The sequence below is a fragment of the Paraburkholderia sp. JHI869 genome (assembly GCF_038900775.1).
Taxonomy (GTDB): Bacteria; Pseudomonadota; Gammaproteobacteria; order Burkholderiales; family Burkholderiaceae; genus Paraburkholderia.
The window spans coordinates 57,672-115,342 of record NZ_JAYMSC010000011.1; the positions used below are offsets into that span (position 1 = coordinate 57,672).

The 57,671-nt window shown below is 65.0% G+C and carries 48 protein-coding genes and 1 pseudogene; 31 read left to right on the forward strand and 18 right to left on the reverse strand.

Features of this window, described 5'->3' with window-relative positions:
- Positions 1-150 precede the first annotated feature (150 nt).
- The 3 genes from VSR72_RS19615 (at position 151) to VSR72_RS19625 (ending at position 2,402) form a co-directional block, all read left to right on the forward strand.
- Complete coding sequence (locus VSR72_RS19615) at positions 151-1,374, forward strand: ribonucleotide-diphosphate reductase subunit beta (protein WP_028207823.1); 1,224 nt, start codon at positions 151-153, stop codon at positions 1,372-1,374.
- Positions 1,375-1,467: 93 nt separating this feature from the next.
- A complete protein-coding gene (locus tag VSR72_RS19620) occupies positions 1,468-1,794 on the forward strand; it encodes a hypothetical protein (protein WP_342954011.1) in 327 nt (108 codons plus the stop codon).
- 29 nt (positions 1,795-1,823) lie between these two features.
- Positions 1,824-2,402: a histone H1-like DNA-binding protein gene (locus VSR72_RS19625; protein WP_254356853.1), complete on the forward strand. Its 579-nt coding sequence runs from the start codon at positions 1,824-1,826 to the stop codon at positions 2,400-2,402.
- Positions 2,403-2,672: 270 nt separating this feature from the next.
- On the opposite strand, the gene VSR72_RS19630 is transcribed toward VSR72_RS19625, so the two are convergent.
- From VSR72_RS19630 to VSR72_RS19675, 10 genes are all read right to left on the reverse strand, one after another.
- Positions 2,673-3,149, reverse strand: a complete 477-nt coding sequence (locus VSR72_RS19630) for a glycine zipper 2TM domain-containing protein (protein ID WP_342954012.1) — start codon at positions 3,147-3,149, stop codon at positions 2,673-2,675.
- A gap of 43 nt (positions 3,150-3,192) precedes the next feature.
- Entirely contained in the window at positions 3,193-4,134 is a 942-nt protein-coding gene (locus VSR72_RS19635) for a carbohydrate kinase family protein (RefSeq protein WP_201700612.1), read from the reverse strand.
- 87 nt (positions 4,135-4,221) lie between these two features.
- Positions 4,222-4,722 (reverse strand): thiol peroxidase, encoded by a 501-nt coding sequence (tpx, locus tag VSR72_RS19640; RefSeq protein WP_342954013.1) that lies wholly within the window; start codon positions 4,720-4,722, stop codon positions 4,222-4,224.
- A gap of 106 nt (positions 4,723-4,828) precedes the next feature.
- Positions 4,829-6,169: a zinc-ribbon and DUF3426 domain-containing protein gene (locus VSR72_RS19645; protein ID WP_342954014.1), complete on the reverse strand. Its 1,341-nt coding sequence runs from the start codon at positions 6,167-6,169 to the stop codon at positions 4,829-4,831.
- A gap of 136 nt (positions 6,170-6,305) precedes the next feature.
- Positions 6,306-7,202 (reverse strand): 50S ribosomal protein L11 methyltransferase, encoded by an 897-nt coding sequence (prmA, locus tag VSR72_RS19650; RefSeq protein ID WP_342954015.1) that lies wholly within the window; start codon positions 7,200-7,202, stop codon positions 6,306-6,308.
- Positions 7,203-7,205: 3 nt separating this feature from the next.
- Positions 7,206-8,573, reverse strand: a complete 1,368-nt coding sequence (gene accC, locus VSR72_RS19655) for an acetyl-CoA carboxylase biotin carboxylase subunit (RefSeq protein ID WP_254356851.1) — start codon at positions 8,571-8,573, stop codon at positions 7,206-7,208.
- A 147-nt stretch (positions 8,574-8,720) separates the two neighbouring features.
- The gene (gene accB / locus VSR72_RS19660) at positions 8,721-9,185 is read right to left on the reverse strand and encodes an acetyl-CoA carboxylase biotin carboxyl carrier protein (RefSeq protein WP_342954016.1); all 465 of its coding nucleotides are present in this window, start codon (positions 9,183-9,185) and stop codon (positions 8,721-8,723) included.
- A gap of 97 nt (positions 9,186-9,282) precedes the next feature.
- Positions 9,283-9,735: a type II 3-dehydroquinate dehydratase gene (gene aroQ, locus VSR72_RS19665; RefSeq protein WP_342954017.1), complete on the reverse strand. Its 453-nt coding sequence runs from the start codon at positions 9,733-9,735 to the stop codon at positions 9,283-9,285.
- 194 nt (positions 9,736-9,929) lie between these two features.
- Entirely contained in the window at positions 9,930-10,493 is a 564-nt protein-coding gene (locus VSR72_RS19670; RefSeq protein ID WP_342954018.1) for a TlpA disulfide reductase family protein, read from the reverse strand.
- 11 nt (positions 10,494-10,504) lie between these two features.
- A complete protein-coding gene (locus tag VSR72_RS19675) occupies positions 10,505-11,149 on the reverse strand; it encodes a UDP-N-acetylmuramate--alanine ligase (protein WP_342954019.1) in 645 nt (214 codons plus the stop codon).
- Between the two features lie 247 nt (positions 11,150-11,396).
- On the opposite strand from VSR72_RS19675, the gene mpl reads away from it, so the two are divergent.
- The 5 genes from mpl (at position 11,397) to mtgA (ending at position 17,237) form a co-directional block, all read left to right on the forward strand.
- A complete protein-coding gene (gene mpl, locus VSR72_RS19680; protein ID WP_342954020.1) occupies positions 11,397-12,788 on the forward strand; it encodes a UDP-N-acetylmuramate:L-alanyl-gamma-D-glutamyl-meso-diaminopimelate ligase in 1,392 nt (463 codons plus the stop codon).
- Entirely contained in the window at positions 12,785-13,360 is a 576-nt protein-coding gene (locus tag VSR72_RS19685) for a YqiA/YcfP family alpha/beta fold hydrolase (protein WP_342954021.1), read from the forward strand. The genes mpl and VSR72_RS19685 overlap by 4 nt, the downstream gene beginning before the upstream one ends.
- An 80-nt stretch (positions 13,361-13,440) precedes the next feature.
- A complete protein-coding gene (locus VSR72_RS19690) occupies positions 13,441-15,567 on the forward strand; it encodes an RNB domain-containing ribonuclease (RefSeq protein ID WP_342954022.1) in 2,127 nt (708 codons plus the stop codon).
- Complete coding sequence (aroE, locus tag VSR72_RS19695) at positions 15,564-16,427, forward strand: shikimate dehydrogenase (RefSeq protein WP_342954023.1); 864 nt, start codon at positions 15,564-15,566, stop codon at positions 16,425-16,427. Before VSR72_RS19690 ends, aroE begins: the two co-directional genes overlap by 4 nt.
- Before the next feature lie 36 nt (positions 16,428-16,463).
- Positions 16,464-17,237 (forward strand): monofunctional biosynthetic peptidoglycan transglycosylase, encoded by a 774-nt coding sequence (gene mtgA / locus VSR72_RS19700; RefSeq protein WP_342954024.1) that lies wholly within the window; start codon positions 16,464-16,466, stop codon positions 17,235-17,237.
- Positions 17,238-17,314: 77 nt separating this feature from the next.
- Here mtgA and queF read toward each other — a convergent pair whose 3' ends face one another.
- The 3 genes from queF to ilvA are packed head-to-tail and all read right to left on the reverse strand — an operon-like array spanning position 17,315 to position 20,595.
- Positions 17,315-18,139 carry an NADPH-dependent 7-cyano-7-deazaguanine reductase QueF gene (queF, locus tag VSR72_RS19705; protein ID WP_342954025.1) on the reverse strand — a complete coding sequence of 275 codons (825 nt, stop codon included), beginning with the start codon at positions 18,137-18,139 and terminating at the stop codon, positions 17,315-17,317.
- Positions 18,136-19,056: a 5'-nucleotidase gene (locus VSR72_RS19710; RefSeq protein WP_342954026.1), complete on the reverse strand. Its 921-nt coding sequence runs from the start codon at positions 19,054-19,056 to the stop codon at positions 18,136-18,138. Before VSR72_RS19710 ends, queF begins: the two co-directional genes overlap by 4 nt.
- Before the next feature lie 12 nt (positions 19,057-19,068).
- Positions 19,069-20,595 carry a threonine ammonia-lyase, biosynthetic gene (ilvA, locus tag VSR72_RS19715; RefSeq protein WP_342954027.1) on the reverse strand — a complete coding sequence of 509 codons (1,527 nt, stop codon included), beginning with the start codon at positions 20,593-20,595 and terminating at the stop codon, positions 19,069-19,071.
- A 549-nt stretch (positions 20,596-21,144) separates the two neighbouring features.
- On the opposite strand from ilvA, the gene VSR72_RS19720 reads away from it, so the two are divergent.
- From VSR72_RS19720 to VSR72_RS19805, 18 genes and pseudogenes are all read left to right on the forward strand, one after another.
- Positions 21,145-25,191, forward strand: a complete 4,047-nt coding sequence (locus VSR72_RS19720) for an FAD/FMN-binding oxidoreductase (protein WP_342954028.1) — start codon at positions 21,145-21,147, stop codon at positions 25,189-25,191.
- 41 nt (positions 25,192-25,232) lie between these two features.
- Positions 25,233-25,664 carry an HIT family protein gene (locus VSR72_RS19725; protein WP_342954029.1) on the forward strand — a complete coding sequence of 144 codons (432 nt, stop codon included), beginning with the start codon at positions 25,233-25,235 and terminating at the stop codon, positions 25,662-25,664.
- A 38-nt stretch (positions 25,665-25,702) separates the two neighbouring features.
- Positions 25,703-26,116 (forward strand): DUF971 domain-containing protein, encoded by a 414-nt coding sequence (locus tag VSR72_RS19730; RefSeq protein WP_342954030.1) that lies wholly within the window; start codon positions 25,703-25,705, stop codon positions 26,114-26,116.
- Positions 26,117-26,212: 96 nt separating this feature from the next.
- Positions 26,213-26,944 (forward strand): bifunctional demethylmenaquinone methyltransferase/2-methoxy-6-polyprenyl-1,4-benzoquinol methylase UbiE, encoded by a 732-nt coding sequence (gene ubiE, locus VSR72_RS19735; RefSeq protein ID WP_342954031.1) that lies wholly within the window; start codon positions 26,213-26,215, stop codon positions 26,942-26,944.
- A 36-nt stretch (positions 26,945-26,980) separates the two neighbouring features.
- The gene (locus VSR72_RS19740; protein ID WP_342954032.1) at positions 26,981-28,000 is read left to right on the forward strand and encodes a TIM44-like domain-containing protein; all 1,020 of its coding nucleotides are present in this window, start codon (positions 26,981-26,983) and stop codon (positions 27,998-28,000) included.
- 173 nt (positions 28,001-28,173) lie between these two features.
- The gene (locus tag VSR72_RS19745) at positions 28,174-28,809 is read left to right on the forward strand and encodes an SCP2 sterol-binding domain-containing protein (protein WP_342954174.1); all 636 of its coding nucleotides are present in this window, start codon (positions 28,174-28,176) and stop codon (positions 28,807-28,809) included.
- An 18-nt stretch (positions 28,810-28,827) separates the two neighbouring features.
- Positions 28,828-30,405 carry a ubiquinone biosynthesis regulatory protein kinase UbiB gene (gene ubiB / locus VSR72_RS19750; RefSeq protein ID WP_342954033.1) on the forward strand — a complete coding sequence of 526 codons (1,578 nt, stop codon included), beginning with the start codon at positions 28,828-28,830 and terminating at the stop codon, positions 30,403-30,405.
- 27 nt (positions 30,406-30,432) lie between these two features.
- Positions 30,433-31,083 carry a methyltransferase domain-containing protein gene (locus tag VSR72_RS19755; RefSeq protein WP_342954034.1) on the forward strand — a complete coding sequence of 217 codons (651 nt, stop codon included), beginning with the start codon at positions 30,433-30,435 and terminating at the stop codon, positions 31,081-31,083.
- A 218-nt stretch (positions 31,084-31,301) separates the two neighbouring features.
- Complete coding sequence (locus VSR72_RS19760; protein ID WP_342954035.1) at positions 31,302-31,661, forward strand: FmdB family zinc ribbon protein; 360 nt, start codon at positions 31,302-31,304, stop codon at positions 31,659-31,661.
- Between the two features lie 58 nt (positions 31,662-31,719).
- On the forward strand, positions 31,720-32,361 hold the full coding sequence (locus VSR72_RS19765) for a DUF502 domain-containing protein (RefSeq protein ID WP_342954036.1): 642 nt from the start codon (positions 31,720-31,722) through the stop codon (positions 32,359-32,361).
- Between the two features lie 64 nt (positions 32,362-32,425).
- Positions 32,426-34,231: an aspartate--tRNA ligase gene (gene aspS / locus VSR72_RS19770; RefSeq protein ID WP_342954037.1), complete on the forward strand. Its 1,806-nt coding sequence runs from the start codon at positions 32,426-32,428 to the stop codon at positions 34,229-34,231.
- Between the two features lie 147 nt (positions 34,232-34,378).
- Positions 34,379-34,864, forward strand: a complete 486-nt coding sequence (nudB, locus tag VSR72_RS19775) for a dihydroneopterin triphosphate diphosphatase (protein WP_342954038.1) — start codon at positions 34,379-34,381, stop codon at positions 34,862-34,864.
- A 103-nt stretch (positions 34,865-34,967) separates the two neighbouring features.
- A pseudogene (locus VSR72_RS19780) lies at positions 34,968-36,260 on the forward strand (phospholipase D-like domain-containing protein); the annotation flags it as partial.
- A gap of 270 nt (positions 36,261-36,530) precedes the next feature.
- Positions 36,531-37,130: a TetR/AcrR family transcriptional regulator gene (locus VSR72_RS19785; protein ID WP_028206015.1), complete on the forward strand. Its 600-nt coding sequence runs from the start codon at positions 36,531-36,533 to the stop codon at positions 37,128-37,130.
- Positions 37,131-37,200: 70 nt separating this feature from the next.
- Positions 37,201-38,988: an acyl-CoA dehydrogenase C-terminal domain-containing protein gene (locus VSR72_RS19790; protein ID WP_342954039.1), complete on the forward strand. Its 1,788-nt coding sequence runs from the start codon at positions 37,201-37,203 to the stop codon at positions 38,986-38,988.
- A 141-nt stretch (positions 38,989-39,129) separates the two neighbouring features.
- A complete protein-coding gene (locus VSR72_RS19795) occupies positions 39,130-41,571 on the forward strand; it encodes a 3-hydroxyacyl-CoA dehydrogenase/enoyl-CoA hydratase family protein (RefSeq protein WP_342954040.1) in 2,442 nt (813 codons plus the stop codon).
- 34 nt (positions 41,572-41,605) lie between these two features.
- Positions 41,606-42,805 carry an acetyl-CoA C-acyltransferase gene (locus tag VSR72_RS19800; RefSeq protein WP_342954041.1) on the forward strand — a complete coding sequence of 400 codons (1,200 nt, stop codon included), beginning with the start codon at positions 41,606-41,608 and terminating at the stop codon, positions 42,803-42,805.
- Positions 42,806-42,907: 102 nt separating this feature from the next.
- The gene (locus tag VSR72_RS19805; protein WP_342954042.1) at positions 42,908-43,678 is read left to right on the forward strand and encodes an enoyl-CoA hydratase; all 771 of its coding nucleotides are present in this window, start codon (positions 42,908-42,910) and stop codon (positions 43,676-43,678) included.
- Positions 43,679-43,690: 12 nt separating this feature from the next.
- On the opposite strand, the gene fdhD is transcribed toward VSR72_RS19805, so the two are convergent.
- Entirely contained in the window at positions 43,691-44,548 is an 858-nt protein-coding gene (fdhD, locus tag VSR72_RS19810) for a formate dehydrogenase accessory sulfurtransferase FdhD (protein WP_342954043.1), read from the reverse strand.
- Between the two features lie 136 nt (positions 44,549-44,684).
- Between fdhD and VSR72_RS19815 the strand changes: the two genes are divergently transcribed.
- Positions 44,685-45,167 carry a nitrate reductase associated protein gene (locus VSR72_RS19815; protein ID WP_342954044.1) on the forward strand — a complete coding sequence of 161 codons (483 nt, stop codon included), beginning with the start codon at positions 44,685-44,687 and terminating at the stop codon, positions 45,165-45,167.
- A 250-nt stretch (positions 45,168-45,417) separates the two neighbouring features.
- A complete protein-coding gene (locus tag VSR72_RS19820; protein WP_342954045.1) occupies positions 45,418-49,023 on the forward strand; it encodes an EAL domain-containing protein in 3,606 nt (1,201 codons plus the stop codon).
- A gap of 42 nt (positions 49,024-49,065) precedes the next feature.
- On the opposite strand, the gene VSR72_RS19825 is transcribed toward VSR72_RS19820, so the two are convergent.
- Complete coding sequence (locus VSR72_RS19825; protein ID WP_028206008.1) at positions 49,066-49,461, reverse strand: acyl-CoA thioesterase; 396 nt, start codon at positions 49,459-49,461, stop codon at positions 49,066-49,068.
- A 277-nt stretch (positions 49,462-49,738) separates the two neighbouring features.
- On the opposite strand from VSR72_RS19825, the gene VSR72_RS19830 reads away from it, so the two are divergent.
- Positions 49,739-51,661: an ABC transporter ATP-binding protein/permease gene (locus VSR72_RS19830; RefSeq protein WP_342954175.1), complete on the forward strand. Its 1,923-nt coding sequence runs from the start codon at positions 49,739-49,741 to the stop codon at positions 51,659-51,661.
- A 55-nt stretch (positions 51,662-51,716) separates the two neighbouring features.
- Here the strand turns inward: VSR72_RS19830 and murU are convergent, their stop codons facing one another.
- The 3 genes from murU to VSR72_RS19845 all read right to left on the reverse strand — a co-directional run bounded on the left by murU (position 51,717) and on the right by VSR72_RS19845 (position 53,880).
- Complete coding sequence (gene murU, locus VSR72_RS19835; RefSeq protein ID WP_342954176.1) at positions 51,717-52,427, reverse strand: N-acetylmuramate alpha-1-phosphate uridylyltransferase MurU; 711 nt, start codon at positions 52,425-52,427, stop codon at positions 51,717-51,719.
- Between the two features lie 62 nt (positions 52,428-52,489).
- Positions 52,490-53,563: a phosphotransferase gene (locus VSR72_RS19840; protein ID WP_342954046.1), complete on the reverse strand. Its 1,074-nt coding sequence runs from the start codon at positions 53,561-53,563 to the stop codon at positions 52,490-52,492.
- Positions 53,564-53,580: 17 nt separating this feature from the next.
- Positions 53,581-53,880 (reverse strand): hypothetical protein, encoded by a 300-nt coding sequence (locus tag VSR72_RS19845; RefSeq protein WP_167337692.1) that lies wholly within the window; start codon positions 53,878-53,880, stop codon positions 53,581-53,583.
- On the opposite strand from VSR72_RS19845, the gene VSR72_RS19850 reads away from it, so the two are divergent.
- Positions 53,810-56,194 (forward strand): LPS-assembly protein LptD, encoded by a 2,385-nt coding sequence (locus VSR72_RS19850; RefSeq protein WP_342954047.1) that lies wholly within the window; start codon positions 53,810-53,812, stop codon positions 56,192-56,194. The two genes, VSR72_RS19845 and VSR72_RS19850, sit on opposite strands and share 71 nt — an antisense overlap.
- Before the next feature lie 99 nt (positions 56,195-56,293).
- Complete coding sequence (locus VSR72_RS19855; protein ID WP_342954048.1) at positions 56,294-57,652, forward strand: peptidylprolyl isomerase; 1,359 nt, start codon at positions 56,294-56,296, stop codon at positions 57,650-57,652.
- The last annotated feature ends 19 nt before the right edge of the window (positions 57,653-57,671 follow it).

The window sequence follows — 57,671 nt, forward strand, 5'->3', positions numbered from 1 at the left end:
CAGTGCTCGCACGATGCAATCGACACGATGCGATAACAAAGTGTTGTATCGAGGTCGCAACGCGAATCGAAAACAGGATTTTTCGTGTGCGAACCCTTTTATCGCTCACGAAAAGATGGTACAAACCGATCTAAATTGATGGTGACATTTATGCTCAACTGGGATGACGAGATCACGGCCGTAACTCCGTCGAGCGGTGCGCAGCAAAACGCAATGCGCAACCCCGCGGGTCAGGCTGTCCAGGCTGCCGAGGTGCAGTTTGGTCTGCGTTCCGCTCCTCAGGCTTCTACGGCGACCAACATCTTCGCCAGCGACTTCGCCGTCGCACCGCCGCCGCAAGCGCCGGTCTCGACCGAAGCGCGCGTGAATGTCGCCGACAAGCGCATCATCAACGGCCAGACCGACGTGAATCAGTTGGTCCCGTTCAAGTACAAGTGGGCTTGGGAAAAATACCTGGCGGGCTGCGCGAACCACTGGATGCCCCAGGAAATCAACATGTCCCGCGACATCGCCCTGTGGAAGGACCCGAACGGTCTGACCGAGGACGAGCGCCGCATCGTCAAGCGTAACCTCGGCTTCTTCGTGACGGCCGACTCGCTCGCCGCGAACAACATCGTGCTCGGCACCTACCGGCACATCACGGCGCCCGAATGCCGCCAGTTCCTGCTGCGCCAGGCGTTCGAAGAGGCGATCCACACGCACGCCTACCAGTACATCGTCGAGTCGCTGGGTCTGGACGAAAGCGAGATCTTCAACGCGTACCACGAGGTCAAGTCGATCCGCGACAAGGACGAGTTCCTGATCCCGTTCATCCAGACGCTGACTGATCCGTCGTTCAAGACCGGCACGCTCGAAGCCGACCAGAACCTGCTCAAGTCACTCATCGTGTTCGCCTGCATCATGGAAGGCCTGTTCTTCTATGTGGGCTTCACGCAAATTCTCGCGCTCGGCCGCCAGAACAAGATGACCGGCGCCGCGGAGCAGTACCAGTACATCCTGCGTGACGAGTCGATGCACTGCAACTTCGGCATCGACCTCATCAACCAGATCAAGCTTGAAAACCCGCACCTGTGGACCCCGGCGTTCCGTGCGGAGATCACCGAACTGTTCAAGCATGCGGTCGACCTCGAGTACCGCTACGCCGAGGACACCATGCCTCGCGGCGTGCTCGGTCTGAACGCATCGATGTTCAAGAGCTATCTGCGCTTCATCTGCAACCGTCGTTGCCAGCAGATCGGTCTCGATCAGCTGTTCCCGAACGAAGAGAATCCGTTCCCGTGGATGAGCGAGATGATCGACTTGAAGAAGGAACGCAACTTCTTCGAGACGCGCGTGATCGAATATCAGACGGGCGGTGCGCTGTCCTGGGAATAACCCGGGCGCACTGCGGTGCAAGTCTATTGGGGTTGCCGGAGGCGGCGCGCGAGCCGCCTCGACCGGCATGACGATTAGGAGCAGGAACGCCTGATGCAAAGCATGCCCGGAGCCAGGTTGGCTCATCGACGTGACAGGCACTTTGCGAACCCTTCAGAGGGATGGGCAAACTTCCCCCCGGAAAAGCGCGCTGGCTTCGCGTGTAGTGAGGCCGCCGCTTTCAACGAACGTTGCCCGGTGTCGGTAGCCGACGCCGGAATGACTCGGCGCGCTGTGCCTCGTGGCACGGCGCGCCTTACCGCATTCATTAGCGTAAGCGCGCGGGACCAGCGTACGCCGATGAATAGCCCGCTTCGCAGCGTGCGCCGTGAGAAGCGTTCGCGGGAAGCGGGTTTTGACGAAGGGTGTAGTTTGAACTGACTCTCATCTGAACCTGAAGGAGAAAAAAAATGGCTACTGCCAAGAAGAAACCGGCGGCTAAGAAGGTCGCAGTGAAGAAGGTTGCAGCGAAGAAGGCAGCTCCGGCGAAGAAGGCCGCAGCGAAGAAGGTCGCGGTCAAGAAGGTCGCAGCGAAGAAAGTCGCCGTGAAGAAGGTTGCTGCGAAGAAGGCAGCGCCGGCGAAGAAGGCCGCAGCGAAGAAGGTTGCAGCCAAGAAAGTCGCCGTGAAGAAGGTTGCTGCGAAGAAGGCAGCACCGGCGAAGAAGGCCGCAGCGAAGAAGGTTGCAGCCAAGAAAGTCGCCGTGAAGAAGGTTGCTGCGAAGAAGGCAGCACCGGCGAAGAAGGCCGCTGCCAAGAAGGTCGCAGCGAAGAAGGTTGCTGCCAAGAAGGCGCCTGCGAAGAAGGCCGCTGCCAAGAAGGCTGCGCCTGCGAAGAAGGCTGCCGCCAAGAAGGCTGCCAAGAAGGCACCTGCGAAGGCCGCTGCCGCACCTGCTGCCCCTGCTGCGCAACCGTCCGCGCCCGCAGCAACGGTCAAGACTGCCCTGAATCCGGCCGCAGCATGGCCGTTCCCGACCGGCAGCCGTCCGTAAGCAGTCCGAGACGAAGCGCGCAGGCTACATCGTTCGCGCGCTTCGTTGGCCGGGCCGGGCGGCATGACGCGCAAGGCTCGATCCCGATCCCGTCGCTGGGTTGTCCGCGGCGGGATTTTTTTCGTCTGGACTTCGTAATAATCGACGTCGGGGGCGCGAGGTCGCGCTCATGCCGCGCGTGGGCATGAAAAAAGGCGCATGCACAGGGGAGCACATGCGCCTGAGGTTCCGCATCCGGCGCGAGGCGCCGCTGCGGTACAGGGGAAAGCTTTAGTGCGTGACGCGCGTCACGCCGCCGCTCGAGAGCAGCCGCACACGGTCGCCCGCGTTGAAGACTTCGCCGGTCGCCGTTTGCGTGATGGCGCGGTAGTCGCCGTTGTCGAGGCGCACTGTGACCTCGAGGCCGTCGCGCATCGCCACGCCGTTCTCCACCGCGTTGCCGGCCACGGCGCCCGCAATGCCGCCGATGATGCCGGTCACGATTGAGCCCGTGCCGCCGCCGATCTGGCTGCCGGCCACCGCGCCGAGCGCACCGCCACCGATTGCGCCGAGTCCGCTAGGCTGGCCGTTGTTCGAGCTGATCTTCACTGCTCGCACGCTTTCGACCGTGGCCATACGCACCGTCTGCTCGCGCTGGGCCTGCGAGGCCGTGTACACATCGGCGGAACTGCTGTTATACGCGCAGCCCGACATCACGAGCGACCCCGCGATCACGGCTGCAACCATCAGACGACTTGTTATTTTCATTCCCGTAGCTCCAATGGGAGCCGTTCGTGTGCGGCTCCCGCGTTCAGTTCGGCAGTTCGTACCCGAATGCCTCCTTGAACCGTTCGTTGATCTGCGCCCGCGTGGGCGCATAGTTTTGCGGACCGAGATGCTCGATCTTGAGCGCGCCCATCAGGCTTGCGAGACGCCCAGTGGTTGCCCAGTCGAGGCCGTTCTCGATGCCGTAGAGCAGGCCGCCGCGGAAAGCGTCGCCGCAACCGGTCGGGTCGAGCACCTGAGCGGCCTTGACCGGAGGAATCTCCTCGATCTTGCCGCCGTGGTAGATCTGCGAGCCGTGCTCGCCGCGCGTGATGATCAGCGCGTCGACATGGCTGGCGATTTCGTCGAACGACCAGCCGGTGCGATGGCTGACAAGGTTGGCTTCGTAGTCGTTGACCGCTACGTAGGTCGCAAGTTCAATTGCGCGTCGCAACGACGCACCGTCGAAGAGCGGCAGACCCTGACCCGGATCAAAGATAAACGGCACGCCAGCCTTCGCGAACTGCTCGACGTGCTGAACCATGCCGTCGAAGCCGTCCGGCGCGACGATGCCGAGCTTGATGCCGGGCGCTTCGTCGGCGCGGTTCAAATGCGATTGCATCATCGCGCCCGGGTGGAACGCGGTGATCTGGTTGTTCTCGAGGTCGGTCGTGATCATCGCCTGCGCGGACCACGTGTCGTCCAGCACGCGCACGTGCGCCTTCGAAAGGCCGAGCGTGTCGAGGCGTTCGAGGTAGGGGCGCGCGTCGGCGGCGCCAAGCGTCGCCATGATGCGCGCGTCGCCGCCAAGCAGATGCAGCGAGTACGCGATGTTGCCGGCACAGCCGCCGAACTCGCGGCGCATCGTCGGCACGAGAAAGCTCACGTTCAGGATGTGCACCTGCTCGGGCAGGATGTGCTCCCGAAAGCGACCTTCGAAGGTCATGATGTTGTCGTAGGCGAGCGAGCCGCAGATCAGCGTAGCCAAGGCGGGAATTCCTGTAGGGCGTGGTAGGGGGAGGGGCGGCGCACCGGCCTCGAAACGAAGGCTCTGAGAGTGTGCGCCGCCGCCGGATTACTTCAGCGCGGCGAGTGCGGCGTCGTAGTTCGGTTCGTTCTTGATTTCGCTCACGCGCTCGGCGTGCAGGACGTTGTCGTTTTCGTCGAGCACGACGACGGCGCGCGCGGTCAGGCCGGTGAGCGGGCCGCTCGTCACGTCCACGCCATAGGCTTGCGCGAATTCATGGCCGCGGAAGGTCGAGGCCGTCACGACGTTGGCGATGCCTTCGGTCGTGCAGAAGCGCGTAGCGGCGAACGGCAGGTCGCCCGAGATCACGACGACTGCGGTGTTGCTCAGGCCAGCCGCGGCTTCGTTGAACTTGCGCGTGGAGGTGGCGCAGGTCGGCGTGTCGAGGCTCGGGACGATGTTCAGTACCTTGCGCTTGCCGGCGAAATCGGCGAGCGAGACAGGCTTCAGATCCTTGCCGACGAGCGAGAACGCCGGGGCCTTCTGGCCGACGCTCGGGAACGTGCCGGCGACGTCGATCGGGTTACCGCCTAGCGTGACTTGACTCATGATTTGCTCTCCGGGAATGCATGTTGTGGTGAATGGCGCGCCCGCGCGAAGCGGGACGCCGGGAAACGCGCGGGGCACGCCAGTGCGCCCGCGCAAAGACGGAAAATCAGGGGTAGAAAATTTCGATGCGGAAGTTCGACGCCACCACGTCGCCCGTATCGAGCCGCACGATCATGGTCTGCGTGGTGCGTGCGGGCAGACCGGCTTCAATGGACGTGCCGGGCGTGACGTAGTCCTGCGGCCACAGCACGCGACGCACGACGATGTTGTTCTGCCTGTCGAGCAGCGAAAGCTCGATGGCGGGGTACGCGAGCGCCACGTTGAAGCGGTTGCGCAGCGGCACCTTCAGTTCGAGGTGATGCGGCTCGTTGTCGACCTGGCGCAGATCGGACGGCTCGACCAGCAGGCCGTCGATGTCGCGCGGCGGCAGCACGCGGCAGCCAAGTTGCTCGCACGCCTGCTGATAGAGCGGCTGCGAGTCGGGCCAGTAGACCATGACCGTTTCGCGCTGCCACCACGCGAGCTGCACGACCAGCAGCGCAAGCAACAGAATGGCGATGAGCGTGCCGAGAATGCGCCAGACGATGCCGCGCGAGCCGCGCGCTCGGGCTGGCGCTTCGCGGGTGACGGCGAACGGTGAGGCGCCGTCGTTGGGCGAGAGCGCGCTGAATGCGGGCTCGGGTGCGGCTTCGCGGGTGCGCGGGCCGAGCGCGGGCTCGGGATCGGTCAGGCGCGCCGCAGCAGATGCTTCGTTCGCCGAAAAGGTCGGCTCGGCCGGGCCGCTCTTGCCCAGGTTCGGCTCGCTGCGCGTCCAGCGCTCGGCGGGCGGGAAGGGCTCTGCGGCTGCGGGCTGCTGGGGCACCGGTGCTGCTGCGGCTGCTGGCGCCGCCTGCGCTGATGACGCCGGCGCAGGCGGTGCATCTTGTGGCGCGCGGCTAAGCGTCGGTTCGTCGTCGAAGATGATCCGCGACTCGACGCCGGGCGTGACACCCGGCGTGGCGCCATGGGCAAAGCCCGGCCCCGGCATTTTGTCGGCCTTGTATTTCAGGCTCGGATCGAGCTGGCTGTTCTCCGGCGGCGCCCACGGGTCCCAGGTGCGATTCGTGAAATTGGGTGTGGCGCTCAGCTGCGGAGGCGGCTCTTGCGACGGCGCGCCTGCTGCAGGCTGAGCCGTCTGGGAACTTTGCGTATTGAACTGCGATGCTGAGGGCGCAGCAGCGTGTGAAGCAGGCTCCGATGGCGGCGAGGTCAGGCTGGCCGCGATTTCGGCAGCAACGGGCACGGCGCGCGTGAAGTCGCCGCCTTCGGGCATCTCGTACAAACTGCCCGACGCGTCGAACGCTTCCTGACAATGTCCGCAACGCACGAGGCCGCGCCGCACGGCGAGCTGCGTGGGCTGGACGCGGAATACGGTTTCACAGAAGGGGCAGCGCGTTGCCAGAAGCATGTGGGCCGAGGATCTGGGTAGACCGGAGGATTGGTGATACCCGCATTCTACTGGCAATCCACGGCAGTCTACGACTTCGGTCTTGCCGCTTGGGGCGCGATCAGGCTCGCGCGAGCCTGATCGGAGGGGAATGGGATTACGCGCGCCGCGTGCCCGCGAGGCAGACCCAGCCTTCGTGTTCGCGCCAGACCGAGATGTCGATCCACTGCGCGTACACCTGCGCGACTTCCTCTGCCTGGCGCGCGAGGATGCCCGAAAGTGCGATGCGACCGCCCGGCTTCACGCGCGAGGAAAGCATCGAGGCCATCAGCTTGAGCGGGTTCGACAGAATGTTGGCGACGACGATGTCGAACTCGCCAGCGGGGCAGTCGTCGGGCAGGCCATAGGTGACCTGGGCGCGATTGCGCTCGCTGTTATGGCGCGCCGACTCGACGGCCTGCGGGTCGATGTCGATGCCGATCACCGGATTCGCACCGCACTTCTGCGCGAGGATCGCGAGGATGCCCGAACCGCAGCCATAGTCGAGCAGCGAATTGCCGGGCTGCACGTGCTGTTCGAGCCACTCCATGCACAAACGCGTGGTCGGGTGGCTGCCCGTGCCGAATGCGAGGCCCGGGTCGAGTTCCAGCACGAGTGCGTTCGGGTCCGGGGCATCGTGCCACGACGGCACGACCCAGATGCGCTCGCCGATCTGGATCGGGTCGAACTGCGATTGCGTCAAACGCACCCAGTCCTGCTCCTCGACTTCGCGCAGCGAGAACTTCGGCGTTTCAGTGAGACCCAGCTCGTTCGAAGCGGCCGCGAGCAGCACGGCGGGATCCTGATCGGCGGCGATCAGCGCAATCACGCGCGAATGCTGCCACGCGGTGCGATCGGGGGTGAGGCCCGGCTCGCCGAAGAGCGGTTGCTCGTCGGGCGTGTCGGCGTCGGCGTCTTCCACCGACACCGAGAGGGCGCCAAGCTCGATCAGCGCGTCGGAGAGTTCTTCCGCGCGCTCACGATCCAGCTCGACGATCAGTTCCCTGTAGCTCATGAATTACGCTTCGTCCTTCTTCACTGCCTGACGTTCGGCCAGACGGCTTTCGAGGTAGTGAATGCTCGTGCCGCCCTCGACGAACTTCGCGTCGAGCATCAGCTCGCGGTGCAGCGGGATGTTGGTCGAGATGCCTTCGACCACCATTTCCGAGAGCGCGATGCGCATGCGCTGAATGGCCTGCTCGCGCGTGGCGCCGTAGGTGATCAGCTTGCCGATCATCGAATCATAGTTCGGCGGCACGAAATAGCCATTGTAGGCATGCGAGTCGACGCGCACGCCAGGGCCACCCGGCATGTGCCACGACGTGAGACGGCCCGGCGACGGCGTGAACTTGAACGGATCTTCCGCGTTGATACGGCACTCGATCGCGTGGCCTTTCAGCTGGATGTCGCGCTGGCGGAACGAGAGCTTCTCGCCCGCGGCAATGCGGATCTGCTCCTGCACGATGTCGATGCCCGTGATCAGCTCGGTGACCGGGTGCTCGACCTGCACGCGCGTATTCATCTCGATGAAGTAGAACTCGCCGTTTTCGTAGAGGAACTCGAACGTGCCCGCGCCGAGGTAGCCCATCTTCTTGCACGCGTCGGCGCAACGGTCGCCGATGCGATCGAGCAGGCGGCGCGCGATGCCCGGCGCCGGCGCTTCCTCGATCACCTTCTGGTGGCGGCGCTGCATGGAGCAGTCGCGCTCGCCGAGCCACACGGCGTTCTTGAACGAGTCCGCGAGAATCTGGATCTCGATGTGACGCGGGTTCTCGAGGTACTTCTCCATGTAGACCTGCGGGTTGCCGAACGCACGGCCGGCTTCTTCGCGGGTCATGTTGACCGCGTTCACGAGTGCCGCTTCCGTGTGCACGACGCGCATGCCGCGTCCGCCGCCGCCGCCCGCCGCCTTGATGATGACGGGGTAGCCGATCGCGCGCGCGATCTTCACGATTTCTTTCGGATCGTCGGGCAGTGCGCCTTCCGAGCCCGGCACGCAGGGCACGCCGGTCTTGATCATGGTCTGCTTCGCCGTGACCTTGTCGCCCATCATGCGGATCGTTTCCGGGCGCGGGCCGATGAACGTGAAGCCCGACTGCTCCACACGTTCGGCGAAGTCGGCGTTCTCGGAGAGGAAGCCGTAGCCGGGGTGGATCGCTTCTGCGTCGGTGACTTCGGCCGCGCTGATGAGCGCCGGCATGTTCAGATAGCTCAGGTTCGAAGGCGCCGGGCCGATACAGACCGCCTCGTCCGCGAGCTTCACGTACTTGGCTTCCTTGTCGGCTTCCGAATAGACGACGACCGTCTTGACGCCGAGTTCGCGGCACGCGCGCTGGATGCGGAGCGCGATTTCGCCACGATTGGCAATGAGGATTTTTTCAAACATGGTGGGTATTCGACTCATCAATGGGCGTCGCAAGTCGTATGTGCAAACGCCTCAGAGGATCGGTCGCGCGCGTCGCCATCATGGGGCGCCAAACGCGACAAACGCGGCGCGGCCGAAAAAGAAGGCCGCCGCCGCGCGCAGAAAAGCTTAGGCGATCACGTAGAGCGGCTGGCCGTATTCAACTGCCTGGCCGTTCTCGACGAGGATTTCCTTGACCACGCCGGCCGTGTCCGACTCGATCTCGTTGAGCAGCTTCATCGCTTCGATGATGCAAAGCGTCTGGCCTTCCTTGACCGTGTCGCCAACCTGGACGAACGGATCGGCGCCCGGCGACGGCGCGCGGTAGAACGTGCCCACCATCGGCGAGGTCACGACGTGGCCTTGCGGCACGGCGGGCGCGGCGGGAGCCGCTGCGGCGGCTTCGCCGACATGGGCGGGCGCGGCGAGCGGAGCGCCCATGGCCGGCGCTGCATATTGCGCGGGACCCTGCACGTAAACGGGCGGCGCGTTCTTGACGATGCGCACCTTGCCTTCACCCTCGGTCACTTCGAGCTCCGAGATGCCCGATTCGGAGACGAGGTCGATCAGAGTCTTCAGCTTACGTAGATCCATGGTGCAGCCCCTTTTACTTTGAATACGTGAAGTGCCGGGGCGCGCGCGTCCCGACACGGGTTGTTGTTCAGGTATTGACGGTCATCCGGCGCGGGAATCAGGTCGCCGACCGGGCAGCGAGCCGGTCGAGCGCGTATTCGAGCGCGTAGAGATAACCCTTCCAGCCGAGGCCGCAAATCACACCTTCGGCCTGGTCGGAAAAATACGAGTGATGCCGGAAGGCCTCGCGGCGATGCACGTTCGACAGGTGAATCTCGACGAACGGGATGCCGACGCCTGCCAGCGCATCCCGGATCGCGACGCTCGTATGCGTGTACGCGGCCGGATTGATCAGGATGAAGTCGGTTTGCTCGGTGCGGGCCGACTGAATGCGGTCGACCAGCGCGCCTTCGTGGTTGCTCTGGAAGGTCGCGAGCTCGACGCCGGCGTCCGCTGCACGGTCCGAAAGCGCCTGGTCGATCTGCGGCAGCGTCACGCGCCCATAGACCTCCGGTTCCCGGGTGCCGAGAAGATTGAGGTTGGGGCCGTGCAGAACCAGCAGTCGCGTCATGGTCGCTTGTTTTTCCGTGGAATTGCGCGAACTTTAGCGCCGATTAGAGAAATTTGTGTAGTTTTCCGATAAGGGGATATGGCCCTGACAACCTCTTGCTACGAGGGTCTGGGTCGATCTTCAGCCAAATGACAGGATTTTCACGGTAAAACCAGCGATACGACGCTTAAGATCTTGTCAGACGATCTGCTGCGTCAAAGCGCGTCGAGCGTGCGCCGAAGCTCGTCCGGCTTGATTTGCCCTAATTTTGTCGCACGAACGGCGCCGTTCGCGTCGATTACCACCGTGTAAGGTAAGCCGCCCGCGTTGTTGCCGAACGCGCGCGCGACGTCCGCGCCGCCAAATCCGGCGATGTAGATCGGGTAATCGACAGGCACCTTCTTGAGGAACGCCTTGATGTTCGTCGCCGAATCCACGCCCACGCCGACGAACTGAATGCCCTTCTTCGCGTACTCACGCTGGAGCACGGAAAGCTCCGGCATTTCCTCGACACACGGACCGCACCACGAGGCCCAGAAGTTGACCACGATCGGCCGGCCTTTGTAGATGGCGAGCGATTGCGCCTTGCCGTCCGGGTTCGTGACCGCCGCCGACCAGAGCTGGCCGACCGCATTCTGCTTGCCGCTCGCCGAAGCCGTGTTGCTGCTCACCGACGCCGCGTCGGCGCTGCCGCTCGTGGCCCAATGCCCAGCCAGTATGCCGCCGCCTGCGGCGATTGCCGCCACTGCCACGCCGGCCAGAATCCGCTTCGTATTCATCGCTGCCGTTTTCAGGTTGTGGAAGAAGTGGCGCCGCTCTCGTCAATCAGCGCCTGGAGGGCTTGCGCGTTGGCGCGTGGCAGCCTGCCACGCGCGTCGGCGCGCACGGCGCCGCGCAAGTCGTCCGTATTGTAGAGCGCAACGTGTATGCCTACCGGCTCTTCGGCGCGTGACGGACGCCACATGAAGCTGAGCGTTTCCACGAAGCCGCGCGCCGCGAAATGGCGGGTTTCCGACACGTCGTACTGCACGTTCGCATTCAGGAGCCAGATCGCGACATCCTTCGCGTTGTCACAAAAAATCTGCAGATGGATGTCGGAGTGCTCGCCCGCCGTGCCGTTGAGCACCGCGCCGGTCAGGAACGGGTTGAACGCCTGGAGCCGCTGCATCCAATCCAGCGCGATTTCGCGCAGGCGCCGCAGCACGGCCGGCTGGCTGTCGCTCTGAAAGAGGGCCTGATATTCGCGGATCTCTTCCTCGATCTGATCGTTGTCGGGCAACCAGGTGCCTTCGATGCGCGTTTCCCCCACCACCTGCCGGGCTGCCTTGCGTTTGGCGGTGGCGTAGTCGAGGCCGTCCTCGGCGATCATCCTTGCTGCCGCGATGGCGATTTCCTCGCGCACGCGCTGGGGATCGAAATGTGATCTGCGAACCATCTTCTAATGATACTAGAGATCGCCCTGGGCTCCTGACGGCGGCCACTGAGCCGCGCCCACTGCCGGGGTGCCCTGGGATTTTCCGTCGGCGCGGGGGCCGAGGTTGCGTCAATAGGGCTCGGGGCCTCGGGTACAATACCCGTCTTGCTGCGGCGGGGCAGGACTGCCGTCGTTCCAGCTTCTCCATCCTTTTCAACCGATCAAACCGATCGACGCGTTCACGACGCCCGCGCGGCGCGACAGGCTTATGCACATCCATATCCTCGGCATCTGCGGCACGTTCATGGGCGGACTCGCGGTGCTCGCGCGCAGCGCGGGCCACACGGTGACCGGCTGCGACGCCGGCGTGTACCCGCCGATGAGCACCCAGCTCGAAGCGCAGGGCATCCGCCTCATCGAGGGTTACGACGCGAGCCAGACCGAACTCAATCCCGATCTCTATGTGATCGGCAACGTGGTCACGCGTGGCAATCCGCTGATGGAGGAGATCCTCAATCGCGGCTTGCCGTACACGTCGGGTCCGCAGTGGCTCGGCGAGCATGTGCTGCGCGACAAGTGGGTGCTCGCGGTGGCGGGCACGCACGGCAAGACCACCACGAGCTCGATGCTCACGTGGCTGCTCGAAGACTCAGGCCTCAATCCTGGCTTCCTGATCGGCGGCGTGCCGCTGAACTTCGGCGTTTCGGCGCGCCTGACCGATTCGAGCTTCTTCGTGATCGAAGCCGACGAGTACGACACGGCGTTCTTCGACAAGCGCTCGAAGTTCGTTCATTACCGTCCGCGCACGGCGCTGCTCAACAACCTCGAATTCGATCACGCCGACATCTTTCCGGATCTCGCTGCGATCGAAACGCAGTTCCATCACCTCGTGCGCACGATTCCGGGCGTGGGCCGCGTCGTCACGAATGGCCGCTCGGATGCGCTCGAGCGCGTGCTCACGCGCGGCGTGTGGAGCGACGTGGAGCGCTTCGGCGTGGATGGCGGCTGGCAGGCGCTTCCCGCGGAAGACGGCGTGGCCGTGGACGAGCGCTTCGCCGTGTATCACAACAGCGAACGCGTGGGCGTGGTGGACTGGCAGATCCAGGGCGAGCACAACCGCCTGAACGCGCTCGCGGCGATTGCCGCCGCGCGTAGCGTCGGCGTGCCGCCCGCGCAGGCAGCGCAGTCGCTTGCCACATTCCGCAACGTGAAGCGCCGCATGGAAGTGCGCGGCAGCGTGGACGGCGTGACCGTCTACGACGACTTCGCGCACCATCCCACGGCAATCGAAACGACGCTCGCCGGTCTGCGCACACGCGTAGGCCACGAAAACACGCGCATCCTCGCCGTGCTCGAGCCGCGCTCGAACACGATGAAGCTCGGCGTGATGAAAGCGCAGTTGCCCGCCAGTCTCGCCGACGCCGACCTCGTGTTCGGCTACGGCGCGCAAAGCGGCAAGGACGCGCTCGGCTGGGATCTCGCCGGCGCGCTTGCGCCGCTCGGTGAGAAAGCCCGTGCGTTCCACGATCTCGAAGCGCTCGTGAAGGCGGTCGTCGCAGCCGCGCGCCCCGGCGACCAGGTGCTCGTGATGAGCAACGGCGGCTTCGGCGGCGTGCATCAAAAGCTGCTCGACGCGCTCTCGGCTCGGAGCGCGGCGTGATCGTCTATCTGCACGGCTTTCGCTCGTCGCCCCAGTCGTTCAAGGCGCGCCTCCTGGCGGCGCGCATGGCCGAGCTGGGCCGCGGCGGCGAATGGCTGTGCCCGACGTTGCCGGTTTCGCCGCAGGAAGCCATTGCGCTTGCCGAGCAAGAGATCGGTGCACAACGCAAGCCGGGCGAGCGCGTCACGCTCATCGGCAGCTCGCTCGGCGGCTACTTCGCCACGCATCTCGCCGAAAAGCACGGCTGGCGCGCGGCGCTGTTGAACCCCGCCGTGGTGCCCGACCGCGATCTGTCGAAGTATCTAGGCGAGCAGCCGCTCTGGCACGGCGGCGGCAGCATCGTCGTCGAACCGCGTCATCTGGAAGAATTGCGCGCGCTGGCCGTTACGTCTGTGACGCAACCTGCGCGCTACTATCTGATGGCCGCGACCGGCGACGAAGTGCTCGATTACCGCGAGATGCTCGCGCACTATCCGGGTGTGCCCACACACCTGATCGAAGGCAGCGATCATGGCATCAGCGAGTTCGCAGATTACGTCGACGAAGTGATCCGTTTCTGCGACGCCGCCTGATGCGTGCGAACGCCTATATGTATACAGTACCGCCCGCGCGCCGCGCCGGCGGTCGAAGCAAGTCTGAACGAGAGTATTGAGTGAACGTTTTCTTTGAGGAATCGGGCAGTTTCAAGGCCGGCAGCGTGCTGTCGAAGCAGGGCGATGCGTTTCAGGTCGAGCTGCCCGGCGGGCGGCGCGCCAAGGTGCGTGCGAAAGATGTGCTGATCGAGTTCGAGAAGCCGGCTGCGAGCGAACTGCTGGAGCAGGCGGACGCCGCCGCCGAGGAGATCGATCTCGATTTCCTGTGGGAATGCGCGCCCGCCGAGGAATTCGCCTATACCGCGCTCGCGAGCGAGTACTTCGGCGAAACCTACGGCCCGGTCGAGCGCGCCGCGCTCGTGCTGCGCCTGCATGGTTCACCCGTGTATTTCCGCCGCAAGGGACGCGGGCAGTATCAGCGCGCGCCCGAAGAGCAGCTCAAGATGGCGCTCGCCTCGCTCGAGCGCAAGCGTCAGCAGGCGCTGGTTCAGGCCGGCTACGAAGATGAGCTGAAGGCGGGTGGTTTGCCCGAGGCATTCAAGGGCAAAGCGCTCGGCCTGCTCACGAAGCCCGACAAGAATTCGATCGAATACAAGGCACTCGAAGCAGCGGCCGCCGCGCGCGGCATTTCGATGCCGCGCCTCATGCTCGAAAACGGCGGCATCGCCTCGCCGCGCGCGTTGCACGAGGCGCGCTTCCTCGCGGACTTCTTCCCGCACGGCACGGGCTTCCCGCCCGTCGAAGTAGGCACGCTGCCCGAGGATCTGCCCGATGCCGCCGAGCACGTGCAGGCCTTCTCGATCGACGACGTCACCACGACCGAAATCGACGACGCGTTTTCCATCGAGCATCTGGCCGATGGCCGCGTGCGTATCGGCATTCACATTGCGGCGCCGGCGCTTGGCATCCAGCGCGGCGACACGGCGGATATGATCGCGCGCACGCGTCTTTCGACGGTCTACATGCCCGGCGACAAGATCACGATGATGCCCGACGATTTCGTCGACGCGTTCACGCTCAAGGAAGGCGGCCTGCGTCCGGCGCTCTCGCTTTACTGCATCGTGAACCGCGAGACGCAGGAGATCGTCGCGACCGAAACGCGCGCCGAGCGCGTGTTCGTGAAGAACAACCTGCGTCACAACACGCTCGACGAAGTCGTCACCGAAGAGACGCTCGCGGCGGGCACCGGCGAGTATCCGCACAAGGAAGACATCGCTGTGCTGTGGCCGTTCGCCCAGGCGCTGTTCGAGAAGCGCCAGCAGGCGCGCGCCGGTTACGGCCTGCGTCGCGAAGTCCAGCGCAACACCGACTTCAACTTCTACGTGGAAGGCGAGCATGTCACCATCTCGCCGCGCCGCCGCGGCTCGCCGCTGGACATGATCGTCGCTGAGCTGGCGATTCTCGCGAACTCCACGTGGGGCGCTTTCCTGCACGATCATGGCGTGCCGGGCATCTATCGCTCGCAGCGCGCGTTCGGTGCGCCGACCGGACCCAAGCGCACGCGCATGCAGACCAACGCCGCGCCGCACGAAGGTCTCGGCGTCGCGCAATATGCGTGGAGCACGTCGCCGCTGCGCCGCTATGTCGACCTCGTGAACCAGTGGCAGCTGCTCGCGTGCGTGGAGCATGGCGTGGCCGCCAAGCTCGTCGCGCCGTTCAAGCCCAAGGACGCCGATCTCTTCGCCGTTGTGCAGGGCTTCGACGAAACCTATACCGCTTACGCCGATCACCAGCGCCGCATGGAGTACTTCTGGTGCCTGCGCTGGCTCCAGCAGGAAATGCTCGGTGAGGGCGGCCGCGAGGCGCGCCGCGAATTCCCGGCGAGCGTCGTGAAGGACGACCTCGTGCGCTTTGAAGAAGTGCCGCTGCTCATGCACGTGCCCGCGCTTGGCGTGCACGCGCGTGGCACGCGCCTGATGATGGAAGTGCTGTCGATCGACGAGCTGACCATCGAGGCTTCGGTGCGCATGCTGCGCGTGCTCGACGCGCCCGTCGTGACGAGTGGCGAGCAGGCCGAGGAGGACTCGGGCGAAGACGAAGAGCTGATCGAAGCCGCCGACGAATCCGCGCAAAGTGAAGCGGAAGCGGTCGCGGAAGCAGACGAAGTCGAAGGCGAGCCGGCGAGCGATGCGCCCGCCGCAGAAGAACAATCGAGCGAACAGCACGCTACGGAGCCGCGCGAATGAGCGTTAGCGACTCACAGGCGGACCGCTACGCAGTGGTCGGCAATCCGGTGGCGCACAGCAAGTCGCCGTTCATCCACGCGCAGTTCGCGCTGCAAACGGGCGAGCGCGTCGAATACGACCGCCTGCTCGCGCCGCTCGACGCTTTCGTCGAGCACGTGGAGGCGTTTCGGGCGGCGGGCGGTCGCGGCCTGAACGTGACCGTGCCTTTCAAGCTGGAAGCGCACGCGCTTGCGCATAAGCTCTCGCCGCGTGCGGCAGCGGCGGGCGCGGTCAATACACTGCGCTTCGACGCAGAAGGCATTTTCGGCGACAACACCGACGGCTTCGGCCTGGTGCGCGACATCGAGGTGAACCTCGGCGTTTCGCTCGCAGGCGCGCGCGTGCTGCTGCTCGGTGCGGGCGGCGCGGCGCGCGGCGTCGTGCTGCCGATGCTCGAGCGCCGTCCGCGCGAGATCACCATCGTGAACCGCACGGCGCCCAAGGCGCACGCGCTCATCGAGCAGTTCGCAGGCGCGGCGGGCGAGTTCGGCTGTCTCCTGAACGGTGGCGGTCCTGAGGCTGTTGATCCCAAGCCCTACGACGTGATCGTGAACGCGACGGCGGGCAGTCTCGACGCGGCCTTGCCCGAGTGCGACGAGCGCGCGTTCGGCACGGGCACGCTCGCCTACGACATGATGTACGGCGCGCAGCCCACCGTGTTCATGCGCCACGCGCAAGCACTCGGCGCGCGCGCGGCCGACGGCCTCGGCATGCTGGTCGAGCAGGCCGCCGAATCGTTCTTCGTGTGGCGCGGCGTGCGCCCCGAGGGCGCGCCGGTGCTGGCGGCGTTGCGCGCGCAACTCGCCGCACAAGCCGCGTAACGCTCAGCGCCTCTCGCAGACAACGGAGACGACGCCATGCGCAGGCAGGCCATCGGTGCGCAAGCTGCGTCGCTCGCGAGCGGTAGCGGGCGGCGCACGCAGTCCCGAAAGCGCCCCGGCGCGCTGCGCTGGCTTACCTGGATCGTCTCGGTGTTTGCGATTGCGTGGATCGCCACGCAGCTCGTCTACTTCGCGCAAATCGCGCTCTGGAACTTCGTCGATCCGCAATCCACCGCGTTCATGCGCACCGACGCCGCGCGTCTTTCCTCAGACCGCCCCGATCTTTCGATCCAGCACGAGTGGGTCCCGTACGACCAGATCTCGCGCAATTTGAAGCGCGCGATCATCGCGTCCGAGGACGCAAACTTCGTCAACAACAACGGCTACGAAACCGACGCCATCCTCCAGGCCTGGGAGAAGAACAAGAAGCGCGGCCATATCGTGCGCGGCGGCTCGACCATCACGCAGCAGCTCGCGCGCAACCTGTTCCTCTCGCGCGAGCAGAGCTATATCCGCAAGGGCCAGGAGTTCATCATCACGTGGATGCTGCAGACGCTGCTCGACAAAGAGCGCATCTTCGAGATCTATCTGAATTCGGTGGAGTGGGGCAACGGCGTGTACGGCGCGCAAGCCGCCGCGCGCTATTACTACCGCACGACGGCGGCGAAGCTCACGCCGTGGCAGTCGGCGCGGCTCGCGGTCATGCTGCCGCGTCCCAAGTACTTCGATGAGCATCGCAACTCGGCGTATCTCGCGCAGCGTACTGCTGTGATTGCGCGGCGCATGGGGGCGGCTGAGTTGCCGCATTAAGCTCGGCTGAAACGCCAATGAAAAACGCGCCGCTTTTGCGGCGCGTTTTTTTACAGACTTCTGCGATATTCCGCCGCTTACTGGCGCGCAAGCCGCGCGTTATCCGGCATCGGCATGTTGAAGTTGGTGCGAAACGGATTGATGTCGAGGCCGCCGCGCCGCGTATAGCGCGCGTAGACAGCGAGCCGGTCCGGTTTGCACTCGCGCAGGATGTCCATGAAGATGCGCTCGGCGCATTGCTCGTGAAAACCGGTGTGATTGCGATACGAGATGATGTAGCGCAGCAGGCCCGCCTGATCGATCTGCGGCCCGACGTAGTGAATCTGCACGCTGCCCCAGTCGGGCTGGCCCGTCACGGGGCAGTTCGACTTGAGCAGGTTCGAGATCAGCGTTTCCTCAACCGGCGCTTCGTCGAAAGCCGCTTTCAGAAGCGTCGGTTCCGGATGATAGATCTCCGTATCGAGATCGAGGCGATCGAGCGAGAGTCCTTCGAATTCCTCGAACGGGATCTTGCCGAACGCGCCCGGCTGCTCGAGCCGCACCGAAACCGATGCGCCGCACGCCGCCGTCACGTCGCGCTTGATCGTGTCGCGCACCACATCGGCGGATTCGAACGGCGTTTGCGCGAACGAACCCAGATAGAGCTTGAACGACTTCGATTCGATGATGTTCGGCGAGTCGGCGGGAATGAAGAACGTGGCGATCGCGATCTGCGGCTTGCCGCGCGCGTTCAGCCACGAAAGCTCGTAGGCGTTCCAGATATCGCTGCCGAAGAAGGGCAGTTGCGCGCCAATGCCGATCTGCTCGCGCGCGCCGGCGCGAGGAATCGGGAACAGGAGCGAGGCGTCGTATTGCTCGGTGTAGGTGGAGGCCTTGCCGAGCGGAGATTGGTCGGGAGTCATGATGCGTTGGCTTCGGTTGCGAGATTGGTCACGCCGCTTGCCACGTGCCCGGTGGCCGTGACCGAGCGCGCGGATTCGCAGTGGCGGATCTGGTCGTCGAAGAAAAAATCGGGTTCGAACTCGCGCAGGAACGGGCCCTTGTCGAGTCCGCCAAGGAACATCGCTTCGTCGATCTCGATGTTCCAGGCCATCAGCGTACGGATTGCGCGTTCGTGCGCAGGCGCCGAGCGCGCGGTGACGAGGGCGGTGCGGATGCGCATTTGCGCGTTCGCGTCGGCGAGCTTCTGCAGGCGGTTGAGCGCTGCCAGCAGCGGCTGCAGCGGCCCTTGCGCGAGCGGCAGTTCGCGGTTGTCGCGCTCGTGGCTCACGAAGGCTCCGAGGCCGTCGCGCTGGAAGATCTGCTCGGCTTCGTCGGAAAACAGCACCGCATCGCCGTCGAACGCAATGCGAATCTCGTGCGCGTTGCGTTCCGCCATTGTCGCCGATTCGGGAAAGACGCGTGCGGCGGGGAATCCGGCGTCGAGCGCGCTCTTCACGTCCGCCGGGTTCGCGGAGAGAAACAGCGACGCGTTGAGCGGCTTGAGGTAATGCCAGGGCTCGCGCCCGCGCGTGAACACGCCGCGCTGGATGTCGAGCTTGTGCTCGCGGCACGAACTGAACGCGCGCAGCCCGCTGATGGGGTCGCTGCGCGAGAGGATCACGACTTCCACGTGATGCGCGCCGTTATTGAGCGCGAGCAGCTTGCGGATCAGCGCGAACGCCACGCCCGGCCGCGCTGGCACGTTCAGGCGCTCGCGCTGGAGCGCCTCGTAGGCTTGCAGGTCGCCGGCCTCGAACACGTGGTTTTCTTCCTCGAAATCGAAGAGCGCACGCGACGAAATGGCGACGACGAGCTTGTCGGAGAGCGAAACGGACACGATGGCCGCCGGTTACGCGAGGAAGAGCCGATACGCCGGATTGACCGTCTCTTCCCAGTGCGGATAACCGAGCGTCGCGAGGAATCGGCGGAATTCTGCGTCTTCCGCTGCGGGCACCTGAATGCCCACCAGAATCGAGCTGTAGTCGGCGCCCTGGTTGCGGTAGTGGAAGAGGCTGATATTCCAGTTCGGCGCCATCGACGAGAGAAAGCGCATGAGCGCGCCCGGCCGCTCGGGGAATTCGAAGCGGAACAGACGCTCGTCGTGCGCGAGCGGCGAGCGCCCACCCACCATGTAGCGGATGTGCTGCTTCGAGAGTTCGTCGCCGGTGAGGTCGACGGTCGGGAAGCCGTGATCCACGAAGGTCTTCGCGATCTGCTGCGACTCGCCGCGGTTGCGGATCTGCACGCCCACGAAGATGTGCGCGCGCTCGGCGTCGTCAATGCGGTAGTTGAACTCGGTCACGCTGCGCGTGCCGACCAGCTCGCAGAAGCGCTTGAAGCTGCCGCGCTCCTCGGGGATCGTCACGGCGAACACCGCTTCGCGCGCCTCACCGACCTCGGCGCGCTCAGCCACGAAGCGCATGCGGTCGAAATTCATGTTCGCGCCCGAGGTGATCGCGACGAGCGTTTGCCCTTCGATGCCCTCGCGCTCCGCGTACTGCTTCGCGCCCGCCACGGCCAGTGCGCCGGCGGGTTCGAGCACGCTGCGCGTGTCCTGGAACACGTCCTTGATCGCGGCGCACAGGGCGTCGGTGTCCACGGTCAGGACTTCATCGAGATACTGCTGGCACAGGCGGAAGGTTTCCTCGCCCACGAGCTTCACCGCCGTGCCGTCCGAGAACAGACCGACCTCGGTGAGTTCCACACGCTTGCCCGCCTTGATCGACTGCGCCATCGCGCAGGAGTCGTCGGTCTGCACGCCGATCACCTTGATCTCGGGACGCACGGCCTTGACGTAGGCCGCCACGCCCGCAGCCAGCCCGCCGCCGCCGATCGGCACGAAGATCGCGTGAATCGGGGCCTGATGCTGGCTGAGCACTTCCATCGCCACGGTGCCCTGGCCGGCAATCACGAAGGGATCGTCGAACGGATGCACGAAGGTCAGGCCGCGCTCTTCCTGCAGACGCACGGCGTGGGCATAGGCATCGCTGTACGACTCGCCCGCCTGCACAACCTCGACGGTCGCGCCGCCGTGGGCGCGCACGGCATCGACCTTCACTTGAGGCGTAGTGACGGGCACGCAGATCACGGCCTTCACGCCGAGCTTCGCCGCCGAAAGCGCTACGCCCTGCGCGTGATTGCCCGCCGACGCGGTGATCACGCCGCGCTCGAGTTGCGCGGGCGTGAGATGCGCCATCTTGTTGTAGGCGCCGCGCAGCTTGAAGGAGAACACCGGCTGGTTGTCCTCACGCTTGAGGAACACGGCGTTGCGCAGACGCGCCGAGAGATTCGGGGCGCGTTCGAGTTCGGTCTCGCGGGCGACGTCGTAGACGCGGGCGGTGAGGATTGTCTTCAGGTAATCGTCGTGGGAAGCCATGCGAGGACGCGCCGGGCGCGGGTTTAGGGCGGGAAAGCGTAAATGATAGCGCCAACGGCTCCCGCTCTGGCGGCGCGGGCGGGCGGCTTGTGCACGTTGCGGCTGCGGAATTCACCGACCGTTCGGAAGGCAAATTATCGTCAAAGGGCGCGCAATCCGGCGCGAACCACCTGTCAACGCAAGCGAATCTCGTGTGTTCACCAAGTTCCCACGCGGCGTCAGCGCGGGTGCGGATCATGCGGTAAAATCCTTTTTCGAAACAAGGATCGGATGATGCACTGGCAACCTCGGACAGCCCATTTGATGCCCGCACGGCGCGTAACCCGCCCGGCGGCGCAGCGGCACGCCCGCCACGCACGATCGTGTCGCTAAATCCGAGCGCCGGGGGACCATCGGCGTGAGCGTTGCCGCCATGTGCTTCCCCACCCCTTTCGTCCGCAGCCTGCCACAGGCGGACAAGATTTCAGAATAGCGCCCCACGCGCCCCGTCAGAATCCGTCGCAGCGGCCGCGAGCCGTGGGCGGGACTGGCCCAAAGAGTCGTCCAACCATGAACGCACCTCAAGTTTTCGATCCTAACGGCGCCGCCGCCGCCGTGGCCGCCGACATCGAACCGCGCCTGCGCGAGATTCCCTATAACTACACGTCCTTCTCGGACCGCGAGATCGTCATCCGCTTGCTGGGCGAAGACGCCTGGAACGCGCTCGCCGAACTGCGCGCGGAGCGCCGCACCGGCCGCTCGGCACGCATGCTCTACGAGGTGCTGGGCGATATCTGGGTCGTGCGCCGCAATCCGTACCTCCAGGACGACCTGCTCGACAACCCGAAGCGCCGCGCGCTCCTGATCGAGGCGCTCAACCACCGCCTCGCCGAAATCGAGAAGCGCCGCCGCGCCGACCTGCGGGAGCATGCGGACAAGGAAGGCGTGGACCGCGCCGCACGCGTGGAAACGCTGGTCGCCGCTACGCGCCGCGCCATCGACGCCTTCGCGGGCGAGTTCGAGAAGATGGCCGACCTGCGCCGCCGCGCCGTCAAGGTGCTGGGCAAGCGCACGCAGAAGGACAACATTCGCTTCGACGGCCTCTCACGCGTCTCGCACGTGACCGACGCGACCGACTGGCGCGTGGAATATCCGTTCGTCGTCCTCACGCCCGATACCGAAGCCGAGATCGCCGGCCTCATCAAGGCCTGTTTCGAACTCGGCCTCACCGTGATTCCGCGCGGAGGCGGCACGGGCTACACGGGCGGCGCGGTGCCGCTCACGCCGTTCTCGGCCGTCATCAATACTGAAAAGCTCGAACAGCTCGGTCCGGTCGAGATGACCGAGCTACCGGGTGTGGACCGCAAGGTCGCGACCATTTTCTCGGGCGCGGGCGTGGTCACGCGCCGCGTGACCGACGCCGCGGACGCCGCTGGCTTCGTGTTCGCCGTGGACCCGACTTCGCTCGATGCGTCGTGCATCGGCGGCAACGTCGCGATGAACGCGGGCGGCAAGAAGGCCGTGCTGTGGGGCACGGCGCTCGACAATCTCGCCTGGTGGCGGATGGTCGACCCGCAGGGCAACTGGCTCGAAGTCACGCGCCTCGACCACAACATGGGCAAGATTCACGACATCCCCGTGGCACGCTTCGAGCTGAAGTGGTTCGACGGTGAATACGCGCCGGGCGAAAAGCTGCTGCGCACCGAATCGCTCGATATCGAAGGCAAGCGCTTCCGCAAGGAAGGTCTCGGCAAGGACGTCACCGACAAATTCCTCGCCGGTCTGCCGGGCGTGCAGAAGGAAGGCTGCGACGGGCTCATCACGTCCGCGCGCTGGGTGCTGCACAAAATGCCCGCGCATACGCGCACGGTCTGTCTGGAGTTCTTCGGCCAGGCGCGCGAGGCGATTCCGAGCATCGTTGAGATCAAGGACTACCTGTTCGAAACGTCGAAGCAGGGCGGCGCGATTCTCGCGGGTCTCGAGCATCTCGACGAGCGCTATCTGCGCGCCGTGGGCTACGCGACCAAGAGCAAGCGCAACGCGTTTCCGAAGATGGTGCTGATCGGCGATATCGTCGGCGACGACGCCGATGCCGTGGCCGCCGCGACCTCGGAAGTCATCCGCATGGCCAACGGCAAGAGCGGCGAAGGCTTCGTCGCGGTGTCCGCTGAGGCGCGCAAGCGCTTCTGGCTCGACCGCAGCCGTACCGCCGCGATCGCGAAGCACACCAACGCGTTCAAGATCAACGAAGACGTTGTGATCCCGCTCAACCGCATGGGCGAGTACACGGACGGCATCGAGCGCATCAACATCGAGCTGTCGATCAAGAACAAGCTGCAACTCGTCGATGCGCTCGAAGCGTTCTTCAAGGCGGGCAAGCTGCCGCTCGGCAAGACCGACGACGCGAACGAGATTCCTTCGGCGGAACTGCTCGAAGACCGCGTGCAGCAGGCGCTCGACCTGCTCAAGCGCGTGCGTGAGCGCTGGACCTTCGTGGGCGAAAAGCTTGACCTGTCGCTGCGCGAGGCGCAGCACTACCTCGTCCAACTGGGCTACGAAGCGCTGGCGGAGAAGTTCGCCGATCGCGTGGACGTACAGCCGGACGCCAACGTCTTCCACGTGACCCAGGACCGCACGGTGCGCATTTCGTGGAAGCAGGAGATCCGCGCGGAACTGCGCAAGATCTTCAACGGCGGCGAATTCAAGCCGATCCTCGAAGAGACCCAGGCGATCCACAAGAAGGTGCTGCGCGGCCGCGTGTTCGTGGCGCTGCACATGCACGCCGGCGACGGCAACGTGCACACCAATCTGCCGGTCAACTCCGACAACTACGAGATGCTGCAGGACGCGCACCACGCGGTCGCGCGCATCATGAAACTCGCGCGTTCGCTCGACGGCGTGATCTCGGGCGAGCACGGCATCGGCATCACGAAGCTCGAATTCCTCACGGACGACGAGATCGCCGACTTCCGCGCCTACAAGCAGCGCGTCGATCCGCAAGGCCGCTTCAACGCGGGCAAGCTGCTCGAAGGTGCCGACCTGCGCAACGCCTACACGCCGTCGTTCGGCCTGATGGGCTACGAGTCGCTCATCATGAAGCAGTCCGACATTGGCGCAATCGCCGATTCGGTGAAGGACTGCCTGCGCTGCGGCAAGTGCAAGCCGGTGTGCGCGACGCACGTGCCGCGCGCGAACCTGCTCTACAGCCCGCGCAACAAGATTCTCGCGACCTCTTTGCTGGTCGAGGCGTTCCTGTACGAAGAGCAGACGCGCCGCGGCGTGTCGATCAAGCACTGGGACGAGTTCAACGACGTGGCCGACCACTGCACGGTCTGCCACAAGTGCGTGACGCCGTGCCCGGTCAAGATCGACTTCGGCGACGTGACGATGAACATGCGCAACCTGCTGCGCAAGATGGGCAAGAAGAAGTTCAACGCGGGCAACGCGGCGGGCATGTTCTTCCTGAACGCCACGAACCCGCAGACCATCAATCTCGCGCGTACCGCGATGATGGGCGTAGGCTACAAGGCGCAGCGCCTCGGCAACGAAGTGCTGAAGAAGTTCGTGAAGAAGCAGACGGCGCATCCGCCCGCGACCACGGGCAAGCCGGCCGTGGTCGAGCAGGTGATCCACTTCGTCAACAAGAAGATGCCGGGCAACCTGCCGAAGAAGACGGCGCGCGCGCTGCTCGACATCGAAGACAACAAGATCGTGCCGATCATCCGCAACCCGAAGACCACGAATGTGGATTCGGAAGCGGTGTTCTACTTCCCCGGCTGCGGCTCGGAGCGTCTGTTCTCGCAAGTCGGTCTGGCGACGCAAGCCATGCTGTGGGAAGCGGGCGTGCAGACAGTGCTGCCGCCGGGCTATCTGTGCTGCGGCTATCCGCAGCGCGGCTCGGGCCAGTACGACAAGGCCGAGAAGATCGTCACCGATAACCGCGTGCTGTTCCACCGCGTCGCGAACACTCTCAACTACCTCGACATCAAGACGGTGGTGGTGTCGTGCGGCACGTGTTACGACCAGCTCGCCGGTTATGAATTCGACAAGATTTTCCCGGGATGCCGCATCATCGACATCCACGAGTTCCTGCTGGAGAAGGGCATCAAGCTCGATGGCGTGACGGGCACGCGCTACATGTACCACGACCCGTGCCACACGCCGATCAAGACGATGGATCCGGTCAAGCTCGTCAACGAACTGATGGGTTCCGAAAAGGACGGCTACAAGATCGAGAAGAACGATCGCTGCTGCGGCGAATCGGGCACGCTGGCCGTTACGCGCCCAGACATTTCGACGCAGGTGCGCTTCCGCAAGGAAGAGGAAATCCGCAAGGGCGCGGCGAAGCTGCGTGGCATTCCGATCGTCGGCAACGGTGCCAATGGGGTGCAACCGGCTACGCAGCAGGAAGCGGGCGGGCAGGGTACGACGCAGGACGTCAAGATTCTGACGAGCTGCCCGTCGTGCCTCCAGGGTCTGTCGCGGTACAACGAAGACGCCAACATCGAAGCCGATTACATCGTGGTGGAAATCGCCCGCCACATTCTTGGCGAAAACTGGATGGCGGACTACGTTCAGAACGCGAACAATGGCGGAATCGAGCGCGTGCTGGTCTAATGGCAGCGCTCAATTTTCGGTGAACCGGTTCGGGGACGACGATGAAATGCGTATTCTGCAATGAGGAAGGCGGCGACGTGCTGTGGCAGGACGAACGCATGCGCGTCGTGCTCGCGACGGCCGAGGTCGACTATCCCGGCTTTTGCCGGGTCATCTGGAATACGCATGTCGCCGAATTCTCGGACCTGGACGCGGCCGACCGGGAGCATTTGATGCGGGCGGTGTACGCCGTCGAGCGTGCGCTGCGCCGCGTCATGCAGCCTTCCAAGGTGAATCTGGCGAGCCTCGGCAACCAGGTGCCGCACGTGCACTGGCACGTCATCCCGCGCTTCACGAACGACGCACACTTCCCGCTGCCCGTCTGGGCACCGCGCCAGCGCACGGTGTCCGAGGCGATGCTGAGCCAGCGCCGCGCGCAGGCCACGCTGCTGCGCGATGCGGTGCGCCAGGAAATCGAACAGGCGCAGGCCTGAGCAGGCAGGGCGGCAGGCGTCCAACAGCAGGAACGATCATGAGTGGACTGAAATCCGATACGCCAGTGCCAAGCGGCGTCGTGGTGCACGCCGTCTCGCGCGTGCTGGAACTCCAGTATGCGAGCGGCGAGAGCTACCGCGTGCCGTTCGAGCTGATGCGCGTGTTTTCGCCTTCGGCGGAGGTGCGCGGGCACGGCCCCGGCCAGGAAACGCTACAGACAGGCAAGCGTGAAGTGACGATTACCGCGCTCGAAGGCGTCGGCAACTACGCGCTGCAGCCCACCTTCTCCGACGGCCACAACACCGGCATCTATTCGTGGGACCAGCTCTACGAGCTCGCCACGCGCCAGGACGAACTCTGGGCGGAATATTTCGCCAAACTGAAGGCGGCGGGCGTCGAACGCGACGCACCCATGGCGGCGCCCCCTGCCGCGCATGGCCACTGCCACTGACGCTTCCTGTTACGATCCTGCCCCGCCGCGTCTCTGACAGACGCGGCGCATCACATCACAATAGATAGAACACCCTTCCGCGAAAGGACGAGCGCGATGAGCAAAACCCACTTCGGCTATCAGACAGTCGACGAACAGGACAAGGCGAAGAAGGTGGCCGGCGTGTTTCACTCGGTCGCCTCGAACTACGACCTGATGAACGATCTGATGTCGGGCGGGCTGCACCGCGCGTGGAAGGCGTTCACGATCGCCCAGGCGAACATTCGGCCCGGTGCGAAGGTGCTCGACATCGCGGGCGGCACCGGTGACCTTTCCATGGCGTTCGCGAAGAAGGCGGGCCCGACCGGCGAGGTCTGGCACACCGACATCAACGAGTCGATGCTGCGCGTGGGCCGCGACCGCCTCATCGACAACGGCGTGATCACACCGGCACTTCTGTGCGACGCCGAGAAAATTCCCTTTCCGGACAACTACTTCGATGTGGTGACCGTGGCTTTCGGGTTGCGCAACATGACGCACAAGGACTCCGCGCTCGCCGAGATGCGCCGCGTGCTCAAGCCGGGCGGCCGGGTGCTCGTGCTCGAATTCTCGAAGGTCTGGGAGCCGCTCAAGAAGGCGTACGACGTGTATTCGTTCAAGGTGCTGCCGTGGCTTGGCCGGCGCTTTGCACAGGACGCCGACAGCTACCAGTACCTCGCGGAATCGATCCGCATGCATCCGGATCAGGAAACACTCAAGACGATGATGGAACAAGTCGGCCTCGACGCCGTCAAATATTACAATTTGTCAGCTGGCGTGGTAGCCTTACACGTCGGCACAAAGTATTAGTGTTCCCAACTTACTGTCTTTAAAGGAATTTCCGCTATGTCTGAGCCCCGAATCGATGCTTCCAAAAAGCTTTCAACATCGTGGGCCAGACGAATCGGCGTCCTGGCCCTTGCCGGCGTGATGATCGCCGGCAGCCTCGCGTCGTTCGACGCGGAGGCTCGCCGCATGGGTGGCGGCCGCAGTTTCGGCAAGCAGTCGTCAACGGCTACGCAGCGCAGCACCACGCCGCCGCCGGCGCAGCCCAGCCCCACGAATCCCGCGCAGCAGGCCGGCGCCCAGCGCCCGGGTGCCACGCCGGCTCCCACGCCCGCGGCCGCGCCGGCGCGTAATCGCTGGCTCGGACCGATCGCTGGCCTCGCGGCCGGTCTCGGCATCGCCGCGCTGCTTTCGCACTTCGGTCTTGGCGAGGCGTTTGCCGGCATGATGGCCAACATGATCGTGATCGCGATCATCGCCTTTATCGCCGTCTGGTTGATCCGCAAGTTCATGAGCCGACGCCGCGCCGCGGAACCCGCGTACCAGACGGGCGGTGGCTACGGTTCGTCGAACAGCCTGAATCAATCGACGGGCGGATATCAGCCGCAGGAGCCGCGCTATACCGCGCCGCCCACGGGGCAGTACCTTGCGCCCGAAGCCAATCCGGTGAGCACACCGCTTATCGAGACGCCTGCCGCCATCCCGGCCGGTTTCGACACGGAAGCCTTCGTGCGTAACGCGAAGGTCTATTTCGTGCGCCTGCAGGCCGCGTGGGACGCCGGCAACATGGACGATATCCGCGAATTCACGACGCCCGAAATGTTCGCGGAGATCCGCGTCGATCTCGCGGGCCGCGGCGCGCAGCCGAACCAGACCGACGTCGTGCAGCTCAACGCGGACCTGCTCGGCGTGGAAGAGCGCGGCAGCGAATACCTGGCGAGCGTGCGCTTCTCCGGTCTGATTCGCGAAGCCATGGGTGCGCCGGCCGAGCCGTTCGTCGAGGTGTGGAATCTCTCGAAGTCGCGCACGTCGGGCGAAGGCTGGCTGCTCGCGGGCATCCAGCAAGTCGAATCTCACTGAGTCCGCAAGGAGGCGGTGCGCTTCGTGATTTGATTCAGGTCACGGAGTGCGTCGCCTGCCAGCCGCCGCGCCGTGTTGGACAGGGTCGGGTGGCGGCGCGATCCGACGGCTCGAACGTTACAATAGGAACCCGCCCGGGCTTGTGCCCGTGCGGGTTTTCTTATTCCATGCCGATGACTCTTGCCGCCAAGCCCTTCGCCGCTGCCGTCAATCACCTGCTCGCCCGCGAAACGTGGGCACGCGAGCGTCTCGCCCACTATGCCGGCAAGACGGCGCGCCTCGCATGCCCGCCCGTCATGCTCACGCTGCTCGTGCAGCCGGACGGCTATCTGGGCGCGGTCGAGGACCACGATGCAGGCGACGTCGATGTGACGCTATCGCTGCCTGCGGGCGCGCTCTCGTCGTTCGTGCAGGGCGGCCAGACGGCCGTGATGAAGCACGTGAAGATCGAGGGCGATGCCGAGTTCGCACAGGTCATCGGCAAGCTCGCCGAGCATCTGCGCTGGGAGCCCGAAGAGGACCTCGCGAAGCTCATTGGCGACGCGCCGGCTTCGCGCATCGCCACGCTCGCGCGTGCCGCCGGCGAGCAGGCGCTACGCACTGGCCGCAACGTGCTCGGCTCGGTCACGGAATATCTGCTCGACGAAAATCCACAGCTCGTGCGGCGCGCCGAACTCGACGGCTTCAACGAAGAGCTGTCGCGCGCACGCGATGCGTTGGCGCGCGTGGAAAAGCGCGTCGAGCGAATCGAACAAAAATCACAGGCCAGCGGCGGGAGCCAAAGCGCTGCGCCGCGCGGCTCGCGCTAGTCAACAGGCCCCCCAGACATGCGTTTTCTGCGTTTTCTCAAGATTTTCTTCACCGTCATCCGCTTCGGCCTGGACGAGATGATGTTGAGCCGGATCAACGACCGGCGTGTGGCGTTGCTCCTTCGCATCACCACGATCGGCCGTCGCTTCGACGACCCACCCGGCTTGCGGCTGCGTCTCGCGCTGGAAAGCCTCGGCCCGATCTTCGTGAAATTCGGCCAGGTGCTGTCCACGCGCCGCGACCTGCTGCCGCCCGACATCGCCAACGAGCTCGCGAAGCTGCAGGACCAGGTGCCGCCGTTCGATTCGAACGTGGCGATCGGCCTGATCGAGAAGTCGCTGGGCGCGCCGGTCGATGCGATCTTCGACGAGTTCGAGCGCGTGCCGGTGGCGAGCGCCTCGATCGCTCAGGTGCACTTCGCCAAGGTGAAGTCGGGTCAGCACGCGGGCAAGCCGGTGGCCGTGAAGGTGCTGCGCCCGAACATGCGTCCGGTGATCGATTCCGACCTCGCGCTGCTGCGTGACATCGCCGTGTGGGCCGAGCGTCTGTGGGCCGACGGCAAGCGCTTGAAGCCGCGTGAAGTCGTGGCCGAATTCGACAAGTACCTGCACGACGAACTCGACCTCATGCGCGAGGCCGCCAACGGCAGCCAGTTGCGCCGCAATTTCGCGGGCCTCGACTTGCTGCTCGTGCCGGAGATGTACTGGGAATTCAGCACGGCCAATGTGCTCGTGATGGAGCGCATGGTCGGCGTGCCGATCAGCCAGGTGGACAAGCTGCGCGCAGCGGGCGTAGACATTCCGAAGCTTGCGCGCGAGGGCGTGGAAATCTTCTTCACGCAGGTGTTCCGCGATGGCTTCTTCCACGCCGACATGCACCCGGGCAACATTCAGGTGAGCCTCGATCCCGCGCATTTCGGCCGCTATATCGCGCTCGATTTCGGCATCGTCGGTGCGCTGTCGGACTTCGACAAGAACTATCTCGCGCAGAACTTTCTCGCATTCTTCAAGCGCGACTATCACCGCGTGGCGACGCTGCATATCGAGTCGGGTTGGGTGCCGCCCAATACGCGCGTGGAGGAACTGGAAAGCGCGATTCGCGCCGTGTGCGAACCGTATTTCGACCGGGCGTTGAAGGATATTTCGCTTGGCCAGGTCCTGCTGCGGCTCTTCCAGACCTCGCGGCGCTTCAACGTGGAAATCCAGCCGCAGCTCGTGCTGCTGCAAAAGACCATGCTCAACGTCGAAGGCCTCGGTCGCTCGCTCGACCCGGAGCTCGATCTCTGGAAAACGGCAAAGCCGTATCTCGAGCGCTGGATGACCGAGCAGATCGGCCTGCGCGGATGGTACGAGCGCTTCAAGATCGAAGCGCCGCAATGGAGCAAGACGCTGCCCCAATTGCCGCGCCTCGTGCATCAGATGCTGATGCACCGCCAGGAGCCGGGCGGCTTTGCGAATGACGAGACGATCCGCGCGATGCTCGCCGAGCAACGCCGCACGAACCGCCTGCTGCAGGGCCTGCTCGTCTTCGGCGTGGCCGTGGGCGTGGGCATGGTGGCGGCGCGCGTGTGGCTCGCGTTCGCCTACGGCGGCTAGCGGACCACCAGAACGAGGAGTGAGACGATGAGCGACCCGACCCTGCCGCCGCAACCGGGCGACGTGCCCGAATTCGAAACCCGCGACCCGGCGTCGCCCTCGTTCTGGGACGAACGCTTCGAGCGCGGCTTTACGCCGTGGGACCAGGCGGGCGTGCAGGGCCAGTTCGAAGCCTTCGCCACCGCGCACCCCGAGGCCGCGGTGCTGATTCCGGGCTGCGGCAACGCGTGGGAGGCGCGCTGGCTCGCCGAGCGCGGCCGCACGGTGCGCGCCATCGACTTTGCGCCGGCCGCGGTCGCGAGCGCGCGCACGGCGCTAGGGGAGTACGCCGGCGTCGTCGAAGAGGCGGACTTCTACGCCTACACGCCGCCGTTCACGCCGGCCTGGGTGTTCGAGCGCGCTTTCCTGTGCGCGTTGCCCAAGGCGCTGCGCGCGAGCTACGCCGTGCGCATGGCCGAACTGTTGCAGCCCGGCGCGCTGCTCGCGGGCTACTTCTTCATCGGCGAAACGCCCAAAGGGCCGCCGTTCGCCATCGCGCGCGACGAACTCGACGCCTTGCTCACGCCGTACTTCAGCCTGACCGACGATCAGCCCGTGGCCGACTCGCTGCCCGTGTTCGTCGGGCGCGAGCGCTGGCTCGTGTGGCGTCGCAACGACGTCGCTCCGTCGCACGTTTAAGCTGTGTCAGGCGGGCGCGCCATGCGCTCGCCGCCCTGCATCGCCGCGCGTGCTCTTGACGTGCGCGCAATCCGCCCTCATCTGCATCGAGGCGGCCGCAACCCTCCAACGCTCCCCACTGGACACCCAACCCCGGTAAATGCCAGGGGCGATCCTGGTTTGCGGCTATAATTCAAGGCTTTGCAAGCAATTATCAGATTTTCATCAGGATAGAGATCATGCCGATCTACGCTTATCGCTGCGAGTCGTGCGGCTTCGACAAGGACGTGCTCCAAAAGATGAGCGATGCGCCCCTGACGCAGTGCCCGAGCTGCGGCGCGGACACATTTCGCAAGCAGGTCACCGCAGCGGGCTTCCAGCTGAAGGGTTCGGGCTGGTACGTCACCGATTTCCGTGGCGGAAACGGTGGCAAGAGTGGCGCGGCGTCCGGCGCGAAGGCGGCGGGCGAAAACGCGTCGTCGCCGGAGGGCAGCAAGCCGGCCGGCGAGAGCAATGCTGGCGCTTCCAGCGATTCGAGCGCATCCGCGCCCGCTGCGAGCAGCCCAGCGAGCACGCCCAGCCCGGCAGCCTCGACTTGAAAAACCTGCGGCGCGATTCCCGCATATCAGGGAAATCGCCCCGCGTTTGGCGGTGTAAATGACGATCAAGAAAGCGACGTTCAAATCGGTATTCCTGACCGGCCTGCTGGTGCTGGTGCCTTTGGCCATCACGCTGTGGGTGCTGAACCTCGTCATCGGCACGATGGATCAGACGCTGCTGTTGCTGCCCGAATCGTGGCGGCCGGAGCGCATGTTCGGCGTGCGCCTGCCGGGTCTGGGCGCCGTGCTCACGCTCGCGTTCATCTTCGGGGTCGGTCTGCTCACGCACAACTTCATTGGCCAGAAGCTGGTGGAGTGGTGGAACCTGCTGGTGCGCCGCATTCCGATCATCGGACCGCTGTACGGCAGCATCCAGCAGGTTTCCGATACACTGCTTTCAAGCAACGGCAATGCATTTCGCAAGGCGCTTCTGATCGAATACCCGCGCAAGGGTTCGTGGACGATCGCGTTTCTCACCGGCATTCCCGGCGGCGACGTGGTCAACCACCTGCAGGAAGATCACGTGAGCGTATATGTCCCGACTACGCCGAATCCCACGTCGGGCTTTTTCCTGATGGTGCCAAAGAGCGAGGTGGTCGAGCTGGACATGACCGTCGACGCCGCGCTCAAGTATATTGTTTCGATGGGCGTGGTCGCGCCGGCAACCTCTCCACGCCGCCCCATCGATCCTCCGCTTTAAATACCGGACGGCGCGCTACCGCGCGCCGCTCCCGTTCATTCATGCATAACGAAAGACGAACATCATGTCGATGAGATCTGAATACTGCGGTCTGGTGACCGAACAGCTGCTTGGCCAAACTGTTTCGCTGTGCGGATGGGTGCAGCGCCGCCGCGATCATGGCGGCGTCATCTTCATCGACCTGCGCGACCGCGAGGGCCTCGTTCAGGTCGTCTGCGATCCGGACCGCGCGGAAATGTTCAAGGTCGCCGAAGGCGTGCGCAACGAGTTCTGCGTGCAGGTGAAGGGTCTCGTTCGCAATCGTCCGGAAGGCACGGTCAACGCGAACCTCACGAGCGGCAAGATCGAAGTGCTGTGCCACGAGCTCGTGGTGCTCAATGCGTCGGTCACGCCGCCGTTCCAGCTCGACGACGACAACCTCTCGGAAACCACGCGCCTCACGCATCGCGTGCTCGACCTGCGCCGTCCGCAAATGCAGCACAACCTGCGTCTGCGCTACCGCGTGACGATGGCCGTGCGCAAGTATCTCGACGCGCTCGGCTTCATCGACATCGAAACGCCGATGCTCACGAAGAGCACGCCGGAAGGCGCGCGCGACTACCTCGTGCCGTCGCGCGTGAACGCGGGCCAGTTCTTCGCGCTGCCGCAGTCGCCGCAGCTGTTCAAGCAGCTCCTGATGGTCGCGAACTTCGATCGCTACTACCAGATCGTCAAGTGCTTCCGCGACGAAGACCTGCGCGCTGACCGTCAGCCGGAATTCACGCAGATCGACTGCGAAACGTCGTTCCTCGGCGAGCAGGAAATCCGCGATCTGTTCGAAGACATGGCGCGTCACGTGTTCAAGGAAACGATGGACGTCGAGCTCGACGCGAAGTTTCCGGTAATGAAGTACTCGGAAGCCATGAGCCGCTTCGGCTCGGACAAGCCGGACCTGCGCGTGAAGCTCGAGTTCACCGAGTTGACCGACGCGATGAAGGACGTCGACTTCAAGGTGTTCAGCACGCCGGCCAACAGCAAGGACGGTCGTGTTGCAGCGCTGCGCGTGCCGAAGGGCGGCGAACTTTCGCGCGGCGACATCGACGGCTACACCGAATTCGTGCGCATCTACGGTGCGAAGGGTCTGGCGTGGATCAAGGTCAACGAAGTGGCGAAGGGCCGTGACGGTCTGCAAAGCCCGATCGTCAAGAACCTGCACGACGCCGCGATCGCTGCGATCCTCGAGCGCACCGGCGCGCAAGACGGCGACATCGTCTTCTTCGCGGCAGACCGTGCGAAGGTCGTGAACGACAGCCTTGGCGCGCTGCGTCTGAAGATCGGCCACTCGGAGTTCGGTAAGGCCAACGGTCTCGTCGAGAAGGGCTGGAAGCCGCTGTGGGTGATCGACTTCCCGATGTTCGAGTACGACGAGGAAGAAAACCGCTACGTGGCCGCGCACCACCCGTTCACGAGCCCGAAGGACGAGCACCTGGAATACCTCGAAACGGATCCGGGCCGCTGCCTCGCGAAGGCCTACGACATGGTGCTGAACGGCTGGGAAATCGGCGGCGGCTCGGTGCGTATTTATCAGGAAGAGGTGCAGAGCAAGGTGTTCCGCGCGCTCAAGATCAATGCGGAAGAAGCGCGCGCGAAGTTCGGCTTCCTGCTCGACGCCCTTCAGTACGGCGCGCCGCCGCACGGCGGTATCGCGTTTGGTCTGGACCGCATCGTCACGATGATGGCCGGCGCCGACTCGATCCGCGACGTGATCGCGTTCCCGAAGACGCAGCGCGCGCAGGATCTGCTCACGCAGGCGCCGAGCCCGGTGGACGAGCGTCAACTGCGCGAACTGCACATTCGTCTGCGTCAACCCGAGCAGAAGACGGCGCAGTAAGCCATACCCTGCTGCGAAGGCCCGTTCGGGCTTTTGCATTGCAACAACAAAAAAGGCGCATCGTGCGCCTTTTTTGCTTTTTGCGTTAAATTACCTTTAGACGCGCCGCAAGCGCGCAGCGCGCGTTCCTCCCCACGCTCCATCACCATGCAGAAGCCGCCGAAGATTCCGGAATCCGTACTCGTCGTCATCCATACGCCGCAACTGGAGGTCCTGATCATCGAACGCGCCGACCGGCCGAATTTCTGGCAATCGGTCACCGGCTCGAAGGACCGCCCGGACGAGCCGTTCGCCGAAACCGCGGTGCGCGAGGTGGGCGAGGAGACGGGTATTGCTGTCGGCGCGCCTGGCGTGCCCCAGGCCGCGCTGCTCGACTGGCGCCACGAGATCGAATACGAAATCTATCCTGTGTGGCGCCACCGCTATGCGCCTGGGGTCACGCGCAACACCGAGCACTGGTTCAGCCTGGAAGTGCCCACGGGCACAGTCGTCACGCTCGCGCCGCGCGAGCATACGGCTTATGTGTGGCTGCCCTACGAGCAGGCGGCGGCGAAGTGCTTCTCGTGGTCGAACCGCGAGGCCATTCTGCAACTGCCCGAGCGGCTGCGCGTTGGACGAGAGGGGCGCGGGTGAGCCGAGCATGAGCGAAACCAGTACCGATCCCGGCATTGAATCGCAGCGCGTGGTGAGGCTGCGCGAGGCGCTGCTTGGCCGGCGCTATCGTTCGCGCTATCGCTTCACGAGCGGCAACGACGTGCGCCTGTTCGGCTCGAGCGCCGACTTGTTCGGCGCGATGATCGAACGCATCGACGCCGCCACGCGCGATGTTGCGCTCGAAACCTATATCTTCTGCGACGACGACATCGGCCGCGCGCTCTCCGATGCGCTCATACGCGCGGCGGCGCGCGGCGTGCGCGTGCGCGTCATCACCGACGGCGTCGGCTCGCCGCGCATTGCGCTCTTCGAGACCTGGCCGGGCGTGGGCGTCGAACATCGCGTCTACAACCCGCATATCTTCGGGCGCTTCGGCTTTTCGCGCACGCACCGCAAGCTCGCCGTGATCGACGACCAGTTCGCGTATTGCGGCGGCATCAACGTGATCGACGACTTCGAGCAGGACGGCCACAGGCTGCCGTATTCGCGCTGGGATTTCGCCGTCGAGCTGCACGGCCCCGTCGTCGTCGATGTGCGCCTCGCGATCGAGCAGCAGTGGCGGCGTATCCGGCTCGGCTACCGGCCGCCGCTGCCGCAGCAGGTTTCGCCCGGCGTGCCGGCGAGCGCGGGCTTCATGTCGCCGCATCCCACTGGCCACACGATCGGGCGTCCCACGCAGATCGTCGACGACGCGCTGCGCGCGCTTGCGCCCACCGTGCGCTCGTCTCGCGCGAAACGCTTCTTCACGCGTCTGCGCGAGCGCCTGCGCGCGAGCGTGCGCGATCCGCGCACGGCGCACGTGCCCTGCGTGGCCTTCGTCGCGCGCGACAACGTGGTGAACCGGCGCGCCATCGAAAAGGCTTATCTCGACGCCATCGGCGAGGCGCGCAAGGAAGTGCTGCTCGCCAATCCATACTTCATGCCGGGCCGGCGGCTGCGCCGTGCGCTCGTGAGCGCCGCGGAGCGTGGCGTGGCGGTCAAGCTTTTAGTCGGACGAAAAGAATTCAAGGTGCTCGACTACGGCGTGCCGTTTCTCTATCACCAGCTTCTCAGCGCGGGCGTGCAGATTGCTGAGTACGAGAAAACAATGCTTCATGGCAAGGTGGCCGTCGTCGATTCGAGTTGGGGCACCGTGGGTTCTTCGAACCTCGATGCGCTCAGTCTCGTGCTCAACAACGAGGCCAACGTGCTGCTCGTGGAGCATCCGCAGATCGAACAACTGCGCAGCGAAATACTCGCGGCGTTCGGCGACGCCGCGCAGATCGACCGCGCGCGCTACGAGGCACGGCCATGGCACACGCGCGCCGTGAACTGGCTCGCGTGGGCGTTTTATCGCGCGCTCATGAAGCTCATCACCGTGGGCGGCTACGACTAGAACGAGATCGCCGCTGCAAACCCCTCGGCGCCAAGCGCCTGCCATACGAATCGGCGCACGTGCAATCGAGAGAATGTCGGCTTGTGCGCGGCGCACGAAGTCCGAAAATTAGAGTACCGGTTAGAAATCGGTTTCTAATAAAGTCCTTGTTTCGCGGACGGCTGTCCTCAACAATAGTACGGCCGTTCGATTTAATTCAGACCCTGATGTAAGCAGTTGACGAGTAGTTGACAGCAACATCGCGGCCACATCGTTACGGTAAAGAAAGCTATGCGAAAAGGCGAACAGACACGAGCCGCCATTCTGGATGCAGCACTCGACCTGGCAGGTCGCGATGGCCTTGAAGGCCTGACCATCGGCCTGCTCGCCGAGCGCATGCAGATGAGCAAGAGTGGCGTATTCGCTCACTTCGGGTCTCGGGAAGACCTTCAGGTCGAGGTGGTGCGCGAGTACCACCGTCGATTCGAGGAAGAAGTCTTCTTTCCGAGTTTGCGCGAGCCACGCGGTTTGCCGCGTCTGCGTGCGATGCTCTCGCGATGGTTCGAGAAGCGCATTCACGAAGTCACGACCGGCTGCATCTACATCAGCGGCGCCGTCGAGTACGACGACCGCGCGGACAGCCAGGTGCGCGAGACGCTGGTCGCGAGCGTGTCGATGTGGCGTGCGGCGCTCCTGAGGGCCATTTCGCAGGCAATCGAAGAAGGCCATTTGCGCAAGGAGACCGATCCCGCGCTAATGCTCTTCGAACTGTATAGCGTGACGCTCGGCCTGCATCATGACGGCCGCTTCCTGCATCTGCCGGACGCGGTCGAGCATACGTGGGCCGCGTTCGAGAAGCTGATCGTTTCGTATCAGAGCGAGACCCAGTAGCGCCCGGCCGTAACATCGAAGTCGCGGCGGCGCGCGAGGGACCCGAAGCTCGAATTTTTGGAGAGAAGACATGGGACAGTACACCGCGCCGCTGCGCGACATGCAGTTCGTTCTGCACGAACTGCTGAACGTGGAAGGCGAAGTGAAGCAGATGCCGAAGCACGCCGACCTCGACGCCGACACCATCAACCAGGTGCTCGAAGAAGCCGGCAAATTCTGCTCCGAGGTGCTGTTTCCGCTGAACCAGGTCGGCGACCGTGAGGGCTGCACGTACGCCGGCGACGGCGTCGTCACCACGCCGACTGGTTTCAAGGAAGCGTACAAGCAGTATGTCGAAGCCGGCTGGCCCTCGCTCGGCTGCGATCCCGAATACGGCGGCCAGGGCCTGCCCGCATTCGTGAACAACGCGCTCTACGAAATGCTGAACTCGGCGAACCAGGCGTGGACCATGTATCCGGGTCTCTCGCATGGCGCCTACGAGTGTCTGCATGCGCACGGCACGCCCGAACTCCAGAAGGCGTATTTGCCCAAGCTCGTCGAAGGCGTTTGGACCGGCACCATGTGCCTGACCGAGCCGCACTGCGGCACCGACCTCGGCATCCTGCGCACGAAGGCCGAGCCGAACGGCGACGGCTCGTACGCGATCACCGGCACGAAGATCTTCATCTCGAGCGGTGAGCACGACATGGCCGAGAACATCATCCACCTCGTGCTCGCGCGTCTGCCTGACGCGCCGCCGGGAACGAAGGGCATCTCGCTTTTCGTTGTGCCGAAGTTCATCCCCACGGCAGCAGGCGAAGTAGGCGAGCGCAACGGCATCAAGTGCGGCTCGATCGAGCACAAGATGGGCATTCACGGCAACGCGACCTGCGTGATGAACCTGGACAGCGCGAAGGGTTGGCTCGTCGGCGAGCCGAACAAGGGCTTGAACGCCATGTTCGTGATGATGAACGCCGCGCGTCTGGGCGTGGGCATGCAGGGTCTCGGTCTCACCGAAGTCGCTTACCAGAACTCGCTCACGTATGCGAAGGAGCGCCTGCAGATGCGCGCGTTGACCGGCCCGAAGGCGCCTGAAAAGGCGGCTGACCCGATCATCGTGCATCCGGACGTGCGCCGCATGCTGCTCACGCAGAAGGCCTGGGCCGAGGGCGCGCGCGCCTTCACGTACTGGTCAGCGTTGCAGATCGACAAGGAGCTGTCTCATTCCGATGAAACCGGGCGCAAGGAAGCCGGCGATCTCGTCGCGCTGCTCACGCCGATCATCAAGGCCTTCCTGACCGACAACGCATTCGAGAGCACCAACCTCGGCATGCAGGTGTACGGCGGCCACGGCTTCATCTCCGAGTGGGGCATGGAGCAGTACGTGCGCGACGCGCGTATCAACCAGATCTACGAAGGCACGAACACGATCCAGTCGCTCGACCTGCTGGGCCGCAAGGTGCTGGGCGACATGGGCGCGAAGCTCAAGAAGTTCGGCAAGCTCGTGACGGATTTCGTCGAAGCCGAAGGCATCAAGCCGGAAATGCAGGAGTTCGTGAATCCGCTCGCCGACATTGGCGACAAGATGCAGAAACTCACGATGGAAATCGGCATGAAGGCGATGCAGAACCCCGACGAAGTGGGCGCGGCCGCAGTGCCGTACCTGCGCACGGCGGGCCACCTCGTGTTCGCGTACTTCTGGGCACGCATGGCACGCATCGCGCTCGAGAAGGAAAGCTCGGGCGATCCGTTCTACAAGTCGAAGCTGGCCACGGCGCGCTTCTATTTCGCGAAGCTGCTGCCCGAAACGGCCACCTCGATCCGCCAGGCGCGCGCGGGTTCGAAGACGCTGATGGAAGTCGACGAAGCGCTGTTCTAAAAGCCGACGGGCGCGCGTTCTTCAAGGGCGCGCGCCCCGTCAACACGATGTCCAGAGGCGGCGCCCGTTGCGTCATCTGTTGCGGCACGCCGCCCTCACACCTCAATCCGCTCGACATTGCATACCCGCTGGAGGAACAACGTGAGCAACCTCAATATTCGCAAGGTGGCCGTGCTCGGCGCCGGCGTGATGGGCGCGCAGATCGCCGCGCACCTGATCAACGCCCGCGTGCCCGTGCTGCTGTTCGATTTGCCCGCGAAAGAAGGCCCGAAAAACGCCATCGCGCTCAAGGCAATCGAGACGCTCAAGAAGCTCTCGCCCGCGCCGTTCGGCGTGAAGGACGACGCGCAATACATCACGCCCGCGAACTACGAAGACGACATCGCGAAGCTCGCGGAATGCGACGTCGTGATCGAGGCGATCGCCGAACGCATGGACTGGAAGCACGACCTCTACAAGAAGGTTGCGCCGCACCTCGGCCCGAACGCGATTTTCGCGACCAACACCTCGGGCCTCTCCATCACCGAACTCTCGCATGGCTTCGACGATGCGTTGAAGGCGCGCTTTTGCGGCGTGCACTTCTTCAATCCGCCGCGCTACATGCACCTCGTCGAGCTGATCCCGACCGCGCAAACGAAGCCCGAAATCCTCGACCAGCTCGAATCGTTCCTCACGAGCGTCGTGGGTAAAGGCGTCGTGCGCGCGAAGGACACGCCGAACTTCATCGCGAACCGCGTGGGCGTGTTCTCGATCCTCGCGGTGATCGCCGAGGCGAAGAAGTTCGGACTGCGTTTCGATGAAGTCGATGACCTCACGGGCGCGCGTCTTGGCCGTGCGAAGTCGGCGACGTTCCGCACTGCTGACGTCGTGGGCCTCGACACGATGGCGCACGTCATCAAGACGATGCAGGACAACCTGAAGGACGATCCGTTCTTCCCGGTCTACGAAACGCCGGCCGTGCTGGCGGGGCTCGTGGCGAAGGGCGCGCTCGGCCAGAAGACGGGCGGCGGCTTCTATCGCAAGGAAGGGAAGGCGATCAAGGTGCTCGACGCCAACACGGGCGAGTACGTGGATGGCGGCGGCAAGGCTGACGAGCTGGTGGGCCGCATCCTCAAGCGTCCGCCTGCAGAACGCCTGAAGCTGCTGCGCGAAACGCAGCATCCGCAGGCGCAGTTCCTGTGGTCGATCTTCCGCGACGTGTTCCACTACATCGGCGTGCATCTGCAGTCGATCGCGGACAACGCGCGCGACGTGGATCTCGCGATCCGCTGGGGCTTCGGCTGGAACGAAGGTCCGTTCGAAGGCTGGCAGGCCGCCGGCTGGAAGCAGGTCGCCGAGTGGGTGAAGGAAGACATCGACGCTGGCAAGGCGCTCTCGAATGCGCCGCTGCCTGCCTGGGTGTTCGAAGGCGCTGTCGCCGCGAACGGCGGTGTGCATGGCGCGGAAGGTTCGTGGTCGCCCGCTGAGTCGCGCTTCGTGCCGCGCTCGAATCTGCCGGTGTACGAGCGTCAGGTGTTCCGCGCGGCGCTCTTCGGTGAAACGGGTGCGCGCGATCCGAAGACCTACGGCAAGACCCTCTTCGAGAACGAAAACCTGCGCGCCTGGGTGGACGACCGCGCGGGCGAAGACGACGTCGTCATCGTCTCGTACAAGAGCAAGATGAACACGATGGGCCCGGGCCTGCTCGACTCGCTCGTGAAGGCCATCGACATCGCCGAAGACGGCTACAAGGGCCTCGTGATCTGGCAACCGACGTCGCTGAAGCTCGGCGCGCCGGGCGGCCCGTTCTCGGCAGGCGCGAACCTCGAAGAGGCGATGCCCGCGTTCATGATGGGCGGCGCCAAGGGCATCGAGCCGTTCGTGAAGAAGTTCCAGGACACGATGCTGCGCGTGAAGTACGCGAACGTGCCGGTCATCACGGCGGTGTCGGGCATCGCGCTCGGCGGCGGCTGCGAAATCATGCTGCAAAGCGCGAAGCGTGTTGCGCACGTCGAGAGCTATGTCGGCCTCGTGGAAGTGGGCGTGGGTCTCGTACCCGCTGGCGGCGGCCTGAAGGAAGCGGCGATTCGCGCTGCCGAAGGCGCGGCTGCGATTGGCGCTGCACCCAGCGATCTGCTCCGCTTCCTGCAGAAGTCGTTCGAAAACGCCGCAATGGCGAAGGTCTCGGCCTCGGCGCACGAAGCGCGCGCAATGGGATATCTGAAGCCTTCGGACACCATCGTCTTCAACGTGTTCGAACTGCTCGACACGGCGAAGAAGGAAGCGCGCGCACTGAGCGCGGCGGGCTATCGCGCTCCGCTGCGCGCCACGCAGATTCCGGTGGCGGGCCGCTCGGCGATCTCGACCATCAAGGCGTCGCTCGTGAACATGCGTGACGGCCGCTTCATCAGCGATCACGACTTCCTGATCGCGAGCCGCATCGCGGAAGCGGTGTGCGGCGGCGACGTCGAGGCGGGCAGCCTCGTCGACGAAGAATGGCTGCTCAAGCTCGAGCGCCGCGCCTTCGTCGATCTGCTCGGCACGCAGAAGACGCAGGAACGCATCATGGGCATGCTGCAAACCGGCAAGCCGGTGCGCAACTAAGCGGCACGACGCATACGAGATACTGGAGTCAAAGATGAGCAAACAGTTGCAGGATGCATACATCGTCGCCGCGAGCCGCACGCCCATCGGCAAGGCGCCGCGCGGCGTGTTCAAGAACACGCGCCCGGACGAGCTGCTGGTTCACGCGATCAAGTCGGCCGTGGCGCAGGTGCCCGGCCTCGATACGAGCGTGATCGAAGACGCCATCGTCGGCTGCGCGATTCCCGAGGCCGAGCAGGGCCTGAACGTGGCGCGCATCGGCGCGCTGCTTGCAGGCCTGCCGCAGAGCGTGGGCGGCGTGACCGTCAACCGCTTCTGCGCGTCGGGTCTCACGGCGCTCGCCATGGCTGCTGACCGCATCCGCGTCGGCGAATCCGACGCGATGATCGCGGGCGGCTGCGAGTCGATGAGCATGGTGCCGATGATGGGCAACAAGCCGTCGCTTTCGCCGCACATCTTCGATCGCAACGAAGACGTTGGCATTGCTTACGGCATGGGCCTGACCGCCGAGAAGGTAGCGGAGCGCTGGAAGGTGACCCGCGAAGCGCAGGACGCGTTCTCGGTCGAATCGCACCGCCGCGCGCTCGCCGCGCAGCAAGCCGGCGAGTTCAAGGACGAAATCGCGCCGTACACGCTCGTCGAGCGTTTCCCGGATCTCGCCACGGGCGAAGTGAAGGTGAAGGAGCGTTTGATCGAACTGGACGAAGGCCCGCGTGCCGATACGACGCTCGAAGGCCTCGCCAGGCTGCGCGCCGTGTTCGCGAACAAGGGCTCGGTTACGGCTGGCAACAGCTCGCAGACCTCTGATGGCGCGGGCGCGCTGATCGTCGTCTCCGAGAAGATCCTCAAGCAGTTCAACCTCACGCCGCTCGCGCGCTTCGTGAGCTTCGCGGTGCGTGGCGTGCCGCCGGAGATCATGGGCATCGGTCCGAAGGAAGCGATTCCGGCGGCGCTGAAGGCTGCAGGCCTGAAGCAGGACGATCTCGACTGGATCGAGCTGAACGAGGCGTTTGCCGCGCAGTCGCTGGCGGTGATCCAGGACCTCGGCCTCGATCCTTCGAAGATCAATCCGCTTGGCGGCGCGATCGCGCTCGGCCACCCGCTCGGCGCGACGGGCGCGATCCGCGCCTCGACGGTCGTGCACGGTCTGCGTCGCCGCAACTACAAGTACGGCATGGTGACGATGTGCGTGGGCACCGGCATGGGTGCGGCGGGCATCATCGAGCGGCTGTAAGCGCTTCGGCTGCTGGCGCATAAGCGTTATCGACACGGTTCGCAGACTTCACGGTTTGCGGACCGTTTTTCGTATCAGACTCTGTTCTGAGGAGACATTCGTATGAGCAACGAAATCCTGGTAGCGCGCGAAAATGGCGTGCTCGCGATCACCATCGACCGGCCCGCGCGCAAGAACGCGCTCACGCCCTCGATGTATCAGGCGATGGCCGACGCGCTCAACGGCGCGAACGAGGACGCCTCGGTACGCGCCGTGCTGATGCGCGGCCACGCCGAAATCTTCACGGCCGGCAACGACATCGAAGATTTCCTGAAGAGCCCGCCTGCCGGCGCCGATTCGCCCGTGATCCGCTTTCTCGACGCCATCTCGACGTTCGAGAAGCCGATCGTCGCGGCCGTGAAGGGGCCGGCGATCGGCGTGGGCACGACGCTGCTGCTGCACTGCGACATCGTCTACGCTGCCGACAATGCGCGCTTCGCCGTGCCATTCGCTTCGCTCGGGCTGTGCCCGGAAGCGGCTTCGTCGTTCTTGCTGCCGCGCATTGCGGGGTATCAGGGCGCGGCGGAAAAGCTGCTCCTCGGCGAGGCTTTCGACGCGGCGGAAGCGCATCGCATGGGCTTCGTGAACCGCGTGCTGCCGGCCGCCGAACTCGACGCATTCGTCGCCGGGCAACTGGCGAAGCTCGTGGCGCTGCCCGCGTCATCGCTGCGCGTGACGAAGTCGCTCATGAAGCACGCGAGCGATCACGAGATCAAGACGCGCATGAGCGAAGAGTTCGTGCACTTCGGCAAGATGCTGCTCGCGCCTGAAGCGCGCGAAGCGTTCACGGCCTTCCTCGAAAAGCGCAAGCCGGATTTCCGGCAGTTCGATTAAGCCAGTGGTACTTCAGGCCGTTTCGTAATCGACATACCCGGACTCGCGGCAAAAGCTCACGAGCCGCAGTCCGGCGCGTTTCGCGATGGCGATGGCGAGCGAAGAGGGCGCTGAGATCGTCGCGACCATCGGAATACTCACGCGCGCGGCCTTGCGGACCAGTTCGTAGCTCGCGCGGCTCGAGAGGAAGACGAAGCCTTGCTGCGTGTCGGCGCGCTCCATCACGAGCTGGCCGATGAGCTTGTCGAGTGCGTTATGGCGGCCCACGTCCTCGAAGGCGCGCAGGATCGCGCCGTTTTCATCGCACCATGCGGCCGCGTGCAGACCGCCGGTGAGCTGCGTGAGCGCCTGATGCTGCGGCAGTTCGCGTGCGGCGCGCGCGATGGCGTCCGGTGCCATGCGCGCCACGAAGCCGGTGTCGGGCACCTGTTCGGGCTCGAGATCGAGCAGGTCGATGCTCTCGATGCCACATACGCCGCAACCGCTGCGCCCCGCAAGTGCGCGGCGCTTTTCCTTGAGTTCGGCGAACGCCTGCTGGATCACGGTCAAGTGGACTTCGGCGTGCGGCAGATCCGCCTCATCGTGCCAATAAACCTCGATGTCCTGAATGTCGGCATTGCGCCCGACAATGCCTTCAGAGATCGCGAAGCCCACGGCGAACGCTTCGAGGTCGCGCGGCGTGCACATCATGACAGCGTGCGAAATGCCGTTGAAGACGAGCGCGACGGGCCATTCCTGACCCACGTGGTCCTCGCGCGTTTCCACGGCGCCGCCGCGGTGCCGGTGCACGCGCAACTCGATGGCGCCGGGCTGGCCTTCGGTTTCCAGGGGATTCGTCGCCGGAATCTGCGTGTGGGTTGTGGTGTTCATTGGCGTCGTCAAGCGAAAAACTCCATCAGTCCTTGTGCGGCGCGGTACCGCGGGCCCGCCGGGGACGGCGGCGCCGCGCCGCGCGCGGAAGGTTCTAAAATACCTCAAGCGGGCCGCCCGCGCTGAGGATACCGTCATGGCATTGAACGAAGCTCCGCTGCTTTTCCGGTTCGAGGTCGACTCGTCGGAAAACCTCACCTATATCCCGATGTGCGTGCGCTTCAACCTGGATCGCTTTGGTCTGCGGATTTCTCTCGCGCAATGGCAATTGCTGCCCTATGAGGACCGCCGGCTGCTGGCGTGTTTCCCCGTGGACGAAGACACGCAGATCGAGCCCAATTTTGACCATGCGCTCTTCGAGATGATGCGCACGCACGCGAACGTCGAGCCCGAATGGTTCGCGCCCGAAGAAGCGCCGGCCTGGCGCAACGTGAACGCGGTGCCGGGCGGTATTGCGCTTCAGTCGGAGCTTGCCAGCCTGCAAGCGCCGGGCGTCGAAGACTGGGCGCAGCTCGACCCGTTCCAGCGCTACGTGCTGGCGAAGCTCGCGCGCAAACCCGAGAGCAACCACGACTTCGCGCCGGCGATGCAGGAGTTCGGGCTGGCGGTGCCGCGATAACTTTCACCCGCTGCCTTCCACCGCTCTTGACCGCCGCGATTCAAAGCCGATCCATACCCGATTCCCGCTAACCGCGGCTGCCTCGCGCGCCGCGGCGCGTCTATTTCCGCGTCTTGCTCCACATTTACCCTCAAGAGAAGGCTTGCCGTGCCGTTATTTCGGGTTGGCGCGTCAGGCGCCGACCGGTCGCGCACAGTCGTGACCCATCATCCCGCGCTCGCGGCGCGGGCGCGAACGACGCTCGGCATTCATGAACCTTCTCTTTTCGAAGCGCCAACTCATCAATCTGGCCGTCGTTGCGGCGGCTGTGGGCGCGAACGCTTTCGTCGCCTGGACGCAGATCGACGGTCAGCGCCAGATCGACCAGCGCGCTGGCCAGGCCGCGACGATCCGGCACGACCTCGACCGCTATCGCGATGCCCTTGGCAGCGGCGTGCGCGCGCTGGGCCGCTTCGCGGCGCAAGGCCAGCCGGAGTCGGCCGCCGCGCATGAGGCGCGTACCGCCATGCTCGAGGAGACCGCCCGCGCGCTGCGCGTGGAGCTGGCCGGCAACGCCGACCTCGCAACTCGCTTCGATGCGTTGGCGGGGCAGGCCAGCGCGATTGCGAACGAGATCGACATGACGCTTGCGCGCGCCGAGCAACGCGTTGCCGACGAGAGCGGGCAGGTTGCCGTGGCGGCGGGCGCAAGCGGGCCCGTGGCTGCTCAGCCTGTGCCGGCTGACGGTGCGCCCAGCCAGGGCGGCCAGGCCAGCCAGGAGTTCGGCACGGCAATGCCCGCGAACGCCGCGCGTTCGCCCGCCGCGCCGTGGGGAGCCCGCGACGCGCTCGCCCGCAACGGTGCTGCCGCTGTGAACACGCAGGCGGTCCAAACCGGAAGCGCCGCCGACGCGCGCATGGCCGGTCATGTCGTGACCGGCACGATCTTGCCGCTGCACGCCGCGCAGGATGCGGCGGCGAGCGCCGTGACGCTGGATACGCTCATGGCGGCGCCGATCGGTGCAAACGGGGCGGCGAACATTGCCCCGAACCCCATCACAGCGAGCGCCGCGCTTACCGACCCGGCAACGCCTTCGACCGCTGCAGCGGCCGCCGCAGTGTCCGCAACTAGCGGCGCAACGTCGTCGCCCGCCACTGCCGCGTGGCTCGCCGGCGAATACATCCGCATTGACAGCCTCGTGGACCAGCTCGACGCAAGGCTCGCGGGGCTGCAACGCGCGGAGGATCTGGCGCTGGCCGCCGCACTCGCCGACTCGGCGCGCTCGGGCGGCCGCGCCCTGTTGCTGCTGATCGTAACGATGCTCGCGGGCGCGACGCTCCTCATCTACACGTTCGGCGCGCGCGAGAGCGCCGCCCGCGAGAAGCTGCGCGCCGTGAGCGGCATGCGCCTGCGCAGCGAGCGCTTTCAGGGGCTGTTCGACGCGCATCCGGTGCCGATGTACGTGTTCGACCGCGAGACGCTGCGCTTTCTCGCCGTGAACACCGCAGCGATCCAGCAGTACGGCTACAGCGAGGAAGAGTTCCTCACGATGACGATCCGCGACATCCGTCCGGCCGAGGACGTCTCGCGGCTCGAGCAACATCTCACGCGCTCGGACATGCTCACGCAGAACGTGCGCATGATGGCCGGCATCTGGCACCATCGTCGCCGCGACGGCTCGATCATCAGCGCCGACATCTCGCATCACTCGCTCACCTTCCTCGGCCGCGACGCCGTGTTCGTGCTCGCCGACGACGTCACCGAGCAGATCAAGGCCGAAGCGGAGGCGCAGCGCTCGAACCAGATGCTCGAGTCGGTGATCGACAACATTCCGCAGCGCATCTTCTGGAAGGACGCGCAATCGCGCTATCTCGGCTGCAACATGACCTTTGCGCGCGACGCGGGCCTGTCGTACCCCGAGCAGATCATCGGCAAGTCCGACGACGACCTGCCGTGGCGCGCCTACGCCGGCGAGATGCGTGAGCAGGACCGCGAGGTGATCGAGTCGGGCCTGCCACGCATCAATTTCGAGGACGACCACACGATCGACGGCCTGCACCGCACGACGCTCACGAGCAAGCTGCCGATGCTCGACGGCGACGGCCGCGTGATCGGCGTGCTCGGCTCGTACTCGGACACCACCGAAAGCAAGCGCGCCGACCTCGCGCTGCGCCTGCAAAGCCGCGCGCTCGACGCGTGCGTGAACGCCATTCTGATCACTGCGCCGGGCCCCGGCGGCAGCAATCTGATCGAGTACGCGAATCCGGCGTTTCGCCGCATCACGGGCTTCGATCCGGCCGAGGTGATCGGCCAGGACTGCCGCCTCCTGCAGCGCGACGACCGCGATCAGGACGGCCTCATCGCGGTGCGCAAGGCGCTGCTTTCCAATCGCGAAGTGAGCGCGGTGCTGCGCAACTACCGCAAGGACGGCGCGCTCTTCTGGAACCAGCTGCTGATCGCGCCGGTGCCCGATCTCGACGGCCGCATCACGCATCACATCGGCATCATCAACGACGTGACCGAGCTGATCCGCTACCAGGAGCAGCTCGAATACCAGGCGAACTACGACAGCCTCACGCTGCTGCCCAACCGCAACCTGCTGCGAGACCGGCTCCAGCACGCGCTGCTCGCGGCGCAGCGGCACGAAACGGGCGTGGCCGTGGTGTTCATCGACCTCGACGGCTTCAAGAACGTCAACGACAGTCTCGGCCACAGCGTGGGCGACCGTCTGCTGGGCGTGGTGGCCGAACGTCTCCAGCGCTGCACGCGCACGACCGACACGGTTGCGCGCCACGGCGGCGACGAGTTCGTCATCGTGCTCACCGACACCATCGACGAGAAGTCGCTGATCGGCTGGATGGAGCGGGCGCGAGCACTGATCTCGGAGCCGGTATGGATCGACGGCACCGAGCTGTACGTGGGCTGCAGCATGGGCGCGAGCGTCTTCCCGCAGGACGGCAACGACGCCGAGACCTTGATGAAGAAGGCCGACGTCGCGATGTACCGCGCGAAGGACATGGGCCGCAACACGTTCCAGTTCTTCCAGCCCGAAATGAACGCGAACGTGGGCGCGCGCCTGAATCTCGAGCGGCGCCTGCGTCGTGCGCTGCGCGACAGCGAGTTCCTGCTGCACTACCAGCCGCAGGTGGAGATCGAGGGCGGGCGCATCGTCGGCATGGAGGCGCTCGTGCGCTGGCGCGACCCGGAGGTTGGGCTCGTCTCGCCTGCCCAGTTCATTCCCGTGGCGGAGGAAAGCGGCCTGATCGGTCCGCTCTCCGACTGGGTGCTGCGCGAGGCCTGCCAGCAGAACCGTGCGTGGCAGCTAGCGGGGCTGCCGCCCGTGCGCGTTTCCGTGAACTTCTCGGCGAAGACGTTCCATCAGCGCGACATCGCGCAAATGGTGAAGGACGTGCTGCAGGAAACCGGGCTGGAAGCCTGCTGGCTCGAAATCGAGCTGACCGAGAGCACGCTCATGCGCAATGCCGAAGAGGCCGTGTCGATGTTGAACGAACTGCACGCGCTGGGCATCGGCATTGCCATCGACGACTTCGGCACCGGCTATTCGAGCCTGAGCTACCTGAAGCGCCTGCCTGTGGACCGGCTCAAGATCGACCGCTCGTTCGTGGCCGATATCGGCACGAGCAGCGACGACGAAACGATCACGGCGGCCATCATCGCGCTTGCGCACGAACTGCAGTTGCAGGTGATCGCGGAAGGGGTGGAGACGTCGGCGCAATTCGCCTTCTTGCGCGAGCGCGCATGCGACGAGTTGCAGGGTTACTTCTTCGCGCCGCCGCTACCCGGCGACGAGGCCGCGGCGCTCTTGCGCGCGAGCGCTTCGTACGAGGAAACGCCGGGGCTGGCCTGGACGGTTTGAGCCGGCGCAAGGGCCGGGCTCACGGTTACGTTCGCTGCGGTGTCATTCGATCGGCGGCAACTGGCGTGGGCGGCGGTCCGCGCCGGTCGCGACATAGGTGAGCGTGGCTTCCGTCACCTTGACCACTTCCTCCTGGAGGCGCATACGCTGCGCGTACACCTCGACCTCGACGGTCACCGAGGTGTTGCCGGTCTTGACGATGTCGGCGTAGAAACTCAGCAGATCGCCTACGAACACCGGTTGCTTGAACACGAAGGAGTTCACCGCGACGGTCGCAACGCGTCCGTTGGCGCGGCGGCTCGCCGGAATCGAGCCGGCAATGTCGACCTGCGCCATGATCCAGCCGCCGAAGACGTCGCCGTGAACGTTGGCGTCCGAGGGCTGCGGCACGACGCGCAGCGCTGGCGATTTTTGGGGGAGCGGGAAGGAGTCGGTCATCGGGCTTCCATGAAAAGGGATCGAACGGCGGAGGGCGCTACGGCGCGGGTTTGGGGGTGCCCAGCGGCGCGCGCCGCCTTCTGCGACAATACGTTGATCAGGAATTGTACGGGAAAGCATAAGGTGCGGCGGTCGGCTCGATTAGAGCCCTTCACCTTTGCGAAACCCGTCGCCGATAACCCCACATGACACGTCGTGCCGCTTGCGCCGCGCCAGCTTCCGGTCTCCGAACCGGCCTTCGCGCGCCGCATCGCACATGCATCCTGCTGCCCGCCCCATGCGCCGCTTTCCCGCTTCCAACGAACCCGCTCTGCCCGCCACCGGGCCGCGCAACGACTGGCAGACGATCGTTTCGCTGCTGCCTTACCTCACCGCCTACAAATGGCGCGTGGCGTTCGCGCTCACCTGCCTGATCGGCGCGAAGGTGGCCAACCTCGGCGTGCCGATCGTGATGAAGCACATCGTCGATAACCTCGCCTCGGTACGCCATCTCGAGGCGCTCGGCCGCGCGGAGCACGCGCCGGGCATCGTGCTCGCGGGCGGCATCGGGCTGCTCGTGGTGGCCTACGCCGTGGTGCGTCTCTCGACGTCGCTTTTCACCGAACTGCGCGAGATCCTCTTTTCGAAGGTGACCGAGAGCGCCGTGCGTCAGCTCGCGCTCAAGGTGTTCCGCCATCTGCACGCGCTCTCGCTGCGCTTTCACCTCGAACGGCAGACGGGCGGCATGTCGCGCGACATCGAGCGCGGCACGCGCGGCATCACGCAGCTCATTTCGTACTCGCTCTACAGCATCCTGCCGACGCTCGTGGAAGTGGGCCTCGTGCTCGGCTTTTTCGTGGTGAAGTACGAGGCGTACTACGCGATCGTGACGCTCATCGCGCTCGTTGCGTACATCGTCTTCACGGTGAAGGTGACCGAGTGGCGCACGCATTACCGCCGCACGATGAACGAGCTCGATTCGCGCGCGAACGCGCGGGCAATCGATTCGCTCATCAACTACGAGACCGTGAAGTACTTCGGCAACGAAGAGTGGGAAACGACGCGCTACGACGAGAATCTGCGTCGCTACCGCAAGGCTGCGATCAAGTCGCAGCACTCGCTTTCCGCACTCAACTTCGGGCAGCAGGCGATCATCGGCACGGGGCTCGTGTTCATCCTCTGGCGCGCCACGCAAGGCGTGATGGCGGGGCGGCTCACGCTCGGCGACCTCGTGCTCATCAACACCTTCATGCTGCAGCTTTACATTCCGCTGAATTTTCTCGGCGTGGTGTATCGGGAGCTCAAGCAAAGCCTCACCGACATGGACCGCATGTTCACGCTGCTCACCGTCGAGCGCGAAGTCGCCGATGTGCCAGGCGCGCAGGCGCTCGCGGTGCGCGGCGGCGAGGTGCGCTTCTCGCACGTGAACTTCGCGTATGAGCCGTCGCGGCAGATTCTGCACGACTTGAGCTTCACGATTGCGGCGGGCACGACCACGGCGGTGGTCGGGCATAGCGGTTCGGGCAAGTCCACGCTCGCGCGGCTTTTGTTCCGCTTCTACGATCTCGACCGCACCGATCCTGGTAAAAGTGGCGGAGCGATCACCATCGACGGCCAGGATATCCGCGACGTGACGCAGGACTCGCTGCGCGCCTCGATCGGCATCGTGCCGCAGGATACGGTGCTGTTCAACGACTCGATCTACTACAACATCGCTTATGGGCGGCCCACGGCGAGCCGCGAGGAAGTGATCGCGGCGGCGCGTGCGGCGCACATTCACGCGTTCATCGAGAGTCTGCCCAAGGGCTACGACACGCCCGTGGGCGAGCGCGGCCTCAAGCTTTCGGGCGGCGAGAAGCAGCGCGTGGCGATCGCGCGCACGCTGCTCAAGAATCCGCCGATCCTGCTGTTCGACGAGGCGACGTCAGCGCTCGATTCGCGCTCGGAGCGCGCCATCCAGCACGAACTCGACCAGATCGCGCGCGAGCGCACGACACTCGTGATCGCGCACCGGCTCTCGACCGTCGTGCACGCGCAGCAGATCATCGTGTTGGATCACGGGCGCATCGTCGAGCGCGGCACGCATGCGGAACTGCTGCACGCGGGCGGACACTATGCGCAGATGTGGGCGCTTCAGCAGCAGAAGGCTGGCGAGGCGCCTCGGTCGCAAGAGGGCCAACTGCGAGGGCAACTGGAGTTGCCGGCGGCGGGTGGAAACTGATGCGCGCGCACAGCGCGCCGGCATTTGCTCGGCGCGCGGTGTCGCATTGCGGGTTTCAGCTTTGGTGCGCGTGGGTCGGATTGCGCAGCGCGGCGTCGAGCGCTTCGAGCTGCGCGGGCGTGCCGACGTTTTCCCATACGCCTTCGTATAGCTCGCCGCTCACGCGTCCTTGCGCGATGGACTCGCGATAGTACGGCGTGAGTGCGCGCTTCGTGCCGGGCGCGAGATCGCGGAACATGCGCGTGTCATAGAGGCCGATATTGCCGAACGTGTAGCGCGGCGCGCCTTCGAGCGCGAGGCGGCCGTCGTCGTTCAGCGCGAAGTCGCCCTTCGGATGAAACGGCGGGTTCGGCACCATCACGAGATGCATGCCCGGCAGCGCCTGCGCCGCCAGCGCTTGCGCGGGCGCGTTCAGGCGCGCGAAATCGTAGGCGCTGTAGACATCGCCGCTCACCGCGAGGAATACCTCGGGTGTGCCGTTCGACTCGATGAGCGGCAGCGCCTGCGCAATGCCGCCCGCCGTTTCGAGCGCGTCGGGCTCGGGCGAGTAGTGAAGCGTCACGCCGAAGCGCGCGCCGTCGCCGAGCGCGGCTTCGATCTGCGCGCCGAGCCAGGCGTGATTGATGACGATGCGCGTATAGCCCGCCGCGGCGAGCCGCTCGATCTGCCATACGGCGAGCGGCTTGCCGCCTACGGCGAGAAGCGGCTTCGGGCAGGTGTCGGTAAGCGGACGCATGCGCTCGCCGCGTCCGGCGGCGAAGATCATGGCGGTGCGGCCGTGGCGCGCCTCGGCCCGCGCGTGATTCGATTGGGTCATGACGGCCCGCTTCAGAAGGTGTAAGCGACTTCGACGGCGCTGCCCTGCAGGTCGTCGATGAGCCGCGCGAACGGCACGAGCGGGCGGTAGCGGTGCGCGACCTTGCTCGCGTAGCCGAGAAAGCGCGGCAGATCGGCCATGTAATGCGGTTTGGCGTCGCGATAATTGATGCGGCAGAAGAGGCCCAGCACCTTGATGTGACGCTGCAGGCCCATCCACTCGAGCTGGCGGTAAAACTCGCCGAAGTCCGCGTCGACCGGCAGGCCCGCCTTTTTTGCTCGCTCCCAGTAGTGCGCGAAGCAGTCGAGCTCGAACTCCTCGTCCCAGCTCAGGAACGCGTCGCGCAGCAGCGAGACGACGTCGTAGGTGATCGGGCCGTACACCGCGTCCTGGAAGTCGAGCACGCCGGGGTTGGGCGTGGCGATCATCAGATTGCGGGGCATGAAGTCGCGCAGCATGAAGGTCTGCGGTTGCGTACGCGCGCTCGAAACAAGCAGGGCGAAGGTGCGATCCAGCACGCCGCGCGTGGCTTCGTCCACCTTGCGGCCGAGATGCCGCTCCAGATACCACTCGGGCATCAGCTCCATTTCGCGGCGCAAGAAGGCTTCGTCGAAGTCTGGCAGCACGCCGGGCCGCGAGCTGAGCTGCCAGCGGATCAGCGCGTCGATGGCGTCGCGCATCAGCTCGCGCGAGCGCGCGCCGGGGCCCGCTTCCTGCAGTGTTTTCAGGTAGGGCGCGGTGCCGAGATCGGTCACGAGCATGAAGCCCGCGTCGAAATCGGTTTCGAGCACGCGCGGCACGTGGACGCCCGCCGCCTCGAGCAACTGCGCGATCTGGGCGAACTCGCGGCTTTTTTCGGGCGGCGGGGCGTCGACGGCGATCAGCGTCGCGCCGTGCGCGCCTGCGCTCTCGAGGCGGAAATAGCGCCGAAAGCTCGCGTCGGCCGAGGCTGGGGCAAGCGTTGCGAGGTCGAGGGCGTACTGCTTGGCGTGGCCGCCGAGCCACGCGGCGAGCAGGTCGCGGCGGCTGTCGGCAAGAGTAGCGGCAGGGGAAGCGGCGGGAGAATGCGCGGCGGATAAGGTCATGAAAGCCAGAGGCAAAATCAGTGGATCAACGTCTTGCCATATAATACCCCACGACTTTTTTGACGCGACTCGCGCCAAAGCCCGCATGACGGTTCGCTCGCCGCATTCATCGTCGCTCCAGGGTTCGATGAATTGTAATTAATTGTTTGCAGCCCGGCCTCGATCCGGTTCATCGGGAGGCGGGTGCCCAGGCGGGCCACCATCATGGAGAGGGCAGGCGGCCGGGCCGATTCGCCAAAACCATACATGCCGCCCAGACAGTTTTTCCAGACGATCTCCCCTAGTGACGACGGCGTGCCGGGCAAGCGGCGGCTCATCGCGGCACTCCTGGCCGTACCGGGTCTGGTGCCCGCGCTCGCGCACGCCCAGCTCGCGGGCGCAGCCGCGCAACCCGAACAGCTGGACGGCCCGTGGAGCCTGCGCATCGCGCCGCAGCTCGAGGATCACCCCAACGCGTCGGGCCAGCACCCGGGAACCTTCGTGCTCGGCGATTCGACGACCGGCACGGTCGACACCGACCTCGCGGTGAGAGGCGCGGCAGAACTGCGCCAGGGTACGAACGTGGTGAAGGGCGACGCCCTGCACTACGACCAGGACACCGACATGGCCAATGCCTACGGCAATGTCGTGGTCGTGCAGAACGGCACGACGTTCACGGGGCCCGAGGCGCATTTGAAGGTCGAGGCGAACGAGGGCTTCATGCCCGCGCCGAAGTACCACTTCACGCTCACGGGCGGCTCGGGCAGCGCCGCGCGCGCCGACCTGCTGGACAGCGAGCGCTCGGTGCTCACCACCGGCACCTACACCGCGTGCCACTGCTCGACCAATCCGGCGTGGTACATCAAGGGCAGCGAGTTCGATTTCGACACCGGCAGCGACGAAGGCGTCGCGCACAACGCCGTGCTGTTCTTCCAGGATGTGCCGATCTTCGCGAGCCCGTGGCTGTCGTTCCCGCTTTCGGGCGACCGGCGCAGCGGCCTGTTGCCGCCGACGTTCTCGGTCAGCTCGACGAACGGCTACGAAATCTCGCTGCCGTATTACTTCAACATCGCGCCGAACCGCGACTTCACGTTCACGCCCGAGATCATCTCGAAGCGCGGCGTGTTCCTGCAGGGCAACTACCGGTATCTCTCGACGAATTACTCGGGATCGATCACCGGGACGTTCCTGCCGGACGACGCGATCACGAAGACGAACCGCTATGCGCTGTTCATCCAGCACAACCAGAACTTCGGCAACGGGTTCGGCGGCTACGTCTATTACAACAAGGTCTCGGACAACACCTATCCGTCGGACCTGTCGTCGCCGGCCAACCAGTTCCTGAACGGCACACAGACGCTGTACCAGCAGGAAGCCGGCCTCACGTACAACAACGGACCGTGGTCCGTGCTCGGGCGCTACCAGCACTGGCAGGCGGTCGAATCGTCGACGCCGCCGTATGGCCGCGAGCCGCAGTTGAACGTGAAGTACGCGAAGTACAACGTAGGCGGCTTCGACTACGGCATGGAAGCCGACTATTCGCGCTTCCGCCTGAATGAAGCCGATGCGACCGAAGGCGACCGCGTCGTCTTCAATCCGTACCTGTCGTATTCGTTGATGGGGCCGGGTTACTTTGTCACGCCGAAGGTGCAGTGGCACTTTGCGTCGTACAACCTGAGCAACATCGGTTCGCCGACCTCGACCTTCGGTTCGCCTGTCGGCACGCCGAAGAGCTTCACCGAATCGATCCCGACCTTCAGCTTCGACACAGGCCTCGTGTTCGACCGCTCGGTCCACCTGTTCGGCCAGGATTACATCCAGACGCTGGAGCCGCGCCTGTACTACGTGTACACGCCGTATCACAACCAGCAGTTCGCGCCCCTTTTCGACACCGCCGAGTCGGACTTCGGCCTCGCGGAAATCTTTACGCCGAACACCTTCGTCGGTAACGACCGCATCGCCGACGCGAACCGCATTACGGCCGCGCTCACCACGCGCTTCATCGACCCGGCTTCGGGCGACGAGCGCGCGCGCTTCGTGATCGCGCAGCAGTATTACTTCCAGGACCAGCGCGTCACGCTGAACTCGGGCGAAAGCACGAGCCAGGCGACGCATTCGGACCTGATTGCGGGCGCCGCCCTGAAAATCGGGGCCGGTTTCGCTTCGGAAACGGCGTTCCAATATAATGCCGACAACAACCAGCTCACGAAGGCGAGCATCGGCTTCGGGTACAGCCCGGGAACGAGCCGCGTGCTGAACGTGGCCTACCGCTACACGCGCGCGAACACCACGCTCGACTTCCAGCCGATCAACCAGGTTCTGATCTCGGCTCAATGGCCGTTCTCGCACCGGGTGTACGCCGTGGGCCGCTTCAACTACGATCTGAACGGTCATCGGATCGTCGACGGCCTGGTCGGCATGCAGTACGACGCCGACTGCTGGGTGCTCGGGGTCGGCCTGCAGCGTTACGCGAACGGGCTCAATACGTCGGGCACGCCGAATTCGTCAACGCGGTTTCTCGCGCAGCTTACGCTCAAGGGACTGTCGAACGTCGACAACGGGCTGGTGGCGGCGTTCAGGACCGCAGTGCCGGGGTATACGCAGCTGCCGGCTCAGTCGCCGCCGGATTCGCGCTTCACTGATTATCAATAACGCGTGATCCGGAGCGCAATGCGCCTCGGGGCAACGCGGTGTCGGTTGCATAGAGACGGGCGAAGCGTGCCCGCCAACATTGGAGTATCTGTGGGAATCATGAAAAAGCTTCGCCTGGCAGCGTACGCTGCGAGTCTCTTCGCCGTCGCAGGCGTGTTGCCGGCCGCGCCGGCGCAAGCTCAAGGTCTCCCGGCTGGCAATGGCCAGACGGTCGACACGATCGCCGCAGTCGTCAATGACGGCGTGATCACGCAGCGCGAGCTCGACAGCCGCGCCGAAATGATTGCTCACCGGCTGCAGCAGCAAAACGCACCGGTTCCGCCCGAGGAGCAGTTGCGCGCGCAGGTGCTCAACCAGATGGTGCTCGAGCGCATTCAGCTCCAGAAGGCCAAGGAAGACGGCATCACCGTCGACGACGCCGCCGTGCAGCGCACGGTCGAGCGTCTCGCCCAGGCCAACGGCATGGATCTCGCCACCTATCGCGCGCGCATCGAGGCAGCGGGCGTGCCCTGGACCACGTTCATGCGCGACGCGCGCACCGAACTCACGCTCTCGAAGCTGCGCGAGAAGGAAGTGGACAGCAAGGTCACGGTGTCCGACGCCGAAGTCGCGAACTACATCGCGAGCCAGCGCGGACCGAACGCAGGGCAGTCGAGCGACCTGCACTTCCAGCACATCTTCATCAAGGCGCCGCTGAACGCCTCGGAAACCGACATCGAAGCTGCGCAGGCGAAGGCCAACGCGCTGCTCAAGGAAGCGCAGTCGGGCAGCAAGTTCGAGAGCCTCGCGAAGTCGAACTCGCAGGCGAGCGACGCAAGCAAGGGCGGCGACATGGGCTTCCTGGCGCAGTCGAAGCTGCCGCCCGAGTTCGTGACCGCCGCTTCCACGCTGCGTCCGGGCGAGGTGAATCCCACGGTGATCCGCACCAACGACGGCTTCGAGATCGTGCGCCTCGTCGAACGCCGCCAGGGCCAGGGCACCGCCGCCGACGCGCCCAAGCTCGTGCAAACGCACGTGCGCCACATCCTGCTGCGCGTGGGCGACGGCATGTCCGAGCCGCAGGCACGCCAGAAGCTGCTCGAAATTCGCCAGGAAATCGGGGCGGGCGGCGACTTCGCCAAGTTCGCGCGCACCTATTCGCAGGACGGCTCGGCTTCGCAGGGCGGCGACCTCGGCTGGATCAGCCCGGGGGAAACCGTGCCTGAATTCGAGCGCGCCATGAACACGCTGCAGGACGGTCAGTTGAGCGAGCCGGTACGCACCGAGTACGGCTACCACCTGATCCAGGTGCTGGGCCGCCGCGACGCAGAAGGCTCGATCGCGCAGCAAATGGAGCTCGCGCGCCAGGCCATCGGCCAGCGCAAGGCCGAGCAGGCCTACGCCGACTGGCTGCGCCAACTGCGTGACAGCGCCTACGTCAATTACAAGATCGCGGGCATGACGCCGCCGCACAACTAAGCAGTCAGCCAGGGATTCG

Bases quoted from the DNA above. Each gene is read 5' to 3' on its own strand.
- VSR72_RS19805 (WP_342954042.1), top strand. From the start codon at position 42,908: ATGAGCAACGAAATCCTGGTAGCGCGCGAAAATGGCGTGCTCGCGATC.
- aroQ (WP_342954017.1), bottom strand. From the start codon at position 9,735: ATGACGCGACTGCTGGTTCTGCACGGCCCCAACCTCAATCTTCTCGGC.
- tpx (WP_342954013.1), bottom strand. From the start codon at position 4,722: ATGAGTCAAGTCACGCTAGGCGGTAACCCGATCGACGTCGCCGGCACG.
- ubiE (WP_342954031.1), top strand. From the start codon at position 26,213: ATGAGCAAAACCCACTTCGGCTATCAGACAGTCGACGAACAGGACAAG.
- VSR72_RS19850 (WP_342954047.1), top strand. From the start codon at position 53,810: ATGCCGCCCAGACAGTTTTTCCAGACGATCTCCCCTAGTGACGACGGC.
- VSR72_RS19760 (WP_342954035.1), top strand. From the start codon at position 31,302: ATGCCGATCTACGCTTATCGCTGCGAGTCGTGCGGCTTCGACAAGGAC.
- VSR72_RS19615 (WP_028207823.1), top strand. From the start codon at position 151: ATGCTCAACTGGGATGACGAGATCACGGCCGTAACTCCGTCGAGCGGT.
- nudB (WP_342954038.1), top strand. From the start codon at position 34,379: ATGCAGAAGCCGCCGAAGATTCCGGAATCCGTACTCGTCGTCATCCAT.
- VSR72_RS19645 (WP_342954014.1), bottom strand. From the start codon at position 6,169: ATGCTTCTGGCAACGCGCTGCCCCTTCTGTGAAACCGTATTCCGCGTC.
- VSR72_RS19740 (WP_342954032.1), top strand. From the start codon at position 26,981: ATGTCTGAGCCCCGAATCGATGCTTCCAAAAAGCTTTCAACATCGTGG.
- VSR72_RS19790 (WP_342954039.1), top strand. From the start codon at position 37,201: ATGGGACAGTACACCGCGCCGCTGCGCGACATGCAGTTCGTTCTGCAC.
- VSR72_RS19675 (WP_342954019.1), bottom strand. From the start codon at position 11,149: ATGGTTCGCAGATCACATTTCGATCCCCAGCGCGTGCGCGAGGAAATC.
- accB (WP_342954016.1), bottom strand. From the start codon at position 9,185: ATGGATCTACGTAAGCTGAAGACTCTGATCGACCTCGTCTCCGAATCG.
- VSR72_RS19765 (WP_342954036.1), top strand. From the start codon at position 31,720: ATGACGATCAAGAAAGCGACGTTCAAATCGGTATTCCTGACCGGCCTG.
- VSR72_RS19730 (WP_342954030.1), top strand. From the start codon at position 25,703: ATGAGTGGACTGAAATCCGATACGCCAGTGCCAAGCGGCGTCGTGGTG.
- VSR72_RS19815 (WP_342954044.1), top strand. From the start codon at position 44,685: ATGGCATTGAACGAAGCTCCGCTGCTTTTCCGGTTCGAGGTCGACTCG.
- VSR72_RS19845 (WP_167337692.1), bottom strand. From the start codon at position 53,880: ATGAGCCGCCGCTTGCCCGGCACGCCGTCGTCACTAGGGGAGATCGTC.
- VSR72_RS19785 (WP_028206015.1), top strand. From the start codon at position 36,531: ATGCGAAAAGGCGAACAGACACGAGCCGCCATTCTGGATGCAGCACTC.
- VSR72_RS19755 (WP_342954034.1), top strand. From the start codon at position 30,433: ATGAGCGACCCGACCCTGCCGCCGCAACCGGGCGACGTGCCCGAATTC.
- VSR72_RS19855 (WP_342954048.1), top strand. From the start codon at position 56,294: ATGAAAAAGCTTCGCCTGGCAGCGTACGCTGCGAGTCTCTTCGCCGTC.
- murU (WP_342954176.1), bottom strand. From the start codon at position 52,427: ATGATCTTCGCCGCCGGACGCGGCGAGCGCATGCGTCCGCTTACCGAC.
- ilvA (WP_342954027.1), bottom strand. From the start codon at position 20,595: ATGGCTTCCCACGACGATTACCTGAAGACAATCCTCACCGCCCGCGTC.
- VSR72_RS19620 (WP_342954011.1), top strand. From the start codon at position 1,468: ATGCAAAGCATGCCCGGAGCCAGGTTGGCTCATCGACGTGACAGGCAC.
- aspS (WP_342954037.1), top strand. From the start codon at position 32,426: ATGTCGATGAGATCTGAATACTGCGGTCTGGTGACCGAACAGCTGCTT.
- VSR72_RS19800 (WP_342954041.1), top strand. From the start codon at position 41,606: ATGAGCAAACAGTTGCAGGATGCATACATCGTCGCCGCGAGCCGCACG.
- ubiB (WP_342954033.1), top strand. From the start codon at position 28,828: ATGCGTTTTCTGCGTTTTCTCAAGATTTTCTTCACCGTCATCCGCTTC.
- mpl (WP_342954020.1), top strand. From the start codon at position 11,397: ATGCACATCCATATCCTCGGCATCTGCGGCACGTTCATGGGCGGACTC.
- VSR72_RS19745 (WP_342954174.1), top strand. From the start codon at position 28,174: ATGACTCTTGCCGCCAAGCCCTTCGCCGCTGCCGTCAATCACCTGCTC.
- VSR72_RS19840 (WP_342954046.1), bottom strand. From the start codon at position 53,563: ATGACCTTATCCGCCGCGCATTCTCCCGCCGCTTCCCCTGCCGCTACT.
- prmA (WP_342954015.1), bottom strand. From the start codon at position 7,202: ATGAGCTACAGGGAACTGATCGTCGAGCTGGATCGTGAGCGCGCGGAA.
- mtgA (WP_342954024.1), top strand. From the start codon at position 16,464: ATGCGCAGGCAGGCCATCGGTGCGCAAGCTGCGTCGCTCGCGAGCGGT.
- aroE (WP_342954023.1), top strand. From the start codon at position 15,564: ATGAGCGTTAGCGACTCACAGGCGGACCGCTACGCAGTGGTCGGCAAT.
- VSR72_RS19630 (WP_342954012.1), bottom strand. From the start codon at position 3,149: ATGAAAATAACAAGTCGTCTGATGGTTGCAGCCGTGATCGCGGGGTCG.
- accC (WP_254356851.1), bottom strand. From the start codon at position 8,573: ATGTTTGAAAAAATCCTCATTGCCAATCGTGGCGAAATCGCGCTCCGC.
- queF (WP_342954025.1), bottom strand. From the start codon at position 18,139: ATGACTCCCGACCAATCTCCGCTCGGCAAGGCCTCCACCTACACCGAG.
- VSR72_RS19625 (WP_254356853.1), top strand. From the start codon at position 1,824: ATGGCTACTGCCAAGAAGAAACCGGCGGCTAAGAAGGTCGCAGTGAAG.
- VSR72_RS19670 (WP_342954018.1), bottom strand. From the start codon at position 10,493: ATGAATACGAAGCGGATTCTGGCCGGCGTGGCAGTGGCGGCAATCGCC.
- fdhD (WP_342954043.1), bottom strand. From the start codon at position 44,548: ATGAACACCACAACCCACACGCAGATTCCGGCGACGAATCCCCTGGAA.
- VSR72_RS19720 (WP_342954028.1), top strand. From the start codon at position 21,145: ATGAACGCACCTCAAGTTTTCGATCCTAACGGCGCCGCCGCCGCCGTG.
- VSR72_RS19725 (WP_342954029.1), top strand. From the start codon at position 25,233: ATGAAATGCGTATTCTGCAATGAGGAAGGCGGCGACGTGCTGTGGCAG.
- VSR72_RS19830 (WP_342954175.1), top strand. From the start codon at position 49,739: ATGCGCCGCTTTCCCGCTTCCAACGAACCCGCTCTGCCCGCCACCGGG.
- VSR72_RS19825 (WP_028206008.1), bottom strand. From the start codon at position 49,461: ATGACCGACTCCTTCCCGCTCCCCCAAAAATCGCCAGCGCTGCGCGTC.
- VSR72_RS19820 (WP_342954045.1), top strand. From the start codon at position 45,418: ATGAACCTTCTCTTTTCGAAGCGCCAACTCATCAATCTGGCCGTCGTT.